The sequence below is a fragment of the Hymenobacter sp. genome (assembly GCF_031398885.1).
Classification (GTDB): domain Bacteria; phylum Bacteroidota; class Bacteroidia; order Cytophagales; family Hymenobacteraceae; genus Hymenobacter.
Map to the genome: position 1 here is coordinate 1 of NZ_JANNOD010000091.1, position 57,671 is coordinate 57,671.

The following is a 57,671-nucleotide window of genomic DNA, read 5'->3' on the forward strand; positions in this document are numbered from 1 at the left end:
TGCTCACTGCTCACTGCTCACTGCTCACTGCTCACTGCTCACTGCTCACTGCTCACTGCTCACTGCTCACTGCTCACTGCTCACTGCTCACTGCTCACTGCTCACTGCTCACTGCTCACTGCTCACTGCTCACTGCCTCCCCCGATGTGGACGAAAGAAAAAATCCTGACCCGCGAGCAACTGCCGGCCGTGTTGGCGGCCTGGCGCGCCGGGGGCCGCCGGGTGGTGTTCACCAACGGCTGTTTTGACCTGCTGCACCTCGGCCACGTCGACTACCTTGAGCACGCCCGCCACTTGGGCGATGCCCTGGTAGTGGGCCTCAACACGGATGCCTCGGTGGGCGTCCTCAAGCCCGGCCGGCCCATTCAGGACGAAGCGGCGCGGGCGCGCATCCTGGCCTCGCTGGCCTTCGTAGACGCGGTGGTGCTCTTCGGCGAGCCCACGCCGCTGGCGCTCATCGAGCTGGTGCAGCCCGATGTGCTGGTGAAAGGCGACGACTACGCCGTCGACGGAATTGTGGGCCACGAATTGGTGTTGAACCGGGGCGGCCAGGTGCGCACCGTTCCGCTGGTGCCGGGCTACAGCACTTCCCGGATTGTGGAGCGAATTTTGCACCCCGCGTAACTGCTTTCACCCTTCTTTTTTCCTTCTTCAACCCATGTACATCCTGCTCATTCTGCTCATGCTCGTTAGCTGGGCCATCCAGTGGCGCCTGCGCAGCAAGTTCAAAAAATACGCCCAGGTGGGCCTGCAAGCCAACCTGACCGGCGCGCAAGTGGCCGAGCTGATGCTGGCCGACCACCAGATTACCGACGTGCGCATCATCAGCACCGACGGCCAGCTCACCGACCACTACAACCCGGCCGACAAAACCGTGAACCTGAGCGAAGGCGTGTACGCCGAGCGCAGCGCAGCGGCGGCGGCCATTGCAGCCCACGAGTGCGGCCACGCCGTGCAGCACGCCACGGCCTACTCCATGCTCCAGTTCCGCTCGGCCATGGTGCCGGCCCTGAGCGCGGTGTCGCGCTACATGCCCTGGATTCTGCTGGCCGGGGTGTTCATGATTAACCGCAGCCTGATTCCGCTGGGCGTGGGCATTGCCTTGTTTTCACTCACTACGCTGTTTTCATTCGTCACCCTGCCGGTCGAGTTCGACGCTTCCCGCCGGGCCCTGGCCTGGATGGACCAGCGCGGCGTAGTCACCACCCAGGAGCACGCCATGGCCAAAGACGCCTTGTGGTGGGCGGCCATGACCTACGTGGTGGCCGCCATCAGCTCGCTGGCGACGCTGCTGTATTACGTCGCCATTTTCTTCAGCGGCAGCCGGCGGTAGTCCCGCACCGCATAGCTAGCTCTTTAAGCCGCCGTTCTGGAAACAGAGCGGCGGTTTTTTTGTGGCGCGCCGGGTGCTGACCGGCGCCTGGCCGGGCCGCGTTAGCGAGCGAAAATTATAGAATCAATCATATGCAACGCTTATTGATTATTTTCTTGAGAATACCTGCTATTTTGTCGCGTCTTTCCCAGCCACTGGCGGCTGTCCCCGTCGTCCTTGCCAACCAACGGGAGCCAGCCGGTTCAGAAACGCCTTTTCTGCCCGCTCCATGCACGCTTCTACCCCAACGGCCCTGGTAGCGGCCGCGCCCACCTTGTTTCGGCAGGGGCTGCTGGCCTTGTTCCGCGAGCAGTGGCCTCATCTGCTCCTCACCCTCACCGCCGACGCCTCGCAGGTGGCCGAGCTGGTGTCCCGCCGCCCCTTCGGGCTGATTGTTCTCGAAGGCTCCTTGCCGGGGCCGGGCCTGCCCGGCCTGCTGGCCCAGCTGCACCGCGCCCGGCCCACCCAGCGCCTGCTGGTGCTGGACGACCCCCGCACACCGGCCCCGCGCCGCGACGTGTTGGCCTGGCCCGGCACCCGGCTGCTGGTGCCCAGCCAGGTGCCGCCCCAAACGCTGGCCGCCGCCCTGGCGCCCTGGCTCGACGCCGCGCCGGAGGCCGCGCCAGTCCGCGCCGGCCGCGCCTATTCCATCGAAGGCAGCTTTAGCCCCCGCGAGTTGGAAGTGCTGCGCTTGGTGGTGAACGATTATTGCAACGAGGAAATTGCCGGCCAGTTGTGCCTGAGCGTGCGCACCGTTGAGAGCCACCGGCGCACCCTGCTGCACAAGGCCGGTACCCGCACGCTAGTGGGGCTGGCCGCCCGGGCCGTGCGCGAGGGCTGGGTGGCGTGAGAAGTTCAGTGCTAGCACTGATGCGCGGGCACGGGGCGCGAAATCATCTTTACGCCACGGTTTGCGGGGCCGGCTGCCGCTGGCGTTCTGCGGGCCTCACCGGCGGCCGGGCACCCCGCCGGGTCTTGATTTTCGCTCATCTGCTGCTGCGGTCATGCGTTCCTTGCCCTGCTTGTTCCTGCTTTGTCTGCTGGCCGGGGGCAGTGCCCGGGCCCAGCAGGGGCCGGCGCGGCCGGCTTCGGCCGGCCCGGGTGGCGCGAAGGTGCCGGCGCAGCGCGAGGTGCCGGAAGCAGCCAGCCGCCGGCCCGCCAGCCGGCCCTCGGTGCAGGTGGTGGACGTGTACAGCCTCTCCAACAAGCGCCGCGACACCTTGCAGCTCGGCGACCAGGCCGTGCTGCGGGTGCGGGGGCTGCGCGCTGCCCTGCTGTACTACCAACGCGCCCAGGACGACCTGCGCCTGTACGTGGACGGCGTGCCCCTGCCCATGAAGCCGACCGGCTTGGACACGCTCCTCAACGCCGACACCGCCACGGTGCGCTTTGTGCTGCTGCGCGACCGAAGCACGGAGAGCACCTGGCAGCTGTTTTATTCGGTGTGGCGAAAGCTGGAACACCCGGCCCACATCGGCATTGGGTTCGATACGGGGCAGCTGGGCAGCGCTTTCCCTGGCGGGAGCAGCAGCATCCGCCTGGAGCTGGTGCGCCGGGCCGAGCTGGGGTGGGGATTGGCGGCCGTGGCGGTGCTGCTGGGCGGGCTGATTTACCTGGCGCGGCGCAGCAACCTGGTGCGCAGCGACGTGCTCCGGGGCCAGCTCGACACGCTGGGCGGGGCGGCCACCGCCCTGGTGGGCCGGGGCCACGAAACCGTGCCCTTCAGCCTGAGCAAGGTGCAGCTGGCGTTCTGGACCTTTCTCATCAGCAGCGCCTACCTGCTCTGCTACCTGGTGACGGGCGAGCTGACGGCCCTGCCCGACAGCCTGCTGGGCCTGCTGGGCGTGAGCCTGGGCAGCAACGTCTTCAGCCGGGTGCTCACCCGCGAGCAGATTGTGGCCGTGGGCCCGCTCGACGTGAACGCCCAAAGCCTGGGCTTCTGGCCCGACTTGCTGGCCGAGGACAATCGGTTCAGCATCGCCCGGATTCAGTTTCTGCCGTTCAACGTGCTGGTGGGCCTCTACTTCGTGCGCCACGTGTGGAAGCAATGGTCGCTGCCGGACCTCGACGGCGGCCTGCTGGCGCTTATTTCCATCAGCGCCGCCGGCTTTCCGGTGGGCAAGTCGCAGGAGCACAAGTCCACGGCGGCCGATGCCCCGCCGGCGGCCGCTCCCGCAGCCGGGACCACGGCGGCCGCGGCCCTCATTTCGCCGGCTGGGGCGGCAGCCCCCGGCCCGGCTGCGGGATGAGGGCCCGCACGGCCCCTTGCTCGGGGGCAAGGGGCAGGCAGCAGTTGAACCGGAAAGCCGACCGGGGGCTGCCGCCACCAAGTCCGCAGCACGGCCCGGTTGAGCGCCGCTCACCACCCCAGCGGTCTATCTGGCCGACGGGCTTTTCATGGCTGCCGCTGGGGTCCGTTGTTCGACCAAGGTGGCGGTATCGAAGCAGCCGTGCCCCGCCACGGGCCGTTGCGTTACCAACATTTTTTTAGCGCCGCTCATGACCCCCGACCCAACCCCGCACAAAGACAGTCTTTCGGACAGAATTGCTGGCTGGCTGCCCAACCTCACGGGCATTACCCAACTGGTCATGGTGACGCTGCTGGGGGTGCTGGCCAAGTGCGGTGCCGACGACTACGCCCGCAATGTCGAGCGCACCAAAATGATTAAGGACCTGACCGAAACGCTGACCAAACCCCAGTCGGAGGCCAACATCAGCAGCCAAAACTTTGCCCTGCTGACCCTGGACCGGCTGTATACCAACCCGAGCCTGAAGTGGTACCAGCGCGCCAACGAGGAGCGGCAGGCCGATGACTCCCTCATCTTCAGCATCGCCGAAGAAATGTGGCGGGTACGCAAGGCGCTACCCAAGAAGCCGGGCGACGGCGACGTTATCGACCAGGCCCGGCTCGATTTGGCCGCGCGCATCATGCAGCACCGCGACCGGACGCGGTATCAGAGCCTGCACGATGCCTACGAAATGGGGCAGCAGCAGAAAACCCGCTCCCTGCCCGACGCGCCGTTGGCCGGCACCGAGCAGCCGTTTGCCGACCTGGCCATCTCCGCCACCCGCCTTCGCCCTTCGCCCGGCCCGGCGGTGGCGGGCAGCCAGGTTCCCGCTTCTGCGCCCGATACGTCGGCCGTGGGCGCAGGCCCGGCCGCCCCGCTCGATGTGGCGCCAAAAATCTGCTACATCCAGTTTCGGGGCTTTCCGCGGCCGGTGGCGCAGCAGCTGCAGCTGCAATTTCAGCAGCGGGGGTGGCTGGCGCCCGGCGTGGAGCGCGTAGCGGGTAAGTATCGTTGCAGCGTGCGGTACTACTTCGCCGAAGACCACGCAAAAGCCCAGAAAGCCCAGGCCATCACCCAAGCTTTTCTGGCTTCCCTGAACGACACGTCGCGCGTGGTGCTACAGTCCCTGGGGCGCCGAAAGCCTCCCCAGCGGGTGCCGCACGGCCAAGTGGAGGTGTGGGTGAGGCCGGCGGACAGCTAGCCGGTCCTTTGGCCGCCGGCGCAGCGGCGGGGGGCAAGCCCCGGCCGGGGCCCACAAGGTTTTTGCCCGCCGGCACGGGCTCTTGCCCCAACCGAACGCGCAGGTAAGGCTGCCCGGGGCGCTGCTGGCCGTAGTCGTTTTAATTCAACTCAAACCCCAAAACCCATGGTAAGCGTAACCGAAAACCGAAGCGTCGCCCTCCAGGACAACGAGGCGCTTTTTGTCAGCGTCATCGTTGGCAATGGCCAGCTAGGCGGCACCTACATCGAGGTCAGCCGCGGCCCCGACAAAATAGTCGTTGCCAAAGCCGCCGACATCACCAACCTGTTTGTGGGCACGGGGAAGACCCTGCGGGGCTTCGCCCTCCTGGTGCGAACGGCCGTGGTGGATGTCAACCCGCACACCGACTGGACCATCATCACCCACCGCATCAAGCGGGGCAACGCCGCCGAAACCAACGAGAGCTTCACCAAAGAAGCCGACACCCAAAAGCCGGGCTCCGACGGCATTGTGCTCTACACGATAACCTACACCTTCAACTGAGCCGTTCCATGAGACTTCACCTGTTGTCTTCGCTGCTGCTGCTGGCTTGCACGGCCTCGGCACAAAGCAGTACGGGAGCCAAGCCGGCGGCCCCATTGGGCAACTTGCGGGCCCCCACCGCCCCCGGGTTTGTTTTGCTGGGCAAGGCCCCCGCCCAGGTCGACCGGCCGACGACGCCGCACGGGATTGCCACCACGCTGCTCGGTGGGCTGCAGGGGCAGGACTTTGCGCTGTCGGTCGCGCCGTACTGGCTGGCCCAGCACCCCAATCTCACGTTTGAAAAGTACACCAACAGCGAGGCGAAAATGGATTTTGCCTGTTTCTACCGCGACGCGGGCGTTTCGCTGGCCGTTGTGACGGACGCGGCCAGCAACCGCAACGCCGGCCTGGGCTTGCGCACCAACCTGTTCCGGGTCCGCCAGCCGGTGGTTGGCACCCTGCTGAAGCGCTACGCCGACCGGGTGAAGCCGCTGCTGGTCGGGGTGGCGAGCGACCCCGCCAACGCCGCCCTGCGGGACAGCGTCAGCCAGTACCGCCGGCTGATTGAGCAGGCGGTGACCGAGTTCGAGAACAAGCCGCTGCTGCTGGTGAGCCTGGCCGGGGCCTATGCCTACCGCCTGCCCGAAGGCGACCGAAGCGGCGACCGCCGCCGTGGCGGCGCCTGGCTGGACGTCGCCTGGCGGCCCGCGCCCCGGATTGAGGTACTGGGCGTGGCCCGCTGGCAAAACCTGGTGGCGGGCCCCGCGCTCGACCGGCGCGAAAACGCGTGGGACTACGGGCTGCGCGCGGGCGGAGAATTTTCGTTGGGGGCCGCGCGGGACTGGCTGTTTTCGGCGGAATATGTGCGGCGGCTGGCCGGCAGCGGGGACACCTACCGGCTGGCCGTCGTCAACGAAGTGGAAGTGACGGATAACATCTATTTCACGGCCACTTTCGGCGAAGACTTTGGCAACGGCAGCAACGCGATTTCGCTGTTTGGGTTGAACTTCGGCATCACCACCGATGCGCAGTTGAAGGCGAAGTAGCGTCGCCGCCCGCATCAGCGCGTTTTACCCTAGCTTCCGGTACCGCACCCGCTTGGGCTCCACGTCGCCCAGGCGCTTGCGCTTGGCCTCCTCGTAATCCGAGAAGTTGCCCTCGAACCACACCACCTCGGAGTCGCCCTCGAAGGCCAGGATGTGGGTGGCCAGCCGGTCGAGGAACCACCGGTCGTGGCTGATGATGACGGCGCAGCCGGCGAAGCTTTCCAGCGCGTCTTCCAGGGCCCGGATGGCGTTGACGTCGAGGTCGTTGGTGGGCTCGTCGAGCAGCAGCAGGTTGGCGCCCTGCTTGAGGGTCATGGCCAGGTGGACGCGGTTTTTCTCGCCGCCCGAAAGCATGGCCACCTTCTTCTCCTGGTCGCCGCCGCCGAAGTTGAACTTGCTCACGTAGGCGCGGGAGTTCACCGGCCGGCCGGCCATGAGCATGGTTTCGGTGCCGCCCGTGATGGTGTCGAACACCGACTTGCTGCCGTCGAGCGTGTCGTGCTGCTGGTCGATGTAAGCGGTTTGCACGGTGGGGCCCACCTCGAAGGTGCCCGCGTCGGGCTTCATCTGGTCGGTTATCATCCGAAAGAGCGTGGTTTTGCCCGCTCCGTTCGGCCCGATGATGCCCACGATGCCGCCCTGGGGCAGCGAGAAGCTCAGGTTTTCGAACAGCAGCTTGTCGCCGAAGGCCTTACGCAGGCCTTCGGCCTCGATGACCTGGGCGCCCAGGCGCGGGCCGTCGGGGATGAACAGCTCCAACTTCTGCTCCTTGTCCTTGGCCTCCTCGCTGGCCAGCTTGTCGTAGTTGGCCAGGCGGGCCTTGCCCTTGCTCTGGCGGGCCTTGGGCGACATGCGCACCCAGTCCAGCTCGCGCTGCAGGGTTTTGGCGCGCTTGCTCTCGGAGTTTTCTTCCTGGGCCAGGCGGGCGGTTTTCTGCTCCAGCCAGCTGCTGTAGTTGCCCTTCCACGGGATGCCCTGGCCGCGGTCCAGCTCCAGAATCCAGCCGGCCACGTTGTCGAGGAAGTAGCGGTCGTGGGTCACCGCAATCACGGTGCCCTTGTACTGCTGCAGGTGCTGCTCCAGCCAGAGCACGCTCTCGGCGTCGAGGTGGTTGGTGGGCTCGTCGAGCAGCAGCACGGCGGGCTCCTGCAGCAGCAGGCGGCACAGGGCCACCCGGCGCTTCTCGCCCCCGCTCAGCGTGCCGATGACGGCCTCCGGCGCGGGGGTGCGCAGGGCGTCCATGGCCCGCTCCAGCCGGGTGTCGAGGTTCCAGGCGTCGAGCTGGTCGAGCCGCTCCTGCACCCGGCCCTGGCGGTCGAGCAGCTTGTCGAAGTCGGCGTCTTCGGCCCCAAAGGCTTCGTTGATTTCGTCGTATTCCTTCAGCAGGGCCACGGTTTCGGCGGCGCCTTCCTCCACCACCTCGCGCACGGTTTTGGTGGGGTCGAGCTGGGGCTCCTGCTCCAGGTAGCCCACCGAGTAGCCGGGCGAGAACACCACCTCGCCCTGAAACTGCTTGTCGACCCCGGCAATGATTTTGAGCAGGCTCGACTTGCCCGAGCCGTTGAGGCCGAGCACGCCGATTTTGGCCCCGTAGAAGAACGAGAGGTAAATGTTTTTGAGAACTTGCTTCTGGGGCGGGTAAATCTTACTCACGCCGGCCATGCTGAAGATGATGGTCTGGTCGCTCATGGGAAGGTTGGAAATGGAGGAGGTTGTGGCGGGAGCGGGGCGGCCCCGGGCCGCAAAGAACGGCAAGGTCGCCCCGGAACCCATCACCTGCCGGGCGCGCCGCGCGCCGCGGCCCTTCCCAACGACGTCCCGGCGGCCGTTCGCCCCCAATAATTCTCCAACCACCATCCCTATATTGCCCCGTCACCTAAAATCACATCCCTTCGTCGTCTTTTTCCCGTAAACTTGTATTCCCTTCCCGGTTCCACGTTTCAGCCATTTCATTTTATTCCACACTCCTACCCACGAGCTTAATTTTTGTATGGAACCAACCGACCACTTGTTGGCCGAAGCCAAACGCTACGGTTACGTGGAAGCCGGCGGCGTGTGGCTGCGCCCCGTGCTGGCCCAGCCTGCCCGCCAAATAGGTCTGGTCAAAGAATCGGACGACGCGGCCCTGCTTTATTTTGCCCACCGTTTTGCCGCCCTGCACGCCAAGGTCGACGCGCTGCTGGGCAGGATGGACGCCAGCGAAAACAAAGGCTCGTACCTGATGAAAGCGCTGCACCTCAAAGCGCTGCTGCTGATTTACGACGGCCTTGGCGACTTCGCCGCCCTGCACCGCCGCCTCACCGAAGCCGAGGAGGCCATTGCCGTGACCGTGGCCCACAACCGCGAAAAAAACCTGGCCACCAAGCTTGGCTTTATTCATGAAGCCGAAGTTCTGCGCGACAGCGTGGAGTGGATTTCGGCCAGCGAAAAAGTGAAGGACCTGCGCCAGGGCTGGCTCAAAACCGGCCCCGTGGACAAGGCCCTGACCGACGACCTGGAACACCGGTTCCAAACGGCCATCCAGGTATTTTTCGACCGCCGCAAGTCGTTTCAGGCCGATAAAAAGGCCATGAGCTCGCGCGTGCAGACCCGCTACCGCGACCTCATTGAGCAAGCCGAAAGCCTCAAGAATTCCGACCAGTTCGAAACCACTTCGCGCCAGCTCAAGCTGCTGCAGCAGGCCTGGCGCGAGGTGAACGGCACCCTGCCCAAAAAGCAGGCCTCTGAGCTGTGGACGCGCTTCCGGGCGGCCAACAACCACTTCTTCGAGCGGCTCAAAACGCACATTGCCGCGCAGCAGGCCGGGGGCGGCGCTGGCGCGCCGGCTTCGCCCGACCAGCTGCTGGCCCGCAAGCGCGCCCTGGCCGACCGCGCCGAAGCCCTGATGCACACGCCCCCGCAGGAAGCCATTCACCAGGCCAAAGCCCTGCAGGCCGAGTGGAAACAGGTGGGCACCGTGCGCGGCGAGGAATCGGACCGCATCTGGCAACGCTTCATGGTGGCCTGCGACAAGATTTTTGAGCTCAGCGCCCTCGAATACCACCTGCGCAAGCGCGTGGGCGGCGAGCCCGCGGCCACCTCGCCCGCCGAGCGCGCCCGTTTCCGGGCCACCACCCTGCGCGAATTGCTCAAGGACGACCACCAGGAGCTGGAGGTGCTGCGCGACAACCTCGACAAGCTTAGCCCCAGCACCGCCAACGACGCTTTCCGGCAGATGCTGCAAACAAAAATCCGGTCGTTTGAACGCAAGATTCGCACGAAAAATGACCTCATCGCCTTGTTCAGCCAGCAGGCCCAGGCCGCGGGCTAACCTTGGCCAGCCTTTTGCGTTGTCGCTTTTGACGCGGTTTCCGGCTTGCATGTTGAGCGGAAACCGTTACCTTCGCCAACCTTTTTTTATCCTCCTTCTTATGTACTGGACACTCGAATTGGCTTCCTACCTGGAAGATGCGCCATGGCCCGCCACCAAAGACGAACTGATTGACTTTTCCATCCGCTCGGGTGCCCCCATGGAAGTGGTAGAGAACCTGCAAGCTCTGGAGGACGACGGCCAGCCCTACGAAAACATCGAGGAAGTATGGCCCGATTACCCCACCAAGGAAGACTTCATGTTCAACGAAGACGAATATTAGTTTTTTGGTGCTAGTTGTCAGTTATTGGTTTCCAGGCAGCCCGTTGCTGACCCGTGTCTGGCCCCGAATAAGTAGCAATTGACCACCCGATAATTACCAGAAATTTGGTTGCGGGCCGCCCCGGCAGGGTGCTGGTCCGCAGCCTTTTTTTGTGCCCGTCCGCGTCGGCGTTCCTGGTCATGGTGAGCCACAACAGCAGCGGCGTTGGCGGCTCACCGCCGACTGCCCCCAAAAGCCGGCGGCTAATTGCTTGGCCAGGAGGTGCGCGGCCCGCGCCGGGCCGCCGCCGCGAGAAGTTGGGAGCTAAGAACAGCCGCAAGCCTCAGCCTTTAGCGCTCAACTCTTGACTGGCGCCCGCTGGCCCGGCCGGCCGCGCAGCACCTGCGCGATGGAGCGCATGAACGGCCCTGGCGTCACGGAATTCATTACCCGTAGGTTGTCGGTCCAGGAAGTGGTTTCGTCCAGAAACCGGAAGATGCGCTCCACTGGGTTGCGCTCGAACAGCTCCCGAAAAATGTCCCGCGTGGTTTCGCCTCGCCGCTGCATAATATCGAGCAGCAGGGTATCGAAAAGGTGGAATTGCCACCGGTCGCCGGTGGAATCCCGGGGCGGGTGGCCCGTGGCGGCCAGCGCCGCCACCAGCCGCGCCGAGTGCTGCTGAATGCGCTTGAAGGCGTAGCCCGTGCTGGGCTTGGCGCGCCCCCCGCGTGTGCCCAGGTTGATGATGCGGGCGCCGTCGCGGGCCGGCAGCGGATGGTCCGTCATCGGTATGGCCCCCACTTCCTCGGCCGTGACGCGGTAGTCGCTCACGCCCAGGTTGGCACTCAGGTACGTGCGGATGGCCGCCTCGTATTCGGACTTGGGCAGGGGCGCCTCGGAAAACAAGGTGTATTCCACCAAGGCTTTGCGGGGGGCAAAGGGCAGCACGTAGATGAAGCGGGCCTGCTGCTGCTGCGGGCCCCGGAAGTCCATGAACTCCACCACGTTGGGGTCGAACACATCGGTGTCCGTTTCGACTTCCCAGCCCACGAAGTGTTGCAGCAGGTAGCGGTGCTTGCCCGGGTTCTGCGCCAGGGCGGGGGGGCGGCTGTCGAAGCCGTAGCGGGCCGCGAACTCGCCCGCGCTGCTGCGCACCCGTACGCCGTCGGCGGTATTTTCAAGGCTTTCCACCGCGCCGCGGACGAAGGTAAACTGCGGGTTATCGGCCAGCGCCCGCTGCACAAACTGGTAGTAATCCAGCCCGCGAATCATTTGGTAGCGGAAAGCGCCAAGGTCAAACTCTTTTTCAAAGCCCGGGCTGCGAAACGCAATTTTGCGCCACTCGTGGGCCGCGATGCCGTCGAACGGCGTCGGCTCGTCGGTCCAGAACGACCAGGTGCGGTCGTTGCGGTCCTTGGCTTCGGCCTCGATGAGCAGCACCTTTTTGGTGGCCAGGCGCGGCTCCTGGGCCATGTGGTACGCCAAACTCAGTCCCGCCGCGCCGCCGCCCACAATGAGGTAGTCGAACTGAACCACAGATTTTACGAATTTTAACAGATGGAACGGATTTTTTGTGGTTTCGCCCCGATGGGAAGCGGCCACTCTATCTCAGTGAACAAGCGTAACCACAATAATCCGTTTTAACCCGGTACAATCCGCGAAATCTGCGGTCTTAGAAGTTTGGCGACAGCAGATACTTGTGGTAGAAGTCGTCGATGATTTTTACCGCCTCGCTGGCGTCGTCCACGATTTGCACCAGGTTCAGGTCCTCGGCCGAAATGTTGTGCTCCTCGTGCAGCATCACGTCTTTCAGCCAGGCAAACAGGCCGTTCCAGTACGCCGAGCCCACCAGCACGATGGGGAAGCGGCTGATTTTCTTGGTCTGAATCAGCGTCATGGCCTCAAACAGCTCGTCGAGCGTGCCAAAGCCGCCGGGCATGCCCACGAAGGCCTGCGCGTACTTCACGAACATCACCTTGCGCACGAAGAAGTAGTCGAAGTTGATGCACTTGTCCTGGTCGATGTACAGGTTGTGGCTCTGCTCGAAGGGCAGGTCGATGTTGAGGCCCACCGACTTGCCGCCCTCGGCGCGGGCGCCCTTGTTGCCGGCTTCCATGATGCCGGGGCCGCCGCCCGTGATGACGCCGTAGCCGTGGCGCACCAGCTTGGAGGCGATTTCCTCGGCCAGCTGGTAGTACGGGTTGTCGGGCTTGGTCCGGGCCGAGCCGAAAATGCTGACGCAGGGCCCGATTTTGGACATCTTCTCGAAGCCCTCCACAAACTCGGCCATCACCTTGAAAATCTGCCAGGAGTCGGCAATCTTAATTTCGTTCCAGTCTTTGTCCACGAAGGCTTTGCGCAGGCGCTGCTCGTCCTCGATGGCCAGGGCCGGCTCGCCGTTGGCCTGCTGCCGCATCTCGGTGATGGAAGTCAGCTTGTCGTCGTTGACGTTGGGTTGCTTGATGGTTTTGCCGCTGCCAGCGTTCAGCAGGTCGTCCGAAAGCTTGGTTTTGCTGGTCTTAACTCTCTTTAGCGTAGACATAATCGCGAGGGGAATTCCTTCAAAAAACAAAATCGCCCCGAAGAAGGGGCGACCAAAAGTAGGGCGTCAAAGTTACGGAATAATGGTAATGAGGTGATGAAGTAAAAGGAGCACGGTTCTTTTTACCCTATCACCCAAAACCTACACCAACTGCCGCAGCGCCATCTCGAACGACCGCTGGGCAATGCCCGTGGCCTGCGCATTCTCGGCGTGCGTGCGCTCCAGCGCGGCCCCGATAATGCGCGAGGTGTCGGCGAAAATGGCCTGGTCGGTGATTTCGGCGCCGGTTTCCATGAGGTAGGCGAACACGCGGGCCATGCCGCAGTTGGCAATGAAGTCGGGGATGACGGCCGCGTGCCGGTCGGCGAACTCGCCGGTGGGGCCGAAAAAGATTTCCGGGTCGGCGAAAGGCACATTGGCGCCGCAGCTTATCACCTTCAGGCCACCGGCCAGCAGCTGCTCCACCTGCCCCCGCGCCACGAGGCGCGACGAGGCCGCCGGAATGAAAATGTCGGCGCCCACCGCCCACACCCGCTCGTTGATTTCGGCAAAGGTGAGCAAGTGGTCAGCGGTGAGGGCGTTGCCCTGGCGGGTCAGCAGCAGCGCCCGGACTTCTTCCAGGCCGAAGCCGGTGGGGTTGAGCAGGCCGCCGACCCGGTCGATGATGCCCACGATGCGCACGCCCTGCCCGGCCAGGTAGTAGGCCGCCGCCGCGCCCACGTTGCCCCAGCCCTGGATGATGGCGCGCTGCCCGCGCACGTCGGTGCCGGGCCAGAGGCGGTAGTAGTGGCGCACGGCCTCGGCCACGCCGTAGCCGGTGATGAGGTCGGCCACAGTGTACTTGCGGGCCAGGCTGGGGGAGAAGGTAGCATCCTCTATCACCTTGATGACGCCCTGGCGAAGCTGGCCCAGTTTCTGAATTTTTTGGGGTTCGGTGGCGCGGTAGTGGCCATTCACCACCCCCTCCTGCGGGTGCCACAGGCCGTATTCTTCGGTTATAGGGATAACCTCATGTATCTCATCTACGTTAAGGTCCCCACCGGTGCCGTAGTAGTTTTTTAATAAGGGGAACACCGCCCGGTACCAGCGCTCCAACACCCCACGCTTGCGCGGGTCCTGCGGGTCGAAGTTGATGCCCGACTTCGCTCCCCCAATGGCTGGCCCCGACACCGTGAATTTTACTTCCATCGTTTTTGCCAAACTCTCCACTTCCCGCTGGTCCAAACCCTTGCGCATGCGCGTGCCGCCGCCGGCCGCGCCACCGCGCAACGAGTTGATTACCACCCATCCTTCGGCTTCGGTTTCCGGGTCTTTCCACTCGAAGACGATTTCGGGGCGCTTGTTTTCAAACTTGGTCAGCAGGTCTAGCATCGGGCAATCAGGGAAAGGTGCCCAACAATAAAAGCAGGCGGGCAAAGGTAGAAACGAACGCCGGAGCGGCCGAAAACGGCAATTGTATTTGAGAGAGAAATAAAATGTCTAAATACTTAGGTATTTTAAGTGTTATTGAAGCGTTTCTCCTTAATTTGCACCGTGCTTAGGAACTACCCAAGTAGAACCGATGTATTGCGCTTATTCTACTCTTCCATTTTTCTCAACTTTTTATCGATTTCATGAAACCATTGCATTCGCGTGTTGAAGCGCAACAGTTGGACCGTGCCGCGGCTATGCTCAAGGTTCTCTCCCACCCAAAACGGTTGGCTATTGTTGATTTGCTGGGCAAAACCAAAGGCAAAGACAGCCAGATGTCCGTTACCGACATTTACCAAGCTCTCGACCTGCCCCAGGCCATTGCTTCGCAGCACCTCATCACCCTCAAAGACCGGGGCGTGCTGAAATCCAGCAAAGTGGGCACCAAAATCTACTATTCGCTGGCCGTGCCCCAGTTGCTGAAGGTCATTGACACCCTCGAAGACTATTCGGGCAAACTGTAGGCTTAGCCAAAACTTGCTTACTGGAAGGAGGCTGTTTCGAAAGAAGCAGCCTTTTTTCTATGCGCCGGGCGGCCTGTGGAAAGCCGCGTGCAGGGCCAGCACCTGGGGCAGCAGCGGCAGCGCGTCGTCGTTGGTCAGCACGTAATCGGCCCGGCGCATTTTTTCCTCCTCGCCCAGCTGCTTGGCCATGATGGCCTCCACGTCGGCGGGCGAGCGGTGCGGGTCGCGCCGCCGCAGCCGGGCCTGGCGCACCGCCACCGGCGCAAACACCGTGATGATGCGGTCGAGCTGCTTGTAAGAGCCGGCTTCAAAAAGCAAGGCGGCTTCCTTGAGCACGTACGGGTGGCCGGCGTGCTGCTGGGCGGCGGCCCACCGCTCAAAGTCGATGCCCACGCGCGGGTGCACCAAGGCGTTGAGCTGCGCCAGCAAGGCCGGATTTTGAAACACCGTGCCGGCCAGCACGGGGCGGTTCAGCCGGCCGGCGGGGTCATAAGTGTCGGGGCCGAAGGCGGCAGTGAGCTGCTGACGCAGCACCGCGTCGTTCTCCATCAGCCACCGGGCCCGAGAGTCGGCGTCGTAAGTGGGTACGCCCAGGGCGTGAAATAAGCGGCTGGCAATGCTCTTGCCCGAGCCAATGCCGCCGGTGATGCCAATGCGCAGCATGATGTCTTACCTGGGGAGTGAAGCGCGCCGGCGCCGGCCGGGCACCGAAACCGGCGCGCGGAGCTGGCGTTGGACCCGTACCGTGGGCACCGATGGGCGAATGCGCGCCGGCACATTCACGCCGACTTCGATTTCGTTGGAATTGCCCCGGGCCGTGGTTGGGGGCAGGGCAATGGGGTAAGGACTCGGCAGCTCGTTCACCAAGCTGGCGGGACCCCGGAAAGTGACGGCGGCAGGGGTGAACCGCGCCGTGTACAACCGCGCCGAGTCCGTCGGCAGCGCCAACGAAATTTGGCGGGTGGCGTAGCGGTCGAACGTCAGCCGGAGGGTGTCGCCGGCCCAGTCGTTGACTTGCACGCCTTCCAGCGCATTCTGCAGGCCGCGGCGCCACAAGGCAGCGGGCAAGTACCGGGTGCCGGGCAGCGGCACCGGCCGCAAATCGGCGGGGCGGGTGCCCCAGCCCATGTTGGCCCGCAACAGGCGCCAGCCCTGGCCCGTGACCGTCACCGGCAGCGCGGCGGGCAGGGGCCGCAACGGCACGTAGTGCACGGAGTCGTAGTGCCAGGCCAGCGGGAAATTCAGGCGCGTGGTGTAGGTTTTGTTCAGGGCATTCATCTGCCAGAACAGGCCGGCGGCCAGCAAGCACGCCGTCACGGCCCGGTAAAAGCTGGGCTCCTTGCCCGCGAAGGGCCGCACGAACCAGCGCAGCAGCCGGGCGGCCCGGTTCAGCGGCCCGTCCATGGCTTAGGCGGCGGCGATGCCGTCGGTGCCCGCGCTGGCCTTGGTGCCCACCTCGCGGGCAATGGCCGAGCGGTCGAAGCGCAGCTTGGTGCCGCGGTCCACTTCCACCACCACCGTTTCGTCGGTCAGGTCAACCACCAGCCCGTGCAGCCCGCCGATGGTGACGATGCGCGACCCTTTGGCCAGCGACTGCCGGAAGGACTTGGCGTCGGCCGCCCGCTTTTGTTGCGGCCGAATCATGAAGAAGTACACCACCAGGCCAATGGCCACGGGGAACACCAGTTGCATGTAGTCCACGCCACCGGCGGCTTGCAATAGTAGGGTCAGGAACATGGCGTTGCGAGTAAAGCTTAGAGAGGATTGGCGCCTTTGGCGTCGGCGGTGAGGATGTTGCCCTTGATGAGGACGGTGGTGATGCTGGGCTGCGTGTTGGCCCGCACCGACACTTGCTTGCTGATGATGCCCTGCTTGCCGCGGCTGTCGAATTGCACTTCCATGGTGCCCTTGGCGCCGGGGGCCACGGGCTCCTTGGTCCAGCGGGGGGTGGTGCAGCCGCAGGAGGCGGTGGCGTCTTCAATCAGCAGCGGCGTCTTGCCGGCGTTGGTGAAGGTGAAGACGTGGTTGACCTTGGCATTGGGCTGAATGTCGCCGAAGTCGAACTCCGCTTCGCTGAACTTCATCACCGGCGCGTTGGGGTCGGGCGTTTCGTTTTCGCTCACCACGTTGGGGTTGTCCACCGCGGGGTTGGCCAGGGCGTCGGAGGCGGCGGTGGCGGCGGCGTTCATGCCCAGGGTGCCCACTTCGGCGGTTTTGTCGCGGTTGCACGCCCCGAGCAGCAGCGCGGCAGCGAGAAGAGTCTGGTATTTCATGGGAAAATGCAGTCGTGCCGGGGCACGTTTCGATAACGGTGAGGTGTCCTCCCAAACAACGGCTTGCCCGGGAGAGTGCCGCCGCCGGGGCCTACAGTTTGGCGATGATGTTTTGGGCGAACTGGCTGGTGCTGGCGTGGCCGCCCAGGTCGCCGGTGCACTGGTCCTGGTGCAGCAGGGTGCCTTCCAGGGCTTTTTCAATCTGGTCGGCTTTGGCGTGCTCGCCCAGGTAGTGCAACAGCATCAGGGCCGAGCGGAGCAGGGCCGTGGGGTTGGCCTTGCCCTGGCCGGCGATGTCGGGCGCCGAGCCGTGCACGGCTTCAAACACGGCCATGTCGTCGCCGATGTTGGCGCCCGCCACCACGCCCAGGCCGCCCACGAGGCCAGCGCAGAGGTCGGAAAGGATGTCGCCGAACAGGTTGGTGGTCACAATCACGTCGAACTGCTCGGGCTTATTGACGAGCTGCATGCACATGTTGTCGATGATTTTGTCCTCGAACACCACCTGCGGAAACTCGGTGGCGGCTTCCTTGCAGGCGTTGAGCATCAGCGTGCCGGCCATTTTCAGGATGTTGGCCTTGTGGGCCAGGGTCACTTTTTTGCGGCCGTGCTTGGCGGCGTAGGCGAAGGCGGCGCGGCAGATTTTGCGCGAGCCCGCCACCGTGATGCGGTTGAAGGAATCGGCAATGCCCAGCCGCTCGTCGTACACTTCCAGGCCCGAGTACAGGCCCTCGGTGTTTTCCCGAAACAGCACCAGGTTGATGCCTTCGTAGCGGGTGACGATGCCCGGCGTGGTTTTGCTGGGCCGCACGTTCTGGTAGAGGTCGTACTTCTGGCGCAGCGTCACGTTGATGCTGCGAAAGCCCTTGCCCACCGGCGTGGTAATCGGCCCTTTTAGGGCCACCTTATTCTTTTCCAGCGACTTGAGCAGGGCGGTGGGAATCAATTCGCCCGATTGGTCGAACGTGGTCTGGCCGGCGTTCTGCTCTTCCCACTGCACGGGCACTTGCGCCGCGGTAAAAATGTCGGTAACGGCTTTGGTGATTTCGGGGCCAATGCCGTCGCCGGGAATAAGGGTTACTAAGTGCATGCTTTTTTAAGTGATGAGGTAATGAAGTAATGGGGTGATGAGGTAATGAAGCATACTGTCTACTTCGTCACCTCATCACCCCATTACCTTGTCGCCATTAGATTCCCTTGCGGGAATTGATTTGATTGATGAGCTGGTCGACGTCGCCCAGCAGCTGCTCGGCTTTGGATTTGGCGTCGGAGATGACGCGCTGGCCTTCGCTTTTGGCCGAGGACTGGCCAGTGGCTTCGCGGCTGGTCACGAGGCTGTCGGTGAGGTCGGCCAGCACAGAGCGGTACTTTTCCAGTTGGTAGCTAATCCAGGAGCGGGTTTCGGTGCCGGGTTCGGGGGCATAAAGCAAGCCAAGGGCCGCGCCGGTGAGGGCGCCGCCCGCGAAGCACAAGATGCCGGTGGTGGTTTTGCTGGCCATGGTTGTCGGGATGAGAAGAAGGAAGGAAAGGTGAGAACGGTAACTGGCGTGAGTACGCAGAAACGCGGCCGCAGGTACAAAGGTGGCTAAAGAGGCCGGATTTGTGAACGCCTGTCCTGTCGAGCATTCTGCGCATTAAGCAGAGACCGAGACCTCTCGCTCGGGCTAGCGAACCATTCGATTGGATTACTGCTGCACGCGAGAGGTCTCGGTCTCTGCTTAATGCGCAGAATGCTCGACATGACGTTCTCGCCGCTTACTGGTTATCCAGCAGGCCGCGGCCCGATTTGCGGATGTCGCCGCTGGCCGCCAAATCCTGCGCCAGCTTATCCAGGATGCCGTTCACAAACTGCTTGCTCTTGGGCGTGCTGTAGAGCTTGCTGATTTCGATGTACTCGTTGATGGTGACTTTCACCGGGATGCCGCGGAAGAGCTGCATCTCGGTAAGGGCCATTTTGAGGATGATTTTGTCGAGCAGGGCCACGCGCTCCACGTCCCAGTTCTGCACCGAGCCGGCGATGAGCTTCTCCATCTTGTCGTCCTCGATGAGCGTCTGCTTGTACAGCGTTTCGGCAAATTCGCGGTCGTCGGCCCAGTTGGCCGAGAGGTTCATCAGCTCCTGCTTCTCATCGGCGGCGAAGGGCAGCATTTTCAGCGTCTTGAGTACCAGGTTGCGCACGATGGGCCGGTTTTCTTCCCAGTTCAAATCGTCGGCTTCGAGGTGGCGCGGCAGCGCCTCGCCCCGGAACACGAAGTCTTTGTACAGGTGGCGCAGGATTTCGAGGTCGGCGTCGTAGTCGGCCTCGGGCGCGCCGGGGGGCGGGCCGGCCAGGTAGGCCAGCACCGTTTCGTCGGCCCGCATCTCGGCCCAGGCCGCGCGCAGCGAGTCCAGGTCTTCGGCGCTGTCCCAGGCCAGCTTGCGGCGGATGGTCAGGCCCAGCAGCTGCTCGTTGGCCATCAGCTTGGCGATGGCGGCGTTCCGGTGCAGGCGGTCGGTGTTCAGGGCGTGCTCGCTGGGCCCGAGGCGGCGGCGCTCCTCCTTGCTCTGCTCTTCCTCCAGCACGCCCAGCAGGGCGGCGGGCAGGTTCAGCAGGTGCAGGTACTGGTCGTGGATGCTTTCGGCCCCGGCCAGCAGTTGCCCGCCGAAGAACGTGCCGTCCTTTTGCACCTGCGCCTCGAAGAAGCTGATGGCGTCGGCCAGGGCCGCGTCCACGGCTTTGTCGTCGGTCTTTTCGGGGGCCGTGCCGGTGCGGTACCACTCGCGCAGCTGCGCCTCGCCCAGCTTGCGCTGGCCTTCGAGCTGGCGCCGGTCGGGGGCTTCCTTGGCGGCCAGGTCGGGCTCAAACGCCGCCGCGATGCGGTCCTGCGCCAGCAGCAAGTCGGCCCCCACCGCCTGGTGGTAGGCGTAGAGCGACTGCATGACTTTGATACGAAGAAGGCGGCGGTTGAGCATTGCTTGGTTGTTAGTTGCTGGTTGTCAGTTGTTAGGCTGAATGGAAGAAGAACGTCATGCAGAGCGCAGCGAAGCATCTTGCTCGGGGAAGTAATTATTTGCTTCCGCAACGAAGCGGGCGAGATGCTTCGCTGCGCTCTGCATGACGTTCTTTTTTTCGCTCAGGCTAACTAATAAGTCGACTTTACCCGGCCCACGCTGGCGATGCGCTCCTTGGCCTGCTTGATGGCCGCGGCCTGGGGATGGGTGCCTTCTTCTTCGGCCTTGGCCAATACCTGAAGGGTGAAGTCGTAGATTTTCTCGGTCTGGGTGAGGGCGCCCTGGCGGCTGGCGCCCGTCACTTCGGAGTACACGTTGATGAGGCCGCCGGCATTGATGAGGAAGTCGGGGGCGTACACGATGCCGCGGCGCACCAGCTCGGGGCCGTGCTGGTTTTCCACCTTGAGCTGGTTGTTGGCGCAGCCGGCCACCACCTGGCACTTCAGGCGCGCAATGGTGTCGTCGTTGAGCGTGGCGCCCAGCGCGCAGGGCGAGTAGATGTCCATTTCCTGGTCGTAGATGTCCTCCAGGCCCACGGCGGTGGCGCCGAAGCGGTTGGCCGCGTCCAGGGCGCGGTCGGGGTAGTAGTCGGTCACGATGAGCTTGGCGCCCTCTTTCTGCAGGTGTTCCAGCAGGTAGGTGCCCACGTGGCCCACGCCCTGCACGCCGATGCGCTTGCCGGTCAGGCTCTCCGAGCCGTAGGCTTTTTTGGCGGCGGCCTTCATGCCCATGTAGGTGCCGTAGGCCGTCACCGGCGAGGGGTCGCCGGAGCCGCCCATGCTTTCCGGGAGGCCGGCCACGTGGGTGGTTTCCATGCGGATGTACTCCATGTCCTTGGTGGTCATGTTCACGTCCTCGGCCGTGATGTACTTGCCGTTCAGATTCTTCACGAAGCGGCCGAACTTGCGCAGTAGCGCCTCGGTCTTCAGCGTTTTGGCGTCGCCGATGATGACGGCCTTGCCGCCACCCAGGTTCAGGCCCGAGATGGCGGCCTTGTAGGTCATGCCCCGCGAGAGGCGCAACACGTCGTTCAGGGCCTCCATGTCGGAGGCGTAGTGCCACATGCGGGTACCGCCCAGGGCCGGGCCGAGCACGGTGTTGTGGATGCCGATAATGGCCTTCAGGCCCGTCTCGTGGTCGTGGCAAAACACGACCTGCTCGTGCTGGTGCTCGGCAATCTGACCGAAGATGGCCTCGGGGGCCACCGTTTGGGTTTCAATCATGTGGGCGAAATGAGAATGGTGGGAATTGGGAAATGGTTGGGAAGAGTGCGGCGTAACTTTGTTGGGCTGTTATACGGAGAACCTACGACGTCATGCAGAGCGCAGCGAAGCATCTCGCGCGGGTTACTAACCCAATGAGGCGAGCGAGACGCTTCGCTGCGCTCTGCATGACGTCCTGAGTCTTTTCCAGGCCGCAAAAGTACCCCAATTTTCCCAGACCGGCCCCTTTCCCACCCCGCCCGTGCGCGCCCTCAACGCCGTTAACCCTTTCATTTTCCGCTACAAGTGGTACTTCCTCGCCGGGGTGCTGTTCGTGGCCCTGAGCACGCTGCTGGCCATTTTCCCCGCCCAACTGGTGCGCTACGCCTTCGACTTGGTGAACGAGGGCATCGACCTCTACAACCTCTACGCCGGCACCCGGGCCCAGAGCGGCGTGTACCAGCTGTTCGGGCGCAACGTGCTGTTCTACGGCCTGCTCATCATCGGGCTGGCCCTGCTGCGCGGCATCTTCCTGTTCTTCATGCGCCAGACGCTCATCGTCATGTCGCGGCTCATCGAAAACGACCAGAAGAACCAGATTTACCAGCACTACCAGTCGCTGCCGCTGAGCTTCTACCGCCGCAACAGCACCGGCGACCTGATGTCGCGCATCTCCGAAGACGTGAGCCGGGTGCGCATGTACCTCGGGCCGGCCATCATGTACTTTCTGCAGCTCGTGCTGCTGTTCCTGCTCATCGTGCCGCTCATGCTTTTGGTGAACGTGAAGCTGACGCTCTATACGCTGCTGCCGCTGCCGGTGCTCTCGGTCAGCATCTTCTATGTCAACAACCTGATTGAGCGCAAGTCCGACGAAATCCAGAAGGCCCTGTCCGGCATGACGACGTTTGTGCAGGAGGCTTTTTCGGGCATCCGGGTGCTGAAGTCCTTCGTGCGCGAGGCCGACTCGCACGCGCAGTTTGCGGCGGCCAGCAACGACTACAAAGAGAAGTCGCTGAGCCTGAACTTCGTCAACTCGCTGTTCTTCCCGCTTATCCTATTTCTAGTGGGGCTCAGCACGCTCATCACCGTGTGGGTAGGCGGGCAGGAAGTCATCCGCGGCACCATCACCACGGGCACCATTGCCGAATTCCTGATTTACGTGAACCTGCTCACCTGGCCGGTCACGGCCCTGGGCTGGACGTCGTCGTTGGTGCAGCGGGCCGAAGCCTCGCAGGTCCGCATCAACGAGTTTCTGGACCAGAAAACCGACATCGTCTCGCGCCAGCACGTGCAGCGCGAACTGGTGGGCGACATCGTGTTCGAGAACGTGTCCTTCACCTACCCCGACACCGGCATTCAGGCCCTCAAAAACGTGAGCTTCCGGGTGCGGCCAGGCCAGACGCTGGCCGTCATCGGCAACACCGGCTCGGGCAAGAGCACCGTGGCCGCGCTGCTCTGCCGCCTCTACGACGCCACGGCCGGCAGCATTAGCGTCGACGGCACCGACGTGCGCGACTATTCCCTCACGGCCCTGCGCGGCCAAATCGGCTACGTGCCGCAGGACGTATTCTTGTTCTCCGACACCATCCGCAACAACATCAACTTCGGCCTCGACCAGCCCGACGAGGCCCGGATGCTACAAGCCGCTCGCGACGCCGACGTGTACGAGAATATCCTGGCCTTCCCCGAGGGCTTCGACACCAAAGTGGGCGAGCGCGGCATTACGCTCTCCGGCGGCCAGAAGCAGCGCGTGAGCATGGCCCGCGCCCTGGTCAAGGAACCCAAAATCCTGATTCTCGACGACTCGCTCTCGGCCGTGGACACCAAGACGGAAAACGCCATCCTCGGCTCCTTGCAGCGCATCATGGCCCAGCGGACCAGCCTCATCATCTCGCACCGCGTGAGCTCGGTGAAGCTGGCTGACGAAATCCTGGTGCTCGACGACGGCGTCATTGTCCAGCACGGCACCCACGACGCGCTGATGGCCGACGCCGAGGGCCTCTACCGCGCCCTCTACGACCGGCAGTTGCAAACCGAGGAAGCCGCTTGAGGTGCCGATGCGTTAAATACATTTCACGACCAGCACATCAGCACACCGAACAATTAGCACATTAAAACACTGTGAACCAGCGCCTGGCCCACGTTGCGCTACTCGTTCGTGATTACGACGACGCCATTGCCTTCTACACCGATATTCTGGGCTTCAATCTGGTAGCCGACCAATACCTGGGCGCTGGCAAGCGCTGGGTGGTGGTAGCCCCACCGAGTCCGGCCAGTTGTAGCCTGCTGCTGGCCGAAGCCAAAACCGACGAGGAGCAGCGCGGCGTGGGCCACCAGGGCGCGGGCCGCGTCTGGCTGTTTCTGCACACCGACGACTTCTGGCGCGACCACCCTGTGCTGCAAGCCCGCGGCCTGCACTTCCTCGAAGCGCCCCGCCGCGAGCCCTACGGCCACGTGGCCGTGTTTGAGGACCTTTACGGCAACAAGTGGGACCTGCTGGAGCCGCTGGGATAGGCATCAGGCTCACGTTACTCGGTGACCTGCAAGTCAGCAAGGAATGAGCGGACACAAAAAAGACCCGGCAGCTATTGCCGGGTCTTTCTGGGTGTTAATCGCGGGGCTGAGCGGATTAGTCGAAGATGTAGCGCACGCCCACCTGGGCCCGCCAGCGGCTGTTCAGGCTGGTGTCGGTGAAGAACGTCTGGCTGCCGCCGCGGAACGTAAAGGCGGGGGTGTCGGGAGCGGCCGCCGTGTAGCCCGTTTCAATGAGGCGGTTGTTGCCCACCACCTGGCGGTTGCCCCAGCTGGCGTTGAGCAGGTTGCCCAGGTTGAGAATGTCGAGGCTCAGTTGCAGGGTGTTGTTCTTGCCGCCGTTGGTTTTAACGGTGAAGTCCTGCAGGATTTTGGCATCCAGCTGGGTGTACCAGGGGCTGAGCGAGCCGTTGCGCTCGGCGTAGTTGCCGCGGCGCGTTCTAAGGTAGTCGTCCTGCTCGATGTAGGCGTTGAGCTGCTGCCACTGCTGGTCGGCCGATACTGTTTGGCCGGTAGGGGTAGTATAAGGCACCAGGTTAATTTGATTTTGCGTAGCCGGCACAAAAATCAAGTCGTTGCCTTGGATGCCATCTCGATTTATGTCACCGGTATTAGGCGTGGCGCCGGCGTAGGTGTAGCTGAATCGGTTGCCCTGGGCCGCCTCGAAGAAGAAGCTCACCGTGGTGGCTAGCTTCTCGTTGGCATACACGAAACGCCGGCCGCCGGCCGCGATGACGCGGTGCTGCAAGCCAAAGTCGCTGAAAGCGAGCTGCGGGCGGTTGGCGTTGCTCAAGATGGGTAGGCGCTGGAAGGCATCGCCGGCAATTTCGCCGGGGTTGGAGGTAATGTCTTTCGCCTGGGCAAAGGTGTAGGCGGCCGTGGCGAAGAAGCCGCTGGCGAAGTCTTTCTTTAGCTGCCCTGTAAGCGAGTACTGGTAGCCCTGGCTGGTGTTGGCCAAGCCAATGACACCGGCATCAAGAAAAGTGAACTGTCCGTCTGGTCCGTTAAATGCATTTTGGCGCGGCCCGGTAGCCGGGTAGATGAGCCGCTTGTCGGCTCCGGTCAGGGCGATGGAGGGCTGGTTCAGGTTGTAGTTCTGGTGAATAACGGCGTTCAAGTCCTTCGAGTAAATGGCTTCGAGCGTGGCCACAAGGCCGCCGCCGAGTTCGCGGTCCACGGCCAGGTTGGTGCGCCATACCTGCGGGAAACGAAAGTCGCGGCCCGTGGAGTTGATTTGGAACGTGTAGTCGTTGTCGAAGGCAGCGTTGGAGGCCTGGTTGCCAATCCACACCAGCGGAATGCGGCCGGTGAAGATGCCGCTGCCGCCGCGCACCTGGGTTTTGGCCCCGTCGCCCTGCGAGGTGTAGTTGAAGCCCACACGGGGCGAGAAGAGCGGGGTCGAACGCGGAAACTCCGACACGTCGACTTTAGTCGGATTGCCGTCGGCATCGTAGAAGGTAGCCGCTGAAATCTGGGGGTTGGCGGCTACGCTGGTGCTGTATATGGGCAGGTCGGCCCGGATGCCCAGCGTCAGTTTGAGGGCCGGGTTGACCTGGTATTCGTCCTGCACGTACAGGCCGAGCTGCGACACGGTCACGTCGACCTGCTTGATGGGTGCTGCAGTCCCGCTGGCGACCCGGGCGTTGAGGTCTAAGAACCCGGGCTGGCCGGGCTGGGTGTATTTCAGCAGCGAGTCTACTTCCAAGCGCTGATAGCCGTAGCGCTGCAGGTTGAAGCCGTTGACGAAGTTAAACCGCTCGTAGTTTACGCCGCCCGTGATGATGTGCTTGCCCGCAAAGTAGCTCAAGTTATCGGTGAACTGGTACACGTTCTGGTTCAGCAGGTTATTGGCCGAAAACTGCTCCGTGCCAACGGTGGTGTACGTCGTGCCGCCCTTCGTGATGTCAATCATGGGAAAGAGCGGGGCATTGGGCAGGTCGCGGGCGTCGCGGAAGGCCGAAAAACCGGCCTGCGCCTTATTGCTGAACTTGCCATTGCCGAAGGTGCTGTTCAGCTCGGCCACCACCGAATTCAGGTTGTTGTTGATGGTGTAGCCGGAGTTGGCAAATTGCAGCGTGTTCACGCCCGGCACTCGCGACGACGGCGCGATGGCGTTGGCGTTCGGTCCCAGCTCGCGGAAGCTCTTGAGGTAGTTGTAGCGAATGGAGAAAGTGTTGGTCGGGTTGATGTTCCAGTCAAGCTTGGCCAGAATCTTGTCCGAGTACGTGCGGTAGTTGAAGCCTTGGTAGGCGCCGGGGTCGTAGCCGTACACCGACTGCAGGCGCTGGCGAATTGAGTCCAGGTCGGATTGCAGCACCCGGCTCACGCCGTTGAGTTGGCCGCTGGTGGCGGCGGTGGCTTCGGCGGCGCTGGTGGCCGGCCGGAAGGTTTGGCCGGGGTCGGTCTGGCGGGTCAGCTCGGCGTTGGTGAAGAAGAACAGCTTGTTCTTAATAATCGGTCCGCCCAAGGCAAAGCCGCTTTGGTTGAACTGCAGGTCCGGGTTGTCGATTTTGGCGCCTTCCACGCGCTTGCCAATCAGGCTTTCGTTGCGGAAGTACGTGTAGGCCGTGCCCTTGAAATCGTTAGTGCCGCTCTTGGTCACGGCGTTGATGCCCGCGCCCGTGAAGCCGCCCTGCCGCACGTCGTACGGCGCCAGGCTCACCTGAATCTGCTCGATGGCGTCGAGCGATACCGGCTGCGAGGCGGTTTGGCCGCCGGGCGTGGGCGAGTCCAGGCCGAAGGAGTTGTTGAAAATGGAGCCGTCGAGCGAGAAGTTGTTGTATAGGGTGTTGCGGCCGCCAAAGCTCTGGCCGTTGCCGTTGTTGCTGACCTGGGGAGTGAGGCGCGTGAAGTCCTCCTGCGAGCGGCTCACCGTGGGCAGTGTCCGGATGGCCGCCGAGCTGATGTTGGTGGCCGCGCCCGTGCGGTCCTTGTTGATTTGGCCGTCGCGGTTGCCCCGCACCACCACCTCGTCCAGCGCCTGCGCGTTGTCGGTGAGCGTAATGCGGCTCTCAAAGGTTTTGCCCAGCACCAGCTGGATGCCGGTGGCCGTGTAGGTCTGCGCGCCCACGAAGGAAACCTTGATTTCGTACGGGCCCCCGATGCGCATGTTCAGCAAGTCGTACTGCCCATTGTCGCGGGTGGCGGCCCCGTATTGCGTGCCCGAGGGCAAGTGGGTGGCAATGACCGACGCGCCCGGCAGGGGCTCGCCCTTGCTGTCCAGCACCAGGCCTTTCATTGCGGAAGTGGTTACTCCCTGAGCCCACAAACTGTTGCTGCCCGTGAAAAGCACAAAGCCGAGCAGCAATAACAGTAAAATCTTAGTCTTCATAAAAAAGCTTTTTTGTTTATCCGAAGCGTCTCTTCAGAATTTCGGTGCAAAGCTAGATTAACTAATTATGAAGTAGGCTGACGTAATGATTTGGTAATCTTTAGGAGATATTGATTTATATCGTTAAATCAATTATTTTTGACTGACTTGCTAGAAAACGCAACCGGCAAAGCGCAGGATTCCCCCGCCAGTTGAAGTCAGCCGGCGGGGGAATCCTGCGCTTTGCCGGTTGCGCAGCGGGCGTCCGCTGCTCCGGTGAACGGGTAATGGGCGGGCCTTACCGGCCAATCATGACCTGGCGCATGCCGGTTTTCTCGTACGCCGTGCACCGAACGATGTACGACCCGGCCGGGAGTCGGCTCACGTTGAGGACGGCGGGGTTTTGGCCGTTCATCATGGTGTAGGTAAGCACGGGGCGGCCTCCGGCGTCGGTCAGCTCCACGCGGGTGGGGCCGGAGTTATCGGTCTTCACGGTGAGGCGGCCGGTAGCGGGGTTGGCTTCGGCCTTCACCTTGATGGCGTTGGGGTTGGCCGCCGGGGTCATGGGGGCCCGTTTGACGAGGGCGGTGGCGGGTGCCCCCGGAGCCGGGGTGGTGGCCGCCGCCGCCGGGTTTACAACGCCGGTGGGCAATATGGCCTCTTGCTTGGATTCGGGGACGGGAGGAGTTGGGGCCGGCGCGGCCGCGGTGGCGGGGGCCGGCGTGGGGGCGGCCTGGGCGTGGGCCGCTACCGGGACCAACGCCCCGGCCAATAGCAGTAGTAATAGCTTTTTCATAATTGGGTAAGAATACAAACAGCAGGGGGTAAAATTACTGCCGCAAAGCTAAACAAATCCGAGGCCGGATGCTGGGCCTGCCCGGGTGGCGCGGCCGCCCTGCCGGCGCCAGGTCGTGGAGGAAACTTTATGCGGAGCCAGCTTGCGCCAAATCCGAAAATAGGCGTACCTTTGTCGCTCCAATACCAATCGGGGTGTAGCGTAGCCTGGTATCGCGCCAGCATGGGGTGCTGGAGGTCGTAGGTTCGAATCCTGCCACTCCGACGGAAGAGCAGCCGCTCTCAGAAAGCCTCCGAACTTCCGGGTTCGGGGGCTTTTTTCGGCCGCAAATTGGAACAAGGAATCAGGCCGCCCCATCGGCCTGCTTGCGGGGTGTAGCGCAGCCCGGTAGCGCGCGTCGTTCGGGACGACGAGGCCGTAGGTTCGAATCCTGCCACCCCGACACACACAATAAAAAAGCCCTCTTCGCCGCCGAAGGGGGCTTTTTTATTTCAGCAGGTTCTGTTTTTCTGCCGGCGCCCGGCGCGGCCGGGTTACTTTTGCGGCATCATTTCTAATACTCTCTTACTCTCTCTTTCATGAAGAAGATTTTTCTCTTTGCCCTCCTGGTGGCGGGTGCCAAAGTCACTTATGCTCAAAGTATTGCGGCCGGCACCATTTCCCTGGGCGGCAGTATTGGCTACAGCCGCAACTCCGACGAAGTGGAAACGCAAGTAGGCAGCAACACCTTCACCACCGAAGTGGCGGAGAGTGAATTTCGGTTTACCCCGGCCGTCGGCTACTTCCTGGCAGATAACCTGGCCGTTGGCCTGAACCTGGGCTACTCGGCGGCCAGCGAAAAAATAACCAACACCGGCCCAGGCGCCACCAGCCCCAACTCGCTGGACGCTTGGACCAGCTTGCGCGTGGGGCCGTACGTGCAGTACTACAAAATGCTCAGCGAGCAATTCGGGGTGCTCGGAACGCTCGGTGCCGGCTACCAAAATACGTTCACCCCCTCGGCCAGCGGCGGAAACAGCCGAATTATCGAAACCAAAACCAACGGCTTCTACGCTGGCCTGACGCCCGGCGTCATTTTCTTCCCGATTCCTAAATTTGGCATCAGCGCCTCCATCGGTGGCCTGGGCTACGACCGGGTCGAAGTGAAGCGCAGCGACGATGACGACGGCCGCTCACGCAACCTCAGCAACCTCGGCGCCAGCTTCGGCTTCGACCAGCTACAATTCGGAGGGACCTTCTTCCTGGGCCGTTAGGCCTCTGTAGCGGTGAAAAGTAGACGCCCACGGCCGGTTAGCCGTGGGCGTCTGCTTTTCAGTTGAAACAATAACTACGGCAGCAGCAGCAGGCGTCCGGTAGCGGTAATGGGACTGCCACCGGGGCCGGGAACGGTTGCGCGCACCTGGTAGGAACCGGGGGCCAGGGCCGGCAAGGCCAGCGGAACCTGCGCGTGGCCGGTGGCAGCCCCGGCGGGGGGAGCGAAGGTGTGCACCGTGCGCCCCAGGCCGTCGAACACCGTGACCTGGGCGCGGCCGGCCAGGGGCTGCCGGAACCGGAGGGTAACGTAGCCGCGGGCTGGGTTGGGGTACAGCTCCAGGCCGATGAGGCGCGCGTTGGCAGCGGCGGTGGCCTGAATGACCCCTCCCTCGCTCGCGCCCAGGTAAGGCGCGCTGAGGCTGCGCAGGCGGCCGTCGATGTCGCGGGGAACGGCCGCGAGGGGCGGCCCCGTCAGGGCCGGGTCGCTGAAAGAAGTGCCGGCCAGGCGCAGGTCGCCAGCGGCTTCGTTGACGAACGTGACCGGCTGGCTCACCGAGGCCAGGTCGTAGCCCGAGTTGGTGCGCCAGTCGGCCAGCGTGGCCGATGTGACGCGGGCGGCGTTCAACTCCCGGTTGGTTTGCCCCACGGCGCCGTTGGTGCCCGGCGCCAGCAGCAGGTTGTGGTTGCTGGTGAGATTGCCGCGCACCGAATTGCCGTCTACCACAGCGAAGGCGAATTGCCCCGCCACGGCGCTGAGCCGGTTGATGAGGATGTTGTTGCGCAGCTCGGCCGGAAACGCGCCGCTGCTGCCGCCGCTCAGGTAAAAGCCAGCCGAGGCGTAACTCACCGGTTGGGCCGCGGCCGGCAGCACGATGGTGTTGTGGAAGGCCTGGGTGAGGCCGCCCCCGCCCGCCTGTTTGAAGAGCCAGATGCCCAGGGCGTAAATGCTATTGTCGGTGGCGCCCGGCACGTAATCGACGCGCGAAATGCCGCCAATGAAGTTGTTGAACACCTTCAGCGTGTCGCCCAGGATGATGCTGGCCCGAATGCCGCTAGCCAGCGACCCGCCCGTGCCGGCGTAGCGCACGTAGCCGATGCGGTTGCCGGCAATGCGCCCGCTGGCGTTGTCGAGGCTGATGGCGGCGGCTGTTAACCGGGAAGATGGGAGCCCCGTTACGCACCAGTACACTGTCGATGCGGTTGTCGAGCAGGTTCAGCCGGCGCTGCGACCCGACGGCAATGCCCAGGGCCGAGCCGTTGGCGCCGTCCAGGCCAATGAAGCGCTGGCCGCCGAGTACGCAGCCCCGCACCTCGTTGCCCTGGTCGGGAAAGGTGGGCAACCCGCTTAAGTTGGCCCGGCCGGCCAACTGGATGCCGATGGACGCCCGGTCCACTCGCACGTTGAGGACGCGGTTGAAATCGTTGGTGCTGCCCGTGGTGGTGGCGGCCGACACCGCCCACACGCCCCGCGTACCGACGGCCGCCGCGGGCGCCGGGCCCCCGCCCAGCCGCACCGCGCAGTTGCTCACCGTCACGTGGGTGCTGCCTTTGGTGGCGGTGCCGGTGAGGTAATAGCCGACCTCAATCTGGTCGGCGGCGGCGGTGCCGCCGTCGGCTACGTTCAGCGAATCGAAGGTGATGTAGTCGCAGGCCGTGAGGGTGACCGCGGCTTCGGCAGCGGCGCTGGTGCCCACGGGGCGGAGCGTGGCAGTGCCGCCGCGTCCCACGAAACGCACCGGGTTAGCCGCCGACGAGCCGGCCAAAGTCGTGAGCGCAATGCGTTCGGCGTAGGTGCCCGGCCGCACGGCTACTGTGAGGCCCCCCGCGCCCACGCCCCGCGTCTGCAGGTCGGCTACGGCGGCGGTGAGGGTGGGGTAGGAGGGGCTGGCGCCGCCCACCGTGACGGTCCCCGTGAGGGCCTGCGCATGGGCCGCCGTGTGAGCCAGCAGCCCAAAGCTGGTCAGGAGAAGAGGTTTTTTCATCAGCAGTCAGAAAAGAAGTGAAAAAGAAGATGGTAGCCAAAGCAGCCGAAGCCCAGGACGTATTCCCTGGCAAAACCGGCCGATGCTAATTTACTCCAACCCACACTTCCGAATCCTCACCGGGCCCGAACCGCTCCAGGTAGAAGTCGCCCCGTTGGATGAGCTTTTGCTCCTTCACGGCCTCCAGGGCGGCGGGGTAAAGCTTGTTGGGTGAGAGCAGGTAGCTCACGCCGCGCAGGCGGGCGGCCATTACGCGCTGCCCGGCCGGCACGAGGCGGTAGCGGAAGCCCGCCGGCAATGCCTGCGCGGTGTCGGCCACGGCCAGGCCGATGAAGGCGCGGATGGTGTCGTGGGCAGTCTCCGGGTCGTTGAGGTAGAGGTTGGCTAGGTCGCCGCGGAGGCGGCCCTGGTCCTGGGCTTCCTTGGCGCGGCGAAATAATTGGCCAAATTCGTCGCCGCGCACCGAGCCGTAGAACGGCTGGCCGGCCAGGTAGAGCGGGGCCGCCGTGGTTTCGAGCGCCACTTTGGGCTCGCGCGTACCACCCAGGTACACGTAGGCGCCGGCCGCCGCCACGGTGAGCACGATGATGACAAGGAAAAAATAACGCATGACGCTTTGCTCAATGAAGAATTAGGAATGAAGAGTGAGGAATGGAAAATCCCCTATTTTTTGGTAGGTAATTCTTCATTCTTCATTCTTCATTCCCAATTCTTCATTCGAAACAACGTACTGCATGCGGTAGAGCTGGGCGTAGTAGCCGTCTTCGATGCGCAGCAGCTCGTCGTGGGTGCCGGTTTCCTTGATTTCGCCTTTATCCAGCACGATGATTTTGTCGGCTTTCTGGATAGTGCTCAGGCGGTGGGCAATGACGAGCGAGGTGCGGCCCTGCATCAGCTTTTCGATGGCGGCCTGAATCAGCTCCTCGGTTTCGGAATCGACGGAGGAGGTGGCCTCATCCAGCACGATGACGCGGGGCTGGTAGACCATGGCCCGCACGAAGCTGATGAGCTGGCGCTGGCCCACCGAGAGCGTGGCGCCGCGCTCCATCACGGGGTAGGCCAGGGCGCCGGGCAGGCGCTCGATGAAGCGGCGGGCGCCCACAAGGTCGGCCGCTTCCCAGATTTGCTGGTCGGTGATGGTTTTGTTGCCCAGCGTGATGTTGTCGCGGATGCTGCCGGCGAACAGGAACACGTCCTGCAGCACCACCCCAATCTGGCGGCGCAGCAGGCTCAGGTCGTACTCGCGCAGGTCGCGCCCGTCGACGCAGATGCTGCCCTCCTGGATGTCGTAGAAGCGGCTGAGCAGGTTGATGATGCTGGTCTTGCCCGCGCCGGTGGCCCCCACGAAGGCAATGGTCTGCCCAGGCTGTACCTTAAAGCTGATGTCCTTGAGCACCCACTCGGGCTCGTTGTAGGCAAACTTGACGTGCTTGAATTCCACCTCGCCGCGCAGCTCAGCCGGGGCGTAGGTGCCCGTGGTGGCCACCAGGTCCTGGTTGTCGAGCAGCTTGAGCAGGCGCTCGGTGCTCACCAATCCCAGCTGCAGGGTGTTGAACCGGTCGGCAATCTGGCGGATGGGGCGAAAGAACAGGGCGTTGTACATGATGAAGGCGATGAGCGCGCCTTTGGAGATGTTGCCCTCAATCTGGCCCTGGGCCGCGTACCACACCAGCAGGCCCACGCCGACGGCGCCCAGCACCTCGGCCACCGGGAAGTAGATGCTGTAGTAAAGCACCGAGCGAATGTGGGCGTCGGTGTGCTCGCGGTTTATTTTTTCAAACTTGCGAAATTCCCGCTCCTCGTTGTTAAAAATCTGGACCACGTTCATGCCCGTGAGGTGTTCCTGCACGAAGGAGTTGAGCTTGGCCACGGCGTTGCGCACGTCCTGAAACGACTTCTTGATTTTCTCCTTGAACACGTAGGTGGAGAAGAGCAGCGGCGGAATCACGGACAAGCTCACCAGCGTCAGCCGCCAGTCGATGTAGAACATAAAGGCCATGATGAAGAGCAGCTGCAGGATGTCGCCCGCCATCGCGGCCAGGCCCTCGCTGAACACGTCGGACAGCGTTTCCACGTCGGAGATGTTGCGGGTGGTGAGCACGCCGATGGGCGTGCGGTCGAAGAAGCTGAGCTTGAGGTTGAGCAGGTGCTGGTAGAGGTCGGTGCGGATGTCGCGCACGATGTACTGGCCCAGCCAGCCGCCGTAGTACGTCTGCAGGTAGCTCACGCCGGCGTGGGCCACCAGCAGCACCAGCAGCAGCAGAAACATAAAGTTCAACCCCTTCATGTCGCCCTGCTCGATGCTGACGTCCACCATGCGCTGAATGAGAAACGGCCGGAGCGTGCCCAGCACGGCCGTGGCCACGGTGAGCACAATCAGGCCGATGAAGACGCGCTGGTAGGGGCGCACGTAGCCCAGCAGGCGGCGCAGCACGGCCCAGTCGAACACCTGGCCGGCGGTGGGGGAGGAAGGTTGGGGCTGCATAGCGGGAACAAAGGTCGGGGGTAAACCGCGTCGGGCCCCAAAAGGTGAGCCGGAAGCGCGTCATCGGCTGCGTTAAAATGGTGAAGCCGCCCGCACGGCGGGGCGGTTGGTTGCCGCAGGTCGGGAAGCCCGTGGTGCCGACGCGCGGCCGGCTCGCACACGCCCCAGAACGGCGGTTCAGGCCCTCCCCGTTCCGGCGTCTCGCCGGGCAAACCGGGCTATTTGGGCTTCACGTAAAACGGAATATTCGCGGTCGCCACGTTGTCGTGCCCGTCGTAGGCGTACACAAACAGGCGGTAGGCGCCTTCCCGGGTGGGAGCTTGGAGCGTGGTTTGGGCCCGGGCCGCGGCCGGCAGCAGGCCGGGGATGGCGGCGGGGCGGCTTTCGCGGTCGCCGCCGGATTTCAGGTCGGTGCTTTCCGGCAGCAGCTCCCAGCGGTAGGTGAGCGGGTCCCGGTCGGGGTCCGTGACGGTGACGGCCGCGGGGTAGCGCTGCCCGGGGTGCAGGTAAACCGTGGCCGTGGCCGGCTGGCCAGCCAGCAGAAAAGCGGCCAGGTGGGGGGCGCGGTTTTGGGGCCACTGGCCGCTCCACAGGTACTGCATCACGTCCACCACTTCCGACTCTTTGCCGTCCTCCGTGAAGATGCCGTACCAGGTGGGCGTGCGCTCCTGCTTCTGGCCCCAGAGAAAGACGTAAGTGCCCAGGCACTGGGTTTTGTCCCGGGCCACCGAGGCTTCGTAGCGGCTTTGGTACACGGCGGCTTTCTGGCTGCTGGTTTCCTCCACCGATGCTTTCCAGGGCGTGACGGGGCTTTCCCAGTGGCCGGTGGGGCCCCACTCGGCCACCACGTAGGGACCGGTCCAGCCGGTGGCCCGCACCTGCTGCGGAATGGCCGCCAGCCCGGCGTAGGTGTTGATGCTGAGGATGTCCACGGCCGGGCACCGGGCCTTGATGTAGTCGACTTCCTTCTGGTTGAGGCCCGCCAGCACGGTGCTGGTGGGGTGGTTGGGGTCGACTTCGTGAATCATCCGGGCAATCTGCTGCACGGCGTCCCAGACGTTGGGGTTGGCGTATTCCAGGTTCAGCTCGTTGCCGATGCCCCAGAACAGCACGGCCGGGTCGTCCTTGTACTTGAGCACTTCGGCGCGCAACTGCCAGAGCTGCGCGGCCACGGCCTGGGGGTTGTTGTAGTCGAAGCCGTGGCGCTCGCGGGCCACGTCCAGGCCCAGCATCACGGTGAGGCCGTGGCGGTTGGCCTCGGCCAGCACTTTGGGCGCGTCGCCGGTGCCCCACGTGCGGACGGAATTGCCGCCGTAGGCCTTGATGCGCTCTGGAAACTGCCCGCCCCCCGCGCCGTTGATGAAGTACGGCTGCCCCGCGCGCAACAACTCATAGCGGCCGTTGGCTTGCCGAACTTCGACCTTGACGGGGCCGGTTTGGGCGCCAACGACGGCGGGAAGAACGAGCAAGAAGAACAGGAAATACTTCATAAGGAGATTATGGATGGTGGCGCCGGTAGCAACCGGGGGAGGCGCTTACCCCCGGCGCGGTTGCGCTGGCCGTCAGACAACTTTCAGGCAACGGCCGGCTCCGGGATATACTGCGCTATACTGCGCCCGGCGCCGGCCAGTTGCTCAGCCCCCGTCACGACCATTACGCCCCCCTTCCACGTCCGGGCCTTTCAGCTCCTCGAGCACCACGCCCGGCCCGTATTCCACCCGGCTCAGGAAGAGCCCGCGGGCCGGGGCCGCGCCGCCGGCATCCACCCGCCGCTGGGCCCGCAGCAGCGCCTGGAACTGCTGGGGCGTCATTTTGCCGCGGCCCACGTCGAGCAGGGTGCCCACCACCAGCCGCACCATGCCCCGCACGAAGCGGTTGGCCCGGATGCGGAACACCAGCCCGCCCGGCGCCGGGTGCCAGCGCGCCTCGTAGCAGTAGCACACGTAATGGTCGACGCCGCCCTTCACTTTCGAGAAGGAGGTAAAGTCGAATTGCCCCACCAGGCAGGAAGCCGCCTCGTTCATGGCCGCCACGTCGGGCGGGCGGTCCAGGTGCAGGGCGTGGTCGCGCCGGAACGGGTCGGGGGTCGGCGTCAGCACGAAGTACTCGTAGGTGCGCTCCTCGGCCGAAAAGCGGGCGTGGGCGTCGGCAGCTACCGGGTGCAGGCGCAGGGCGGCCACGTCGGGCGGCAGGGCCCGGCGCAGGCGGTAAAGCAGCAGGTCCAGCGTCAGGCCCGCGGGCAGGTCGGCGTCGAAATGCGCCACCTGGTGGCTGGCGTGCACGCCGGTGTCGGTGCGCCCGCTGCCCAGGCTGTGCACGGGCTGGCGCAGCACCTGGCTCAGGCAGCGGTCCACTTCGGCCTGCACGGTGAGCGTGTGGGGCTGCACCTGCCAGCCGTGGTAGCGCGTGCCGTCGTAGGCGAAGTGGAGGAAGTAGCGCATTGGTCAATGAGGAATGAAGAGTGAGGAATGAGGAATTACGCAGGAGGCAATTCCTCATTCCTCACTCTTCATTCCTCATTAAGCGCAGCGTCAGAGTTTCTCGTAAATCACGGCCGCGCCCTGGCCCACGCCGATGCACATGGTGGCTAGGCCGTAGCGCATGCCCTCGCCGCGGCGCTGCATCTCGTGCAGCAGCGTGGCCGTGATGCGGGCACCGGAGCTGCCCAGCGGATGGCCCATGGCAATGGAGCCCCCGTTCACGTTCACCTTGGCCGGGTCCAGCCCAAGCTCGCGGATGCAGGCGATGCTTTGGGCCGCGAAGGCCTCGTTGAGCTCCACCAGGTCGATGTCGGCCAGGGTGAGGCCGGCGCGCTGCAGTACTTTTTTGGTGGCCGGAATCGGCCCGAGGCCCATCACCGACGGGTCGACGCCGGCCACGGCCGAGGCCACCACCCGCGCCAGCGGCTTCAGCTTGTAGCGGGCCAGGGCGTCCTCGTTCACCAGGAGCACGGCGGCGGCGCCGTCGTTGATGCCGGCGGAGTTGCCGGCCGTCACGGTGCCGCCCTCGGGCTGAAAGGCGGGCTTAAGCGTGGCCAGCTTCTCCAAGGATGAAAACCGGGGCTGCTCGTCGGCGTCGAACAGGGCCGTGTCGCCCTTGGGCTGCGGGATGAACACGGGCACGATTTCCTTGCGGAAGCGGCCTTTTTCCAAGGCCCGGGCATACTTGCGCTGGCTTTCGAACGCAAACGCGTCCTGCTCTTCGCGGGTGATGCCGTACTGCTTGGCCACGTTCTCGGCGGTTTGGCCCATTGAGAAGGGGTAGTGCAGCTTGCTCAGGCGCGGGTTCACGAAGCGCCAGCCCAAGGTGGTGTCGTGGGCCGTGAGCTCGCGCCCAAACGCCGATTCCGATTTGGCCATCACGAACGGGGCGCGGGTCATGCTCTCGGCGCCGCCGGCCAGGTACACGTCGCCCTCGCCGGCCTTGATGGCCCGGGCGGCATCCATGATGCTTTGCAGGCCCGAGGCGCAGAGGCGGTTGACGGTGTTGCCGGGCACCGTTATCGGCAGGCCGGCCAGCAGGGCGGCCATGCGGGCCACGTTGCGGTTGTCTTCCCCGGCCTGGTTGGCCGCGCCGATGATGACGTCTTCCACAGCGCTTTTATCGACCGAAGGGTTGCGGCGCAGAAGCTCGCGGAGCACGTGGGCGGCCAAGTCATCGGGCCGGACGCTGCTGAGCGCGCCGGCAAATTTTCCAATCGGGGTACGCACCGCGTCCACGATGTAAGCAGTTGGCATTCGGGGTATCAATAGCGGCGCAAGCGCCGGATGGGACTAAATTTGTGGCCCCGGCACCGGCCCGGACCTCTTTCTAACGCTACAACAAAGATGATACAAAGAATCCAAAGCGTGTTTTTGCTGCTGCTGGCCCTGGCCATGGGCAGCGTGTTGGCTTTGCCGCTGTGGCACAAAATCGACGGCCTTACCCAGCAGGAGCTCACGCTCACCGCCTTCGGATTTCAAGCCACCGGCCTGCCGGTGCCCGGCACGGTGGGCCCCGTGTGGCTGATTGGCGCGCTGGCCGGTGCCGCCGCCGCGGTCGCCGCCTTCGAGATTTTTCAGTTCCGCAGCCGCGGCAAGCAACTCCTGCTGGGCTCGGTCAATCTGTTGCTCATCACCGCCACCCTGGGCGCCGCGTTCTACTTTTCCAACCAGGGCGAGCTGCTGCTCAACCTCAAGCTGGAAGGCCAGTTTCTGCCCGGTTTCTACCTGCCCACCCTGGCCCTGCTGCTCAACCTGCTGGCCAACCGGTTCATCCGCCGCGACGAGCAGCTGGTGCGCAGCATGGACCGCCTGCGCTAGTCCGGGACTTCGCCCGGACCAGGCCCCACCGGATAAGGACAAGGCGCAAAAAAGCCTCTGCAACGTTGCAGCGGCTTTTTTGCGCCTTACCGGCAGTCCTTGTTGGTTACCGCTGCGAGTCGGGCGCCACGGCTTGCTGCACTTCCCGGGCGCTGGCATCAAAATCAAAGGCCTCGTACACGCGGTAAAAGTTCTGCGGGTCGGCCACGTGCGAGTGGGCAAACTTGGCTAACTCCACCCGCGACGCTTCGAAATTGAGGCTCCGCAGCAGGCGTTTCAGGTCGTCGGCTTGGAGGCTGCTTTGGGCCAGGGCTTCCTTGGCCGTGCTCAGCTTGCTGGCCTCGAAGGGACGCTGCTGCACGGCTTGCACCAGCGCATCCACGTCCTGGGGCGACAGGGTACGGTAGCTGCTCGCGGCCGAGCCCGGGTAGTAGCCGCCGCCGGTGGGCGCGTTGCCGTAGCCGGTGGGGCCAGCGGGGCGGGGGTCGTCGCCGCCACGGCCGTCGTCGTAGGAGGAATCATCGCTGCCCTCGCTCCGGTCGTAGGGCGTGGGGCTGTTGTAGCGGCCCCCACCGTAGCCGTCACCGCTGCGGTAGCCGTAGCCGTTACCGCGGCCACGACTGGGGCCGTAGAGCGCCACGGCGTTTACTTGCCGCAATGCCAGGGCCCGGCCCGGCCGGGCTATCAGGACGAAGGTGGTTTCCAGGCCCGGCTCCAGCCACACGCGGCTGCGAAAGCGGACGGCCCCGCCATAGGCCGTGGGCACGCTGAAATCAGCCCAGTGCAGGCCCGGCACCAGCCGGTCGACGTGCACTTGCCGGGCCAAGCCCCGGGTGAGGAGGCGCCCGTCGAGCACGAGGCCAAACGGCACGCCGCGCTCCGACGCAAAGTTGACGTTGGCGGGCACGGGCGGATGCGCCAGCGCCGGGGCCACGGCCGCGAACAAACCGGCCAGAGCGAAGAGTAGGACCTTTTTCATGGCGCTAGAGAAAGTGAGCGACGCCGCGAGCCGGCATCGGTACCGGCGTAATTCCAAAAGGTGTGCCACGTCCGGGCACTGCGGGCGCCACCGCGCAGTTCACGCGCGCCGCGCTACTCCCCGGGCTTGCGGAACAAACGCAAAAAAGCCCCCGCAACCGAAGCTGCGGGGGCTTTTCTTGAGGAAGATACCATTCTACTTGGCCACCCGCGTCACCTTAAACTCGGTGCGGCGGTTGCGCTGGTACTCTTCTTCCGACGTGGGCTTGGCCACCACGGGGCGGGTTTCGCCGTAGCCCTTGGCCGTGATGCGGGCTTTGCTCACCCCTTTGCTCACGATGTAATCGACGGCGGCCTGGGCGCGCTGCTGCGAAAGCCTCAGGTTGTAGGGGTCCTTGCCGCGCTGGTCGGTGTGCGAGCTTAGCTCAATGGAAATCTTGGGGTTGTCCACCAGCGTTTGCACCAAGGTGTCGAGGCGAATGGCGGCATCCGGGCGGATGTTGTACTTATTGTAATCGTAGAGAATGTCCTTGACTTCGATGGCCCGGGCCAGGATGATTTTGTTCAGCGTCAGGCTCACGGGCAGCCGAATTTCGTTGGTCAGGTCGGGCAGCTGGTCCTGGGGGGGCTTGCGGCCCACGGTGCTCAGCGTGGTGCGGGCGGCGAAGTCGCCGGGCCGCTCGGCCGAGATGGTGTAGTTCGTCACCGAGTCGAGCTTGGCCGTGAACTTGCCGTCGGGGCCGCTGGTGGCCGTCAGGCGCTGGCCACTCGACGCCACAATGGTGACCTGGGCGCCGGCTATCGGCAGGGTGGTTTTGGCTTTGTCGTCGCGCTCCAGCACGGTACCGTCGACCAAGAAGGTCACCAGCTTCAGCGGCTTTTTCTTGAACATGTACAGGTCGTCGGAACCCTTGCCGCCGGCCCGGTTCGAGCTGAACAAGCCCATGTCGGCGCCCATGGGCACGGGGGCGAAGTCGTCGGCGATGGTGTTCACGTCGGCCCCCAGGTTCAAGGCTTGCCCGCCCTTCACCATGAACAGGTCCAGCTTGCCCACCCCGGGCCGGCCGTCGCTGGCAAAGTAGAGGGTGCCGTCGGCGGCCACGCCGGGGAAGTTGTCGTTGCCCGCCGTGTTGATGGTTTCGCCCAGGTTTTCGGCCGGCGAGAAGCGGCCGTTGGGGCCCATCGTGGCCCGGTACAGGTCGTTGCCGCCCTGCCCGCCCTTGCGGCTCGATGCGAAGTACAGCGTGGTGCCGTCGGGCGCGAAGGCCGGCGAGAAGTCGTCGGCCGTGCGGTCGTTGATGTTGGCCAGCACCGGCTCGCTCCACTCCCCGGCCCGGTTGTAGGAAATCCAGAGGTCCACGCTCAGGTAGCCTTTTTTGCTGCCGTCGTTCGAGCGGGCAAACACCAGCGTTTTGCCGTCGGGCGTGTAGGTCGCGCTGGCCTCGTGCTTGTTTTCGGAGTTGAAAGGGCCCTCCAGCTTGCGGGCCGTGCCGCCGCTCATCGTGGCCGCATTATCAAATTTGATGGCGTAGAGGTCGTTAAAGTTCTCGCCGTTGCCGAGAAACTTCTTGCCGTCGCGGCCCGAGGCAAACACCAGCTCGCCGGTGCTGGCCATCAGGGTGCCGCCGAAGTCCGAAGCCGCCGAGTTCAGGGCGTCCACGGGCGTCACGTCGTACTTGTTCTTGATGGCGGCCACGGCCTTGCTGGCGGCGGTGTTTTTGGCTTCGGTTTCGGCGCGGGCAGCCAGGGCGCGGTTGCTGCCGCCGCTGGCGTAGGTCGTGAACTGGGCCGCGGCCTCGTCGTATTTGCCGTTGGCGCGCAGGGCCTCGGCGTAGCGGAAGCCGGCGTCGGCGTTTTTCACACCGCCGTTCAGCGCAGCTTTGTAGAACGGCTCGCTTTGCTCCACCCGGTTGGAAAGGCGGTAGGCCTCGCCGATGCGAAAATTGGCGATGGCCGCGGTCTTGCCCTTGGCCACTTCGGCCTGGTAAAGCGGAATGGCCAGCTCGTACTGCCCCCGGTCGAACAGCTTGTCGCCCTTGCTCGCGCCGCCCGTTGCGGCGCAGCCGCTCAGCAAGGCAGCAGCGCCGGCCGCGGCGCAGATGAACAGTAGTTTCCTCATGGGTGGGGTGGAGCAGGTAGGCATTGAAGCGAGTCCCCGAACGGGCATTTTCTGGTTAGCAATAATACTACGTCCGGGCAGGATTTACGCGGGCTGCGGGGTTTTTGCTCCCTGCCCAAAGTAGCGGGCCAGCCAGGTTTGGCCCGCCGGCCGGGGCCATTGAGTATCCAGCTCGCCCTTGGTGGCTAACGTGTTGTCAAAATAAAAAGTGTCGGGGCCCACCGTGCCGGCTGCCACCGCGGCCTTCAACTCGCTCTGCCGGAGCAGTTGGACCGTGCCGCCCCGCAGAAAAGCGAGCCGGGACTTCTCCAGCAGCTCCGCCCCCAACTGCTGCTCCAGCTGCCCAATAAACCGCACCGAGGCATCAATCGAGCAGCCACTGGCGCCCGCAATGCCTTCGTCGAGTCCGATAATCAGAAACTGCTGGTGCAGGAACTGCGCCGAGGCGCGCAGGCTGCGGCCGTGACTGGTCCATTCCTCGGCAAAGCGGGCCAGGCCGGGCAGCGCGGCCAGTATTTCGGCGCTGGTGAGCGGGCGGCTGGCCTGGTATATCCACACCCGGGCCTCGGGCGGGAGCTGGTCGAAAGCGACGTACATAAATCACGGATTTTTCGGATTGTTCGCGGATTTCACGGATTTTGTGAACGGCACAATCTAAAGAGGGGCGACCAAAGCGACTCTAAGGAACTAGGCAAAGGCGTGAGCCAGGCTTTTTGTGAATCGTTGGTAACAACTCAAAATTCCCCCAACAATTGCCTCAGGCAAAAAAACGTCTACAAAATCCGTGAAATCCGCGAACAATCCGAAAAATCCGTGATTTAGGCGTTAATGCCCTCGGCCGAGGCCACCAGCTCGGCCAGGTCGAACACCTGCACGCGGCTTTCCTGCTCCTTATTCTTCACGCCGTCGCTCATCATCGTCATGCAAAACGGGCACGATACGGCGATGATGCTGCCCTGCAGGTCGTGCGGGGCGGGGGCAGTGGTTTCGGTTTCCACGCCGCCCAGGTTGGCCAGCGCCGCTGCCTGGCCACTTAGGGTGGCCAGGGCTTCCTCGGCGCGCTCGATGTTGATTTCCTTCTTGCCCGGCTCGGCTTCCTTCCACATCTGGGCGCCGCCGGCGCCGCAGCACAGGCCGTTGGCGCGGCTGCGCTTCATCTCCACCAGATCGGCGTCGAGGGCAGCCAGCACGTCGCGCGGGGCTTCGTAGATGTTGTTGGCGCGGCCCAGGTAGCAGGAGTCGTGGAAGGTGATGCGGCGACCCTTGAAGCTTTCGCCGCCGCTCACGCCCACCTTGCCCTCGTTGATGAGTTGCTGCAAATACGTGCTGTGATGAATCACCTCGTAATCGCCGCCCAGCGCCGGGTACTCGTTCTTAATGGTGTTGAAACAGTGCGGGCAGGCGGTCACGATTTTCTTGATGCCGTAGCCATTCAGCGTCGTGATGTTGGTCATGGCCTGCATCTGAAACAGGAACTCGTTGCCGGCGCGCTTGGCCGGGTCGCCGGTGCAGCTTTCTTCCAGGCCCAGCACGGCGTAGTTGGTGCCCACGTGCTCCAGAATGCGCACGAAGGCGCGGGTCACGCGCTTGTACCGGTCGTCGAACGCCCCGGCGCAGCCCACCCAGAACAGGATTTCGGGCGACTCGTTGCGGGCCGCCAGGTCGGCCATGACGGGCACGTTGATTTGGCGCTTGCTCACTTCAGGATTCATAACAGAAGATGCTTGAGAAGGAACGTCATGCTGAGCTTGCCGAAGCATCTCGCGCGCAGCAGCAATCAATGACGTAACAACAAATTAGGATTAGTGAAGGCACGCGAGATGCTGTGCTGCGCTCTGCATGACGTTCTGGACGGTCTGTTGGTTTGCAGCTATGCCAGCACTACGGCCGGCTGCTTCTCGGCGGCATACAAATCCTCGGCCCAGTTAAACCGGTCCGAAGGCGAAAAGGCCCACGGCGCGCCGTTGTTCTCGATGTTGGAGAACATGACGTTCAGGGAATTTGGTGCCGCCGACTCTTCCAGCACCAGGAAGCGGCGCATTTCGATGATGCTTTCCAGCGGGTTGATGTTTACCGGGCAGCTCTCCACGCAGGCGTTGCAGGTGGTGCAGGCCCAGAGTTCTTCGGGCGTTACCTTGCCGCGCAGCAGCGTGGCATTGGCCAGGTCGGTGACGGGCTCGTGCTTGGCTTCGGCGCCGTACACATTGGGCTGGAAAATCAGGGGCGAGTAGTACTTCTCCTCCACCCGGTCGCGGGTGTCCATGATGATTTTGCGCGGCGAGAGCAGCTTGCCCGTCAGGTTGGCCGGGCACACCGAAGTGCAGCGGCCGCACTCGGTGCAGGAGTAGGCGGCCAGCAGGTTGGTCCAGGGCAGGTCCTCCACGTCCTTCACGCCAAAAGCGGTGGGGGCCAGGGCCGAGCCGTCGGGGCCGGTGGGGGCGGGGGGCACCACGTAGCTCGGGTCCATCATGGCCTTCACTTCGTGGGTGATGCTTTCCACGTTCGAAAACTGCCCCTGCGGCACCAGGCGCGAGTACCACACCCCCGGAAACGCCATGATGATGTGGAAGTGCTTCGAGCTGGGCAGGTAATTCAGGAACAGAAAGATGCCCGTGATGTGGGCCCACCAGCCGATGCGCTCCAGCACTTCTAGGGTGCCCACGTCGGTGGGCAGCAGGCCCGTGAGCAGGTTGCTGATGGGGAAAGCGCCGGGCAGGTCCAGGCTCTCCATCTGGTGCAGCTTGAGGTCGGCGGTGTTCATGAAAAACAGGGCCACCATCAGCACCACCTCGACGTAAAGGATGATGTTGGCGTCGAGCCGGGGCCACAGGCGCAACTCGGGGCCGCTGAAGCGATTAAGCGGCGGGTTGCGGTTGCGGCGCCACCAGAACGCGGCCACGGCCACGATGACCAGCGCGGCCAGGATTTCGTTGGTAGCCATCAGCACGTCGTACACCGGCCCGAGAAACTGGAGGAAGCGGTGCGTGCCAAACAGGCCGTCCACCACGATTTCCAGCACCTCGACGTTAATCACCAGAAAGCCCACGTACACGATGAGGTGCAGCAGGGCCGGGGTGAGGCGCTTGAACATCTTCTGCTGCCCGAAGGCCACGAGCAGGGTTTTGCGGAACCGTTCGGCGGCGTGGCCGCTCATGTCCCGGTCGCGCCCGACGAGAATGTTGGCGCGGATTTTCCGGACTTGCCACGCGAAAAAGCCAAAGGCCGCCACGAGCAGCAGCGCGAAAAGGAGGGGTTGCAACATGCGGGTAAAGGTAAGGAAGCGAAAAGATTTGCGGAGGCTAATATACTCGGCATGCCGAATACTTTACCGGGCCTTTGCGAACCGGGGATGCTTTTTTTACACTACATCTTGCGGCGTTGTTTTGGTTTCGTACCTTTGCGGTCCCCTAAGCCGCCAGTTGCCTTGGGTAAACGGCAACATAGCTCAGTTGGTAGAGCACAGCACTGAAAATGCTGGTGTCGTTGGTTCGATTCCAACTGTTGCCACGAAAAAAGCCTTTAGCGCACTGCTAGGGGCTTTTTTCGTTTACGAGCACAAAGTATATTGAGTTATCACCGGGCCGCCAGGGATGTATTGCTCTTGAATAACAACGCGGGATGAGTAACGATTACATAACTTTAACAACTATCTTACGCACAGTTTTGGCCTGACAATCATTCTTCAGCGCGTGAGCACTCCCGCCGCATCTTATGAGGAGCAACGATACAGCGAGGACCTCTCGCTGTGGCAAGCTTTTAGAGCCGGGCAGCAGGAGGCGCTGGGCACGTTGTTCGACCGGTATGCCCAGCAGCTGTTCGCTTACGGCCACCACCTTGCGGGCGACGACGAAGCGGTGAAAGACGCCATTCAAACGGTGTTTGTGCAACTGTGGGCCTGGCGGGAAAACCTGGCTGCGGAAGTGGCGGTCAAGTTTTACCTCTACCGCAGCCTGCGCCGGGAGCTGCTCAAAGCCAGCACGGTTCACCGGCTGCGACCGGAGTGGCCGCCCCGCCCCGCTGAGCACGAGCCGTCCATTGAGCAGCAGCTGATGGCCACCGAAGATGAGCAGCGCCGCACCCTGAAGCTGACGGCCTCGCTCGGTACCCTGTCGGGCCGCGAAAAGGAAATTGTCAATTTGAAGTATTTCAACAACTTCAAAATCCGGGAAATTGCCGACCTGCTCCAGGTGAGCGAGCAAACGGTGTCCAACCTGCTGTACCGGGCCCTGCAGAAGCTGCGCAACTCGTTCACGCTGGGGGTGATGTTGTGGCTGTTGCTGCCGTAAGGCTTGCGACGCGAGGGTGGTTGCGGGCGCGTCTTTACAGCTTTGGGTGGCTGCTTAAATACGCGCAGGATGCGGCGTCGGACCCGAGGAATAAAAAAAATTTGGGGCGGGCGTGGTAGAAAAAACGGGCCGCTTGCTCTTGAGTAGTAACCAGCCCCCGCCGCGGCATTTTGGCCCGGCGCGGTGGCTGCCGCTCAGATGTCCGGCTACGACTACCTACAATATTCCGCCGAAGAGCTGGCCCAGGACGAGCTGTTCGTTCGCTGGGTGCTTCGGCCCGACGCGGAAGCCGAAGCCTTTTGGCAGAACTGGCTGACGACGTACCCGTTCCGGCGCGACGAAGTGGAGCTGGCCCGCCACATCCTGCTCGCGCTGCCCCAGTGGCCCCAGGTGCGGCTGGCAACGGGGGAAAAGATAGACCTGAAGCAGCGCATTTTCGCGGAAATAGCGGCCCGGGAACGCCCACTGCCCACCCTGATTCCGCCCCGGCGGACGGCCTGGTACTGGGCCGCCGCGGCCGTGTTGCTGATTTCCTTGCTGGGCGGCTGGCAGCTGTGGTCGGGGCGCCGCGCCGCCGCGCCGACCGATGCCTACGCGGCCATGGTGCAGCAGGCCCGGCGGGCGGGTGCGCTGCGGGAGGAGCAGAACGCCGGTGCCACCACGCGCCTGGTGAACCTGCCCGACGGCAGCTCCGTGCTGCTGCGGCCGCACAGCCGACTGGCGTTTCCGGCCCGCTTTGCGGGGGCCACCCGCACCGTGTACCTGCGGGGGGACGCCTTCTTTGAAGTGGCGAAGAATGCGCAGCAGCCCTTTTTCGTGAACACGGCGCACCTCGTGACCAAGGTGCTGGGCACCAGCTTCGAGGTGCGGGCCCGGCCCGAAGCGGCCGGGGTGGTGGTGCAGGTGAAAACCGGCCGGGTGTCGGTGTACCCGCGGGTGGGCCCCGAGGCCCGCGCCCAGGCGCGGACCCGCAAGCTGGAAGGCTTCGTGCTCGTGCCCAATCAGCAGGCCACCTACCGCGTCGCCGACCGCAAGCTGCTGCGGGCCCTGGTGCCGCAGCCGGCGCTGCAGCCCCACGCGCCCCGGGCGGCCTCCTTCGAATACGCCGAAACGCCCATTCGCCAGGTGTTTGCTCAGCTGGAGCGGGCCTACGGCGTCCACATCGTGTACGACGAGGCCACGCTGGGCAGCTGCCCCATCACGGCCTCGCTCAGCGACGAGCCCCTGTTTGAAAAACTGAACCTGATTTGCAAAGCCGTGCGGGCCAACTACGAAGTGCTGGATGCGCAAGTCGTGGTGACCGGCCAGGGCTGCCAATAGCCATTCCTTTCTCCTTGCCCATGGCCTGATTTGCTGCTGCTTACGACGCTTAAAAAAAGCCGGCGGAGTTCGCACCTCCACCGGCCTCTTGCCCACCGAATTACCCTGACGGATGGCGGTGTCGGTTTCTTCTCAACAAAATTCCCACGAAAACATGGCTAAAAACTTACCCCATTGGGTTAAGCTGGGCAGGTTGGTCCGTTGCGTAAGCCTGGTCTGGGCGCTGCTGCTGGTCGTGCCCGGGGCCCAGGCGGGCCACGGGCAGCCCCAGGCAATCCTGAACCGGTCCATTAGCCTCAACCTCACTAACGAGGAACTGAAAACGGCGCTGCAACGCATTGGCCAGCAGGCCGACGTCAAGTTCGTGTACAGCTCCAAGGTCATCGACACCAGGCAGCGGGTGACCTTACAGGTGCAGAAGCAGCGGCTCGACGCCGTGCTCACCCAACTGCTCACCCCGCTGGGCCTGGCCTTCGAGGTGCTGCAAGGGCAGGTGGTCATCAGCCGGGGGCCGGCCACGGGGCTGGCCGCGCCCGCGCCGCCCGAAGCCCCGGGCCGTCCCGTCCCGCCCGCCGACGGCACCGTGAGCGGCCGGGTGCTGGACGAAAAAGGCGCCGGCCTGCCCGGCGTGACCGTGCTGGTGGAGGGCACCACGCTCGGCAGCGCCACCAACGCCGACGGCACTTTCGTCATTGCCAACGTGCCCGAGGGTCCGCGCACGCTCGTTATTTCCTTCGTGGGCTACAGTACGCTGCGCCGGCCCTTCACCAGCACGCCGGGTCAGAACAGCGTCGTCGACGCCACGCTGATGGTCAGCGCCACCGAGTTGAGCGAAGCCGTGGTGGTGGGCTACGGCACGGCGCGCCGCCAGGACGTGACCGGCGCCGTGGCCACGGTGAGCGCCCGCGACTTCGTGCAGGGCCAGGTGACTTCGCCCGAGCGGCTCATTCAGGGCAAGGTGGCCGGGGTGCAGGTGACGGCCGGGGGCGGCGCGCCCGGCGAGGTGGGCGTGATTCGCATCCGCGGGGGCTCGTCGCTGAACGCCAGCAACGACCCGCTCATCGTCATCGACGGGGTGCCGGTGGACAACCAGGGCATTGACGGGGCCGGCAGCCCGCTGGCGCTGGTCAACCCGAACGACATCGAGACCTTTACCATTCTCAAAGACGCCTCGGCCACGGCCATCTACGGCTCGCGGGCCTCGAACGGGGTTATCCTCATCACCACCAAGAAAGGGGTGGTCGGCGACCAATTGCGGGTGAACTTTAACACGCAGGTGGCGCGCTCGCAGAACTACGGCCGGATTGACGTGCTGACCGGCGACGCCTACCGCACGCTCATCGACCGGGGCATTGCCGAGAACAAGCTGGATGCCATCGCCCGCGACTACGTGGGCACCGCCAACACCGACTGGCAAAAGGAAATCTACCAAACCGCCTGGACCACCGACAACAGCGTGAGCCTGACCGGCAGCGTCAAAAAAGTGCCTTTCCGCGTCTCACTGGGCTACCTCGACCAGGACGGCACCCTGCGCACCGGCAACCTCAAGCGCAACACGGCCGCGCTGAGCCTCACCCCGCGCCTGCTGAACGACAACCTGCGCATCGACCTCAACGCCAAGGGCGCCTGGGCCGACTACCGCTTTGCCGACCAGGACGCTATTGGCGGGGCCGCGCGGTTTGCCCCCAGCCAACCCGTGTACAGCGGCAACGACTTATTCAACGGCTACTTTGAGTGGCTGGCACCCAGCACTGCCGCGCCGCTGCCCTACGACCTGGCGCCCCGCAACCCGGTGGCCCTGCTCAACGACAAGCGCGACCGGAGCACGGTGCTGCGCGGCATCGGCAACGTGCAGTTCGACTACCGGCTGCCTTTCCTACCCGACCTGCACGCCAACCTGAACCTGGGCTACGACATTTCGCGCAGCAACGGGACCGTGTTTGTGCCCGCGGCGGCGGCCGTGGCCTACCCGGTGCGGGGCCTCAACAACCAGTACCGGCAGGAAAAGGACAACAAGCTGCTGGAGTTTTACTTCAACTACACCAGGCAGCTCAGCGAGCGCCACCGGCTGGAGGTGCTGGGCGGCTACTCGTACCAGGACTTTCTGCGCTACCGCCCGTTCTATTTCAGCCTGGCGGCCGACGGCACCAAGTTCAACCCCCGGGCGCTGGCGGGCAACCCGTTCAAAACCCAGAACACGCTGCTTTCTTTTTATAGCCGCGTGAACTACGCCTTCAACGACCGGTACCTGCTCACGGCCACGCTGCGCAACGACGGCTCGTCGCACTTTTCCGAGGGCAACAAGTGGGGGCTGTTTCCGGCCGCCTCGGTGGCCTGGCGGGTGGGGCAGGAGAACTTTCTGAAGGGCTCCCCGACGGTGTCGGACCTGAAGCTGCGGCTGGGCTACGGCGTCACGGGGCAGCAGGACATCTTCAGCGCGGCGGACACCGACTACCCCTACCTGGCCCGGTATGCCGCCGGCGACGGCGCGGTGCGGCAGATACTCGGCCAGGACACCGTCCTCACCCTGCGCCCGGCCGCCTACGACGCCAACCTGAAGTGGGAGGAAACCACCACCTACAACGTCGGCCTGGACTACGGCTTCTTCGACAACCGCCTCACCGGCTCCGTCGACGTGTACCTGCGCCGGACCAAGGACTTGCTGGCCGTGATTCCGCTGCCGGCCGGCACCAACCTGTCCGACCGGGTGCTCACCAACATCGGCACTTTGGAGAACCGCGGCGTGGAGTTCGCCATTAATTACAACGCCGTTCGCGGCGAGCGCCTGAACTGGAGCGTCAACTTCAACGCCACCCTGAACCGCAACAAAATCACCAAGCTGCTGCAGGTGGAGGACCCCGGGTACTTGGGGGCCGAGGTGGGGGACATCTCCAACGGCCGGATTCAGATTAACTCGGTGGGCTACGCGGCCAATTCCTTCTACGTGAAGAAGCAGCGCTACGAAAACGGGCAGCCGACGGAAGGCCAGTACGAGGACCTGAACGGCAACGGCCAATCCGACAACGATGACCTGGACCGCTACCGCTACCAGTCGCCGGCGCCGAAGGCCATCCTGGGCTTCAGCTCCAACCTGAGCTACGCCAAGGCCAGCCTGGCCTTCACGGTGCGCTCCAACGTGGGCAACTACGTGTATAATAACGTTGATTCGGACCGCGGGGCCTATAACGCCATTTACCCGGCCCTGCCCTACGTGCAGGGCACCGTGGCGAGCATCTACGCCACCGGCTTCAAGGACCCGCAGTACAAGTCCGACTACTACGTGCAGGACGCGAGCTTCGTGCGCTTCGAGAACGTGACGCTGGGCTACGATTTCGGGCCCCTGGTGCGCGAAGGCTCCACGCTGCGCCTCACGCTGGCCGCCCAGAACGTGCTGCTGCTCACCCGCTACACCGGCCTGAACCCGGAAGTGGTCAACGGCATCGACAACAACTTTTACCCCCTGCCCCGCACCGTCACGCTGGGCCTCAACCTGGGCTTTTGATTAATAATGCAGAACGTCATGCGGAACGCAGCGCAGCGGAGAGAAGCATCTCGCTTGCAGTCACTAATTCAATCGTCAAACAGCAGAATTACTACCGCACGCGAGATGCTTCTCTCCGCTGCGCTGCGTTCCGCATGACGTTCTGGTTTTCTCCCGATTCCCGCCCTATTTCACTAACCCACCCTTCCTACTTGCCATGCAAACGCCTTCCTTCCTCCGCATTGGTACCCTGGCCGCGCTGCTGCTGGGCCCCACGGCCTGCGTGAAAGACCTGGACCGGGAACCCTTCTACGAAGTGAACACCGACACCGTGTACCGCGACCCGGCCAACTACCTGCGGGTGCTGGCCAAGCTCTACGCGGGCTTCAACCTGGCCGGCCAGACCAGCACGGGCTCGGCCGACGTGTCGGACTTCGGCGACGAGGGCGAGGCCTCTTACTTGCGCGCCTACTGGAAGCTCCAGCAGCTGCCCACCGACGAAACCGTGGTGGCCTGGAACAACGTGCCCATCCAGGACCTGAACAAGATAAGCTGGAACGCCGGCAACAACTACGTGCTGTTCGCCTACAACCGCATTTTTTACGAGGTCAGCCTCTGCAACGAGTTCATCCGCGAAACCACCGACGACAAGCTCAGCCGCCGCGGCATTACCGGGCCGGCCGCCGCCAACGCCCGCCGGTACCGGGCCGAAGCGCGGTTTCTGCGGGCGCTGGCTTACTTCCACGCCCTCGACCTGTTCGGCACGGTACCCTTCGTGACGGAGGCCGACGCGCCGGGCAAGTTTCTGCCCCGGCAGATTGCGCGGGCCGATTTGTTCGCCTACCTCGAAACCGAGCTGACGGCCCTGGAGGCCGACCTGGGGGCCCCGCGCCAGCCCGGCTACGGCCACGCCGACCAGGGCGCCGCCTGGACCCTGCTGGCCACCCTCTACCTCAACGCGGAGGTGTACACGGGCACGCCCCGCTACACCGACTGTCTCACGTACTGCAACAAGGTGCTGGCCGCCGGCTACACCCTCGCCCCGGAGTACCGCCTCCTGTTTCTGGCCGACAACGACCGGGTGGCGGCCACCGAAATCATCTTCCCCATCACCAGCGACGGGCTGGCCCAGCAGAGCTACGGCGGCACCACTTACCTCGTGCACGCCGCCGTGGGCGGCCGGATGCTGAGCACCGGCTTTGGCGTGAACAGCGGCTGGGCCGGCAACCGCAGCCGCCGAAACCTGCCCCAGCTATTCCCGGCCGTGAACGGCAGCGTTGACCGGCGGGCCATGTTTTTCACCGTGGGCCAGACGCTGGACATCCCGGCCCCTAGCGCCAACAACCCCGCGCCCCTCATCGCCTTCACCAGCGGCTACGCCGTGACGAAGTACAAGAACAAGACCGCCGCCGGGGCCAACGGCTCCGACGCCGTCTTCGTGGACACCGACTTCCCGATGTTCCGCCTCGCCGATGTGTACCTGATGTACGCCGAGGCCGTGCTGCGCGGCGGCACCGGCGGCACGCCCGGCCAGGCCCTGACCTACGTGAACGCCCTGCGCGACCGCGCCTACGGCAACCCCGCCGGCGGCACGGCGGGCCACGTCGTGGCCGCCGACCTGGCCGCGCCCGATTTCATCCTCGACGAGCGCGCCCGGGAGCTGTACTGGGAAGGCCACCGCCGCACCGACCTCATCCGCTTCGGCAAGTTCACGGCGGGCAGCTACCTGTGGCCCTACAAAGGCGGGGCGCCGGCGGGGCAGGGCGTCGCCGCCACCTTCAACCTCTACCCAATTCCTTCCGCCGACATTGTGGCCAACCCCACGCTGGTACAGAACCCGGGCTACTAAAACCTATCCAAATAAGCTGCATAAGCTGCATGACAGCTTATTCGGATAGGTTCTAAGGCCGAAACGCGGGGCTAGCCCGCTGTGGACGCCGCCCTCAGAACCCCACGCAACGCGAGGCGGGGCACGTCCCGCAACCCATCAAATCTGACCCGTTAAATCCATTCCATTGATGTACTTATTGCACAAGTTATTTGAAGTATTCGGGCGCCGCGTGCTGCTGCTGGGGCTGCTGGCGCTGGCAATGGCGGGCCACTCCTGCAAAGAGGACGTGCCCGGGCCGCCCGATACGCCCCCGGTGGTGCCCCCGGTCACGCCCGCGGCGGGGCCCGTGGTGGCCCCGGCCGACGCGGTGGTGTACGAAGCTTTCGTGCGCGACTTCAGCGCGGCCGGCACGTTCGACGGGATGCTGCCGCGGCTGGACTCGATAAAAAGCCTGGGCGCCAACGTGCTCTGGCTGATGCCCATTCACCCCATCGGGCAGGTGAAGCGGGTGGGCTCGGTGGGCTCGCCCTACGCCGTGCGCGACTACCTGGCCGCGAACCCCGACCTGGGTGACCTGGCCGCGTTCGACCGGCTGGTGGTCGCCGCCCACCAGCGCAACCTGACCGTGATTCTGGACTGGGTGGCCAACCACACTGCCTGGGACCACGCCTGGATTCAGCAGCACAAGGACTGGTACACGCAGAACGCGGCGGGCGTCATTCAAACGCCTGTGCCCGAGTGGCAGGACGTGGCCGACCTCAACTACGACCGGCCCGAGCTGCGCCGCGAGATGATTCGGGCCATGCGCTTCTGGGTGCAGCGCCACGGCGTGGACGGCTTCCGCTGCGACGCGGCGGACATGGTGCCCGATTCGTTCTGGAAAGAAGCTATCGACTCGCTGCAGCGGGTGCGGCCCAACCTGTTTCTGCTGGCCGAGGGCGGCAAGGCCAGCCACCTGGCCTCGGGCTTCAAGTTGAACTTCGGCTGGGATTTTTACGACGCGCTCAAGCAAGTCTTCAACCAGCGGGCCGGCGTGCCGACCCTGACGGCCTCCCACACCCGCGAGCAGCAGGGCGCGCCGGCCGGCCGCTACCGCCTGCGCTTCACCACCAACCACGACTTCAGCTTCACCGAGGGCCCGGCGCCGGAAATATTCGGCAGCCCCGCGGCGGCCGAGGCGGCCTACGTGGCCACGCTGGCCTACGGCGCCACGCCGCTCATCTACAACGGGCAGGAGGCCGGCGACCCGGCCCGGCTGAGCCTGTTCGAGAAGCAGACCATCAGCTGGACCGCCCGGCCAGCCACCACCGCGTTCTACCGCCGCGTGCTCCGGCTCTACCACGAGCTGCCCGCCCTGCGCACCGGCACCATCACCGCCGGCACCTCGCCCGATGTGGTGACCGTGCTCCGGGCCACGGGCCCGCAGCGGGTGGCCGTGCTGGTGAACGTGCGCGCCCAGCCCGTCACCCTCGCCGTGCCCGCCGCCTGGCCGGCCACTTCCTGGACCAACGCCCTCACCGGGCAGCCCGTCGCCAACTCTCCCACGCTCACGCTGCCGGCCCACGGCTACGCCATCTGGCGTTCGCAGTGACCTCACCCCCCGGCCCCCTCTCCAAAAAAGAGGGGGAGCCTGACGAACAGTACCGAAATCGTCAGGCTCCCCTCTCCACGGGAGATGGGCCGGGGGTGAGGTTCGCCGATGGCAATTTTTGCTGAAACAGTGCTTTCGCAGCTTCATTTTGAAGCCTGGCAGCCACGCCTTTGCCCGCGCTTCAGCGCCCTTGCCCGCCTTCATTTTTCACCAAAATCCCACCGCTATGAAAAAATCAGTTGCCAAAGTACTGGGGGCCGTGTGCGTGCTGCTGAGCACGGGCGCGGGCGCCGCGCACGCCGCGGACGTTGTATTCAACGTGAATTTGCAGTACCGGATTCAGCAGGGGCAGTTCACGGCCGGCACCGACGAGGTGCGCGTGCTGGGTAGCTTCTCGGGCACCGGCATTGTGCTGACGGACCCCGACGGGGACCGCACCTACTCCGCCACCGTGCCCAACGCGGGCGCGGCCGATGCCCAGCTTACCTACAACTACCGCATCACGCAGGGCGGCACGCCGACCAACGAAACGGTGGCCGCCCGCAAGTACGTGGTGCAGCCGACCAACGCCGCCAACGTGCTCACCGACTGGTTCAATGACCAGTTGCCGCCGTATCCCTACGCCCGGTTCTTCGCCTCGACCACGAAAGCCATTCCGGGGGAAGTGGTGCGCTTTAATGACAGCTCGGAGGGCGGCGCGGCCACCGGCTGGAGCTGGACGTTTCAGGGCGGCAACCCGGCTACTTCCTCGGCCCAGAACCCGACCAGCACCTGGGGCGCGCCCGGCACTTACACCGTGAACCTGACGGCCACCAACGCCAGCGGCAGCACCGTGGCCAAAACCCTGACCGTGACCGTGACGACCGTGGACGCGGCCCTGGGCTGGTGGAACGACGCGGTGTTCTACCAGATTTACCCGCGCAGCTACTTCGACACCAACGGCAACGGCATCGGCGACCTGCCGGGCATGACCCAGAAGCTCGACTACCTAAACGACGGCAACGCGGCCACGACCACCGACCTGGGCGTGACGGCCTTGTACGTGATGCCGGTGCACGACGCCTCGGAGCCCTTCTTCGGCGGCTACCAGGTGAAGGACTACAAGAGCATCATCGGCGAAATCGGGACCCAGGCCGATTTTGACCAGTTCGTGGCCGCCGCCCACGCCCGCGGCATGAAGGTGATTCTGGACATGGTGTTCAACCACTCGTCCGACGAGCATCCCTGGTTTCAGAGTTCGCGGCAGGGCGCGGGGGGCAAGTACGATGACTACTACGTGTTCCGGGCCACCAACCCCGGCTCGGCCTGGCGCACGAATGCCGTCGGCCACAGCGATGCGAACTTCAACAACTACTGGGGCAAGTACGGCACCAAAACCCCCGACCTGAACTTCAACAGCCGCTCGGTGCGCAACACCATCAAGGACGTGAGCAGCTACTGGCTGGGCCGCGGCGTGGACGGCTTCCGGCTCGACGCGCCCATGTTCCTCTACGAGCGGGGCGACGCCGTGAGCCTGAGCGACCAGCGCAGCCTGCCCGCCACCTACGCCTACTGGCGCGAGTGGCGCAACCACATCAAGGCCGCCAACCCCGACGCCTTTTCGGTGGGCGAAACCTGGCTTTTTGACCCCAACTCGCCCGTGGTGTCGACGGCGGCGGAGGCGTCCAAGTACGTTTATCAGGGCTTCGATATCGGCTTTCAGTTCGACATCGCCTACGGGATGCAGTACGCGCTGAACAGCGAGAGCAAGGCCGCGCTGCAAACTCCGGTGGAGGAGTCGATGGCCTTCTATCCCTTCCTGCAGTTCGGCACGTTCGTCTCGAACCACGACCTGTACCTGGCCGGCGGCAACTACAAGGCCCTGCGCCTCAAGGCCCGGCTCACCAACAATCAGGATGCTAAGCTTAAAGTGGCCGCGGCCTGGCTGCTGACGGCGCCCGGCGTGCCCTTCGTGTACTACGGCGACGAGGTGGGCGGCGGCGGCAACAACGCCTACGCCCGCGACCCCATGCGCTGGACCAACGGCGCCAACGGCGGCTTTACCACCGGCAACCCCTGGGAGCCGGCCGGCGACTTCGCCGCCTACAACGTGCAGAGCCAGCAGGGCGTGGCCGGCTCGTTCCTGACCTTGTACAAGGACCTGATTCGCATCCGCAAGGCCGAGGCCTCGCTGCGGCGCGGCGGCTACAAATCGGTGAGCACCACCTCGAACGGCGTGTACGCCTACATGCGGACCTACGGCTCGGAGGTGACGTTCGTGGTGCTGAACCTGGCCGCGGCGGCCCAGAACAACGTGGCGCTGTCGGTGAGCGGCACAGCCATTCCGGGCGGCAGCTACGGGCTGAACAACTTGCTGAACGCCGCCCAGACGGCCGGCGCCGTCACGGTGAGCGGCGGCAATATCTCCGGCTGGGTGCCCTTCGCCAGCATTCCGGCCAACGGCTTCTACGTGCTGAAGCTGAACAACGGCCCGGCCGGCCCCAACGCCGCCCCCACCCTCGACGCCGTGGCCAACCAGACCCTCAACATCGAGGACGGCAGCCGGGCCGTGGGCCTGACGGGCATCTCGGACGGCAACTTCTGTTCGCAGACGGTGGCCGTGGCTGCCACCCGCGCCACGGCCACGGTGCTGGGCGCACCGAGCGTGGCCTACGCCTCGTGCAACGCCACCGGTACGCTCACCCTCGCGCCGCTGGCCGTGGGCACCTCGGCCGTGACGGTGACCGTGACCGACAACGGCGGCACCGCCAACGGGGGCGTCAACACGTTCAGCCGCAGCTTCACGGCCACAGTGACGGATATTCCGAAAGCGCCTACCGGCTTGAATCTGAGCCAGGCCAGCCCGACTTCGGCGGCCGTGAGCTGGACCGACAACTCGGGCCGCGAGAGCGGCTACCGCATCTACTGGTCCACGGGCGGCGCCAAGCCGGCCACGCCCAACTTCACCACCGCGGCCAACGCCACGAGCTACCTCGCCACCGGCCTGAGCACCCAAACCACCTACAACTTCTGGGTGGAAGCCGCCGGTGCCAACGGCACCAGCCCGGCCCTCACCGGCACCCTGGCCCTGACGCTGCCCAACCTGGCGCTGAACAAGGCCGCCTCGGCTTCCAGCTTCGAGACCTTTAACGGCACGCCCTACACGCCCAGCTTGGCCGTCGATGGCATCGACAATTCCTTTAGCAGCCGCTGGTCCACCGCGCCCTCGGCCAATGCCGACCAGGTGGAGTGGCTGAAGGTGGACCTGGGCGCCAGCTACGCGCTGAGCCGGGTGCGCGTGTCGTGGGAGAATGCCAACGCCGACTCCTACTACATCATGGCGTCGAACAGCAACATTGCGCCCGACCCCAACAACGCCGCCTGGGCCAAGCTCAACCTCACTGGCAAGCCCAACCAGGCCCGCGTCGACGACCAAGCCGTGGCCCTCACTGGGCGCTACCTGGCCATCTACTGCTACCGCAAGGCGCAGCCCTACGGCTATAGCATTTATGAATTGCAGGCGTTCGGCACGCCGGCCAGCGGCAACCAGGCCCCCAGCGCCAATGCCGGGCCGGACCAGAGCCTGGCCGCCGGTACCACCAGCAGCACCCTCACCGCCGCCGGCTCCGCCGACCCCGAGGGCAGCCCGCTAACCTACAGTTGGACCAAGCTCAGCGGTCCGGCCGCCACCATCGCCAACGCCACCACCGCCACGCCCACCGTGAGCGGGCTGACCAACGGCAGCACCTACGTGTTCCAACTATCCGTGAGCGACGGCTCGCTCTCGGCCACCGACCAAGTGCAGGTGACGGTGGCCGCGCCGCCGGTCAACCAAGCCCCCGTGGCCAATGCCGGCCCCGACCAAAGCCTAGCTGCCGGCACCACCTCGGCCACGCTCACGGCCGCTGCCAGCTCCGACCCCGAGGGCAGCCCACTAACCTACGCCTGGACCAAGCTCAGCGGCCCGGCCGCCACCATCGCCAACGCCACCACCGCCACGCCCACGGTGAGCGGGCTGACCAACGGCAGCACTTACGTGTTCCAGGTAGCGGTGAGCGACGGCTCCTTATCAGCCACCGACCAGGTGCAGGTGAGCGTGGCCACGGCCACGGGCGTCACGTCCTACTACATCGTCAACCGCTGGAAGGGCACCTACCTCTACGACGACAATCAGCAGGTGAAATACGCCGCCGCTAACACCGGCACCGCCTACCGCTGGACACTGGAGAGCTTCAACGGCAACCAGCGCATCCGCAACCTGGGCACCGGGCGCTACCTGAACGTAGAGGGCCAATTGGCCTTTGTCGAAAGCACCACCCTGCCCGATTATTTCACCAGCGGCCAGTGGGTGCTGGAGCCCTACGACGGCTTCACCCGCATCCGCAACGTGTGGAAGGGCACCTACGTGAACGTCGAAAACCAGACCGGCTTCGCCCAGTGCTAC

General features: G+C 64.3%; 45 protein-coding genes and 3 tRNA genes (1 of these 48 running past the window's edge). 23 read left to right on the forward strand and 25 right to left on the reverse strand.

Annotated features, from left to right (window positions below):
* Nucleotides 1-144 precede the first annotated feature (144 nt).
* The 7 genes from rfaE2 (at nt 145) to RMO51_RS17095 (ending at nt 6,429) form a co-directional block, all read left to right on the forward strand.
* Nucleotides 145-624: a D-glycero-beta-D-manno-heptose 1-phosphate adenylyltransferase gene (rfaE2, locus tag RMO51_RS17065; RefSeq protein ID WP_310396781.1), complete on the forward strand. Its 480-nt coding sequence runs from the start codon at nt 145-147 to the stop codon at nt 622-624.
* A gap of 34 nt (nt 625-658) precedes the next feature.
* Nucleotides 659-1,333, forward strand: a complete 675-nt coding sequence (locus tag RMO51_RS17070) for a zinc metallopeptidase (RefSeq protein WP_310396656.1) — start codon at nt 659-661, stop codon at nt 1,331-1,333.
* A 268-nt stretch (nt 1,334-1,601) separates the two neighbouring features.
* The gene (locus RMO51_RS17075) at nt 1,602-2,222 is read left to right on the forward strand and encodes a LuxR C-terminal-related transcriptional regulator (RefSeq protein WP_310396657.1); all 621 of its coding nucleotides are present in this window, start codon (nt 1,602-1,604) and stop codon (nt 2,220-2,222) included.
* A gap of 154 nt (nt 2,223-2,376) precedes the next feature.
* A complete protein-coding gene (locus RMO51_RS17080; protein WP_310396658.1) occupies nt 2,377-3,621 on the forward strand; it encodes a hypothetical protein in 1,245 nt (414 codons plus the stop codon).
* 250 nt (nt 3,622-3,871) lie between these two features.
* Nucleotides 3,872-4,861: a hypothetical protein gene (locus RMO51_RS17085; protein WP_310396660.1), complete on the forward strand. Its 990-nt coding sequence runs from the start codon at nt 3,872-3,874 to the stop codon at nt 4,859-4,861.
* A 165-nt stretch (nt 4,862-5,026) separates the two neighbouring features.
* Nucleotides 5,027-5,404: a hypothetical protein gene (locus RMO51_RS17090; RefSeq protein WP_310396661.1), complete on the forward strand. Its 378-nt coding sequence runs from the start codon at nt 5,027-5,029 to the stop codon at nt 5,402-5,404.
* Nucleotides 5,405-5,412: 8 nt separating this feature from the next.
* Nucleotides 5,413-6,429 (forward strand): hypothetical protein, encoded by a 1,017-nt coding sequence (locus RMO51_RS17095; protein ID WP_310396662.1) that lies wholly within the window; start codon nt 5,413-5,415, stop codon nt 6,427-6,429.
* A 24-nt stretch (nt 6,430-6,453) separates the two neighbouring features.
* Here RMO51_RS17095 and ettA read toward each other — a convergent pair whose 3' ends face one another.
* Nucleotides 6,454-8,118: an energy-dependent translational throttle protein EttA gene (gene ettA / locus RMO51_RS17100; protein WP_310396664.1), complete on the reverse strand. Its 1,665-nt coding sequence runs from the start codon at nt 8,116-8,118 to the stop codon at nt 6,454-6,456.
* 301 nt (nt 8,119-8,419) lie between these two features.
* Here ettA and RMO51_RS17105 point away from each other — a divergent pair, with 301 nt between their 5' ends.
* Nucleotides 8,420-9,739: a DUF349 domain-containing protein gene (locus RMO51_RS17105; protein ID WP_310396666.1), complete on the forward strand. Its 1,320-nt coding sequence runs from the start codon at nt 8,420-8,422 to the stop codon at nt 9,737-9,739.
* Nucleotides 9,740-9,839: 100 nt separating this feature from the next.
* A complete protein-coding gene (locus RMO51_RS17110; protein WP_035561220.1) occupies nt 9,840-10,061 on the forward strand; it encodes a DUF2795 domain-containing protein in 222 nt (73 codons plus the stop codon).
* Between the two features lie 336 nt (nt 10,062-10,397).
* Here the strand turns inward: RMO51_RS17110 and RMO51_RS17115 are convergent, their stop codons facing one another.
* From RMO51_RS17115 to RMO51_RS17125, 3 genes are all read right to left on the reverse strand, one after another.
* Entirely contained in the window at nt 10,398-11,576 is a 1,179-nt protein-coding gene (locus tag RMO51_RS17115) for a lycopene cyclase family protein (RefSeq protein WP_310396672.1), read from the reverse strand.
* Nucleotides 11,577-11,712: 136 nt separating this feature from the next.
* Complete coding sequence (locus tag RMO51_RS17120) at nt 11,713-12,456, reverse strand: TIGR00730 family Rossman fold protein (protein WP_310396782.1); 744 nt, start codon at nt 12,454-12,456, stop codon at nt 11,713-11,715.
* 267 nt (nt 12,457-12,723) lie between these two features.
* Nucleotides 12,724-13,953 (reverse strand): Glu/Leu/Phe/Val dehydrogenase dimerization domain-containing protein, encoded by a 1,230-nt coding sequence (locus RMO51_RS17125; protein WP_310396674.1) that lies wholly within the window; start codon nt 13,951-13,953, stop codon nt 12,724-12,726.
* A gap of 296 nt (nt 13,954-14,249) precedes the next feature.
* Here RMO51_RS17125 and RMO51_RS17130 point away from each other — a divergent pair, with 296 nt between their 5' ends.
* The gene (locus RMO51_RS17130; RefSeq protein ID WP_310396784.1) at nt 14,250-14,516 is read left to right on the forward strand and encodes a metalloregulator ArsR/SmtB family transcription factor; all 267 of its coding nucleotides are present in this window, start codon (nt 14,250-14,252) and stop codon (nt 14,514-14,516) included.
* A 57-nt stretch (nt 14,517-14,573) separates the two neighbouring features.
* On the opposite strand, the gene coaE is transcribed toward RMO51_RS17130, so the two are convergent.
* The 8 genes from coaE to RMO51_RS17170 all read right to left on the reverse strand — a co-directional run bounded on the left by coaE (nt 14,574) and on the right by RMO51_RS17170 (nt 21,003).
* The gene (gene coaE / locus RMO51_RS17135; RefSeq protein ID WP_310396675.1) at nt 14,574-15,179 is read right to left on the reverse strand and encodes a dephospho-CoA kinase; all 606 of its coding nucleotides are present in this window, start codon (nt 15,177-15,179) and stop codon (nt 14,574-14,576) included.
* Nucleotides 15,180-15,185: 6 nt separating this feature from the next.
* Entirely contained in the window at nt 15,186-15,920 is a 735-nt protein-coding gene (locus RMO51_RS17140; protein WP_310396677.1) for a hypothetical protein, read from the reverse strand.
* Nucleotides 15,921-15,923: 3 nt separating this feature from the next.
* Nucleotides 15,924-16,253 (reverse strand): preprotein translocase subunit YajC, encoded by a 330-nt coding sequence (yajC, locus tag RMO51_RS17145; RefSeq protein ID WP_310396679.1) that lies wholly within the window; start codon nt 16,251-16,253, stop codon nt 15,924-15,926.
* Between the two features lie 17 nt (nt 16,254-16,270).
* A complete protein-coding gene (locus RMO51_RS17150) occupies nt 16,271-16,789 on the reverse strand; it encodes a DUF1573 domain-containing protein (protein ID WP_310396681.1) in 519 nt (172 codons plus the stop codon).
* 91 nt (nt 16,790-16,880) lie between these two features.
* Nucleotides 16,881-17,879 (reverse strand): isocitrate/isopropylmalate family dehydrogenase, encoded by a 999-nt coding sequence (locus RMO51_RS17155; protein WP_310396683.1) that lies wholly within the window; start codon nt 17,877-17,879, stop codon nt 16,881-16,883.
* Nucleotides 17,880-17,976: 97 nt separating this feature from the next.
* On the reverse strand, nt 17,977-18,288 hold the full coding sequence (locus RMO51_RS17160) for a YtxH domain-containing protein (RefSeq protein WP_310396685.1): 312 nt from the start codon (nt 18,286-18,288) through the stop codon (nt 17,977-17,979).
* A gap of 256 nt (nt 18,289-18,544) precedes the next feature.
* Entirely contained in the window at nt 18,545-19,708 is a 1,164-nt protein-coding gene (nusB, locus tag RMO51_RS17165) for a transcription antitermination factor NusB (RefSeq protein ID WP_310396686.1), read from the reverse strand.
* A gap of 203 nt (nt 19,709-19,911) precedes the next feature.
* Entirely contained in the window at nt 19,912-21,003 is a 1,092-nt protein-coding gene (locus tag RMO51_RS17170) for a Glu/Leu/Phe/Val dehydrogenase dimerization domain-containing protein (protein ID WP_310396688.1), read from the reverse strand.
* 241 nt (nt 21,004-21,244) lie between these two features.
* Here RMO51_RS17170 and RMO51_RS17175 point away from each other — a divergent pair, with 241 nt between their 5' ends.
* Nucleotides 21,245-23,032: an ABC transporter ATP-binding protein gene (locus tag RMO51_RS17175; RefSeq protein WP_310396689.1), complete on the forward strand. Its 1,788-nt coding sequence runs from the start codon at nt 21,245-21,247 to the stop codon at nt 23,030-23,032.
* Between the two features lie 71 nt (nt 23,033-23,103).
* A complete protein-coding gene (locus RMO51_RS17180) occupies nt 23,104-23,496 on the forward strand; it encodes a VOC family protein (RefSeq protein ID WP_310396691.1) in 393 nt (130 codons plus the stop codon).
* A gap of 115 nt (nt 23,497-23,611) precedes the next feature.
* Here RMO51_RS17180 and RMO51_RS17185 read toward each other — a convergent pair whose 3' ends face one another.
* Together RMO51_RS17185 and RMO51_RS17190 are read right to left on the reverse strand one after the other, a co-directional pair.
* A complete protein-coding gene (locus RMO51_RS17185) occupies nt 23,612-26,752 on the reverse strand; it encodes a TonB-dependent receptor (protein ID WP_310396693.1) in 3,141 nt (1,046 codons plus the stop codon).
* Nucleotides 26,753-27,122: 370 nt separating this feature from the next.
* A complete protein-coding gene (locus tag RMO51_RS17190) occupies nt 27,123-27,620 on the reverse strand; it encodes a T9SS type A sorting domain-containing protein (RefSeq protein WP_310396694.1) in 498 nt (165 codons plus the stop codon).
* Between the two features lie 190 nt (nt 27,621-27,810).
* Between RMO51_RS17190 and RMO51_RS17195 the strand changes: the two genes are divergently transcribed.
* From RMO51_RS17195 to RMO51_RS17205, 3 genes are all read left to right on the forward strand, one after another.
* A tRNA-Pro gene (locus RMO51_RS17195) sits at nt 27,811-27,884 on the forward strand.
* A 104-nt stretch (nt 27,885-27,988) separates the two neighbouring features.
* Nucleotides 27,989-28,062 (forward strand) — tRNA-Pro (locus RMO51_RS17200).
* Between the two features lie 136 nt (nt 28,063-28,198).
* The gene (locus tag RMO51_RS17205) at nt 28,199-28,873 is read left to right on the forward strand and encodes a hypothetical protein (protein WP_310396696.1); all 675 of its coding nucleotides are present in this window, start codon (nt 28,199-28,201) and stop codon (nt 28,871-28,873) included.
* 74 nt (nt 28,874-28,947) lie between these two features.
* On the opposite strand, the gene RMO51_RS17210 is transcribed toward RMO51_RS17205, so the two are convergent.
* The 6 genes from RMO51_RS17210 to RMO51_RS17235 form a co-directional block, all read right to left on the reverse strand.
* Nucleotides 28,948-30,063 (reverse strand): hypothetical protein, encoded by a 1,116-nt coding sequence (locus RMO51_RS17210; protein WP_310396698.1) that lies wholly within the window; start codon nt 30,061-30,063, stop codon nt 28,948-28,950.
* A gap of 878 nt (nt 30,064-30,941) precedes the next feature.
* The gene (locus tag RMO51_RS17215) at nt 30,942-31,466 is read right to left on the reverse strand and encodes a hypothetical protein (protein WP_310396700.1); all 525 of its coding nucleotides are present in this window, start codon (nt 31,464-31,466) and stop codon (nt 30,942-30,944) included.
* A 75-nt stretch (nt 31,467-31,541) separates the two neighbouring features.
* Entirely contained in the window at nt 31,542-33,341 is a 1,800-nt protein-coding gene (locus RMO51_RS17220) for an ABC transporter ATP-binding protein (protein ID WP_310396702.1), read from the reverse strand.
* A 218-nt stretch (nt 33,342-33,559) separates the two neighbouring features.
* Entirely contained in the window at nt 33,560-34,831 is a 1,272-nt protein-coding gene (locus RMO51_RS17225; RefSeq protein ID WP_310396704.1) for a glycoside hydrolase family 2 TIM barrel-domain containing protein, read from the reverse strand.
* 144 nt (nt 34,832-34,975) lie between these two features.
* Nucleotides 34,976-35,782 carry a tRNA pseudouridine(38-40) synthase TruA gene (gene truA, locus RMO51_RS17230; RefSeq protein WP_310396707.1) on the reverse strand — a complete coding sequence of 269 codons (807 nt, stop codon included), beginning with the start codon at nt 35,780-35,782 and terminating at the stop codon, nt 34,976-34,978.
* Nucleotides 35,783-35,872: 90 nt separating this feature from the next.
* A complete protein-coding gene (locus tag RMO51_RS17235; protein WP_310396708.1) occupies nt 35,873-37,078 on the reverse strand; it encodes an acetyl-CoA C-acyltransferase in 1,206 nt (401 codons plus the stop codon).
* 90 nt (nt 37,079-37,168) lie between these two features.
* Here RMO51_RS17235 and RMO51_RS17240 point away from each other — a divergent pair, with 90 nt between their 5' ends.
* Nucleotides 37,169-37,642, forward strand: a complete 474-nt coding sequence (locus RMO51_RS17240; RefSeq protein ID WP_310396709.1) for a DUF4293 domain-containing protein — start codon at nt 37,169-37,171, stop codon at nt 37,640-37,642.
* 106 nt (nt 37,643-37,748) lie between these two features.
* Here RMO51_RS17240 and RMO51_RS17245 read toward each other — a convergent pair whose 3' ends face one another.
* The 5 genes from RMO51_RS17245 to RMO51_RS17265 all read right to left on the reverse strand — a co-directional run bounded on the left by RMO51_RS17245 (nt 37,749) and on the right by RMO51_RS17265 (nt 44,001).
* Nucleotides 37,749-38,621, reverse strand: a complete 873-nt coding sequence (locus tag RMO51_RS17245) for a DUF4476 domain-containing protein (protein ID WP_310396710.1) — start codon at nt 38,619-38,621, stop codon at nt 37,749-37,751.
* Nucleotides 38,622-38,816: 195 nt separating this feature from the next.
* Nucleotides 38,817-40,739, reverse strand: a complete 1,923-nt coding sequence (locus RMO51_RS17250; RefSeq protein ID WP_310396712.1) for an OmpA family protein — start codon at nt 40,737-40,739, stop codon at nt 38,817-38,819.
* A gap of 84 nt (nt 40,740-40,823) precedes the next feature.
* A complete protein-coding gene (locus RMO51_RS17255) occupies nt 40,824-41,336 on the reverse strand; it encodes a hypothetical protein (protein ID WP_310396713.1) in 513 nt (170 codons plus the stop codon).
* Nucleotides 41,337-41,557: 221 nt separating this feature from the next.
* On the reverse strand, nt 41,558-42,409 hold the full coding sequence (locus RMO51_RS17260; RefSeq protein ID WP_310396785.1) for a (Fe-S)-binding protein: 852 nt from the start codon (nt 42,407-42,409) through the stop codon (nt 41,558-41,560).
* 200 nt (nt 42,410-42,609) lie between these two features.
* Nucleotides 42,610-44,001, reverse strand: a complete 1,392-nt coding sequence (locus RMO51_RS17265; RefSeq protein ID WP_310396715.1) for a 4Fe-4S dicluster domain-containing protein — start codon at nt 43,999-44,001, stop codon at nt 42,610-42,612.
* Nucleotides 44,002-44,173: 172 nt separating this feature from the next.
* On the opposite strand from RMO51_RS17265, the gene RMO51_RS17270 reads away from it, so the two are divergent.
* From RMO51_RS17270 to RMO51_RS17300, 7 genes are all read left to right on the forward strand, one after another.
* A tRNA-Phe gene (locus RMO51_RS17270) sits at nt 44,174-44,246 on the forward strand.
* Between the two features lie 182 nt (nt 44,247-44,428).
* Nucleotides 44,429-45,025: a sigma-70 family RNA polymerase sigma factor gene (locus RMO51_RS17275; protein WP_310396716.1), complete on the forward strand. Its 597-nt coding sequence runs from the start codon at nt 44,429-44,431 to the stop codon at nt 45,023-45,025.
* A gap of 198 nt (nt 45,026-45,223) precedes the next feature.
* Nucleotides 45,224-46,345: a FecR domain-containing protein gene (locus RMO51_RS17280; protein ID WP_310396718.1), complete on the forward strand. Its 1,122-nt coding sequence runs from the start codon at nt 45,224-45,226 to the stop codon at nt 46,343-46,345.
* Nucleotides 46,346-46,538: 193 nt separating this feature from the next.
* Nucleotides 46,539-49,847 (forward strand): SusC/RagA family TonB-linked outer membrane protein, encoded by a 3,309-nt coding sequence (locus RMO51_RS17285; RefSeq protein WP_310396719.1) that lies wholly within the window; start codon nt 46,539-46,541, stop codon nt 49,845-49,847.
* Between the two features lie 196 nt (nt 49,848-50,043).
* Nucleotides 50,044-51,675 carry a RagB/SusD family nutrient uptake outer membrane protein gene (locus RMO51_RS17290; protein WP_310396721.1) on the forward strand — a complete coding sequence of 544 codons (1,632 nt, stop codon included), beginning with the start codon at nt 50,044-50,046 and terminating at the stop codon, nt 51,673-51,675.
* A 169-nt stretch (nt 51,676-51,844) separates the two neighbouring features.
* On the forward strand, nt 51,845-53,248 hold the full coding sequence (locus RMO51_RS17295; protein WP_310396787.1) for an alpha-amylase family glycosyl hydrolase: 1,404 nt from the start codon (nt 51,845-51,847) through the stop codon (nt 53,246-53,248).
* A gap of 226 nt (nt 53,249-53,474) precedes the next feature.
* A protein-coding gene (locus tag RMO51_RS17300) for an alpha-amylase family glycosyl hydrolase (protein ID WP_310396723.1) crosses the window boundary here: on the forward strand, nt 53,475-57,671 show its 5' portion. The gene runs 336 nt beyond the window's last position; 4,197 of the gene's 4,533 nt are visible here — the first part of the coding sequence; it begins with the start codon at nt 53,475-53,477; its stop codon lies off the right edge, out of view.

What these genes read in the sequence shown, in the direction of transcription:
- rfaE2 (WP_310396781.1), top strand. Translation starts at nt 145, where the DNA reads ATGTGGACGAAAGAAAAAATCCTGACCCGCGAGCAACTGCCGGCCGTG.
- RMO51_RS17070 (WP_310396656.1), top strand. Translation starts at nt 659, where the DNA reads ATGTACATCCTGCTCATTCTGCTCATGCTCGTTAGCTGGGCCATCCAG.
- RMO51_RS17075 (WP_310396657.1), top strand. Translation starts at nt 1,602, where the DNA reads ATGCACGCTTCTACCCCAACGGCCCTGGTAGCGGCCGCGCCCACCTTG.
- RMO51_RS17080 (WP_310396658.1), top strand. Translation starts at nt 2,377, where the DNA reads ATGCGTTCCTTGCCCTGCTTGTTCCTGCTTTGTCTGCTGGCCGGGGGC.
- RMO51_RS17085 (WP_310396660.1), top strand. Translation starts at nt 3,872, where the DNA reads ATGACCCCCGACCCAACCCCGCACAAAGACAGTCTTTCGGACAGAATT.
- RMO51_RS17090 (WP_310396661.1), top strand. Translation starts at nt 5,027, where the DNA reads ATGGTAAGCGTAACCGAAAACCGAAGCGTCGCCCTCCAGGACAACGAG.
- RMO51_RS17095 (WP_310396662.1), top strand. Translation starts at nt 5,413, where the DNA reads ATGAGACTTCACCTGTTGTCTTCGCTGCTGCTGCTGGCTTGCACGGCC.
- ettA (WP_310396664.1), bottom strand. Translation starts at nt 8,118, where the DNA reads ATGAGCGACCAGACCATCATCTTCAGCATGGCCGGCGTGAGTAAGATT.
- RMO51_RS17105 (WP_310396666.1), top strand. Translation starts at nt 8,420, where the DNA reads ATGGAACCAACCGACCACTTGTTGGCCGAAGCCAAACGCTACGGTTAC.
- RMO51_RS17110 (WP_035561220.1), top strand. Translation starts at nt 9,840, where the DNA reads ATGTACTGGACACTCGAATTGGCTTCCTACCTGGAAGATGCGCCATGG.
- RMO51_RS17120 (WP_310396782.1), bottom strand. Translation starts at nt 12,456, where the DNA reads ATGCGGCAGCAGGCCAACGGCGAGCCGGCCCTGGCCATCGAGGACGAG.
- RMO51_RS17125 (WP_310396674.1), bottom strand. Translation starts at nt 13,953, where the DNA reads ATGCTAGACCTGCTGACCAAGTTTGAAAACAAGCGCCCCGAAATCGTC.
- RMO51_RS17130 (WP_310396784.1), top strand. Translation starts at nt 14,250, where the DNA reads ATGCTCAAGGTTCTCTCCCACCCAAAACGGTTGGCTATTGTTGATTTG.
- coaE (WP_310396675.1), bottom strand. Translation starts at nt 15,179, where the DNA reads ATGCTGCGCATTGGCATCACCGGCGGCATTGGCTCGGGCAAGAGCATT.
- RMO51_RS17140 (WP_310396677.1), bottom strand. Translation starts at nt 15,920, where the DNA reads ATGGACGGGCCGCTGAACCGGGCCGCCCGGCTGCTGCGCTGGTTCGTG.
- yajC (WP_310396679.1), bottom strand. Translation starts at nt 16,253, where the DNA reads ATGTTCCTGACCCTACTATTGCAAGCCGCCGGTGGCGTGGACTACATG.
- RMO51_RS17150 (WP_310396681.1), bottom strand. Translation starts at nt 16,789, where the DNA reads ATGAAATACCAGACTCTTCTCGCTGCCGCGCTGCTGCTCGGGGCGTGC.
- RMO51_RS17155 (WP_310396683.1), bottom strand. Translation starts at nt 17,879, where the DNA reads ATGCACTTAGTAACCCTTATTCCCGGCGACGGCATTGGCCCCGAAATC.
- RMO51_RS17160 (WP_310396685.1), bottom strand. Translation starts at nt 18,288, where the DNA reads ATGGCCAGCAAAACCACCACCGGCATCTTGTGCTTCGCGGGCGGCGCC.
- nusB (WP_310396686.1), bottom strand. Translation starts at nt 19,708, where the DNA reads ATGCAGTCGCTCTACGCCTACCACCAGGCGGTGGGGGCCGACTTGCTG.
- RMO51_RS17170 (WP_310396688.1), bottom strand. Translation starts at nt 21,003, where the DNA reads ATGATTGAAACCCAAACGGTGGCCCCCGAGGCCATCTTCGGTCAGATT.
- RMO51_RS17185 (WP_310396693.1), bottom strand. Translation starts at nt 26,752, where the DNA reads ATGAAAGGCCTGGTGCTGGACAGCAAGGGCGAGCCCCTGCCGGGCGCG.
- RMO51_RS17190 (WP_310396694.1), bottom strand. Translation starts at nt 27,620, where the DNA reads ATGAAAAAGCTATTACTACTGCTATTGGCCGGGGCGTTGGTCCCGGTA.
- RMO51_RS17205 (WP_310396696.1), top strand. Translation starts at nt 28,199, where the DNA reads ATGAAGAAGATTTTTCTCTTTGCCCTCCTGGTGGCGGGTGCCAAAGTC.
- RMO51_RS17215 (WP_310396700.1), bottom strand. Translation starts at nt 31,466, where the DNA reads ATGCGTTATTTTTTCCTTGTCATCATCGTGCTCACCGTGGCGGCGGCC.
- RMO51_RS17220 (WP_310396702.1), bottom strand. Translation starts at nt 33,341, where the DNA reads ATGCAGCCCCAACCTTCCTCCCCCACCGCCGGCCAGGTGTTCGACTGG.
- RMO51_RS17225 (WP_310396704.1), bottom strand. Translation starts at nt 34,831, where the DNA reads ATGAAGTATTTCCTGTTCTTCTTGCTCGTTCTTCCCGCCGTCGTTGGC.
- truA (WP_310396707.1), bottom strand. Translation starts at nt 35,782, where the DNA reads ATGCGCTACTTCCTCCACTTCGCCTACGACGGCACGCGCTACCACGGC.
- RMO51_RS17235 (WP_310396708.1), bottom strand. Translation starts at nt 37,078, where the DNA reads ATGCCAACTGCTTACATCGTGGACGCGGTGCGTACCCCGATTGGAAAA.
- RMO51_RS17240 (WP_310396709.1), top strand. Translation starts at nt 37,169, where the DNA reads ATGATACAAAGAATCCAAAGCGTGTTTTTGCTGCTGCTGGCCCTGGCC.
- RMO51_RS17245 (WP_310396710.1), bottom strand. Translation starts at nt 38,621, where the DNA reads ATGAAAAAGGTCCTACTCTTCGCTCTGGCCGGTTTGTTCGCGGCCGTG.
- RMO51_RS17250 (WP_310396712.1), bottom strand. Translation starts at nt 40,739, where the DNA reads ATGAGGAAACTACTGTTCATCTGCGCCGCGGCCGGCGCTGCTGCCTTG.
- RMO51_RS17255 (WP_310396713.1), bottom strand. Translation starts at nt 41,336, where the DNA reads ATGTACGTCGCTTTCGACCAGCTCCCGCCCGAGGCCCGGGTGTGGATA.
- RMO51_RS17260 (WP_310396785.1), bottom strand. Translation starts at nt 42,409, where the DNA reads ATGGCCGACCTGGCGGCCCGCAACGAGTCGCCCGAAATCCTGTTCTGG.
- RMO51_RS17265 (WP_310396715.1), bottom strand. Translation starts at nt 44,001, where the DNA reads ATGTTGCAACCCCTCCTTTTCGCGCTGCTGCTCGTGGCGGCCTTTGGC.
- RMO51_RS17280 (WP_310396718.1), top strand. Translation starts at nt 45,224, where the DNA reads ATGTCCGGCTACGACTACCTACAATATTCCGCCGAAGAGCTGGCCCAG.
- RMO51_RS17290 (WP_310396721.1), top strand. Translation starts at nt 50,044, where the DNA reads ATGCAAACGCCTTCCTTCCTCCGCATTGGTACCCTGGCCGCGCTGCTG.
- RMO51_RS17295 (WP_310396787.1), top strand. Translation starts at nt 51,845, where the DNA reads ATGTACTTATTGCACAAGTTATTTGAAGTATTCGGGCGCCGCGTGCTG.